The sequence below is a fragment of the Paenibacillus cymbidii genome (assembly GCF_004764705.1).
Taxonomy (GTDB): Bacteria; Bacillota; Bacilli; order Paenibacillales; family NBRC-103111; genus Paenibacillus_AN; species Paenibacillus_AN cymbidii.
Genome location: NZ_SHLX01000004.1, coordinates 57,672 through 115,342, shown reverse-complemented (window position 1 = coordinate 115,342; position 57,671 = coordinate 57,672). Strand labels below are relative to the sequence as shown.

43 protein-coding genes (2 of these 43 cut by a window edge) are annotated in these 57,671 nt (G+C 56.1%); 6 read left to right on the top strand and 37 right to left on the bottom strand.

The genetic code is table 11. From position 1 onward, the window contains the following. On the top strand, positions 1 to 492 hold the 3' portion of the coding sequence (locus EXY20_RS07510; protein WP_135549300.1) for a DeoR/GlpR family DNA-binding transcription regulator. Its footprint begins 270 nt before the window's first position; 492 of the gene's 762 nt are visible here — the last part of the coding sequence; its start codon lies off the left edge, out of view; it ends in the stop codon at positions 490 to 492. A 59-nt stretch (positions 493 to 551) separates the two neighbouring features. Here the strand turns inward: EXY20_RS07510 and EXY20_RS07505 are convergent, their stop codons facing one another. From EXY20_RS07505 to EXY20_RS07460, 10 genes are all read right to left on the bottom strand, one after another. Continuing rightward, entirely contained in the window at positions 552 to 2,768 is a 2,217-nt protein-coding gene (locus EXY20_RS07505; RefSeq protein ID WP_135549298.1) for a helix-turn-helix domain-containing protein, read from the bottom strand. A gap of 132 nt (positions 2,769 to 2,900) precedes the next feature. Further along, positions 2,901 to 4,454 (bottom strand): extracellular solute-binding protein, encoded by a 1,554-nt coding sequence (locus EXY20_RS07500; protein ID WP_135549296.1) that lies wholly within the window; start codon positions 4,452 to 4,454, stop codon positions 2,901 to 2,903. Between the two features lie 76 nt (positions 4,455 to 4,530). Then, complete coding sequence (locus EXY20_RS07495; protein ID WP_135549294.1) at positions 4,531 to 5,448, bottom strand: carbohydrate ABC transporter permease; 918 nt, start codon at positions 5,446 to 5,448, stop codon at positions 4,531 to 4,533. Next, a complete protein-coding gene (locus tag EXY20_RS07490; protein ID WP_135549764.1) occupies positions 5,448 to 6,338 on the bottom strand; it encodes an ABC transporter permease in 891 nt (296 codons plus the stop codon). The genes EXY20_RS07495 and EXY20_RS07490 overlap by 1 nt, the downstream gene beginning before the upstream one ends. A gap of 194 nt (positions 6,339 to 6,532) precedes the next feature. Further along, the gene (locus tag EXY20_RS07485; protein ID WP_135549292.1) at positions 6,533 to 7,711 is read right to left on the bottom strand and encodes a TolB-like translocation protein; all 1,179 of its coding nucleotides are present in this window, start codon (positions 7,709 to 7,711) and stop codon (positions 6,533 to 6,535) included. Next, positions 7,699 to 8,994 carry a glycoside hydrolase family 28 protein gene (locus tag EXY20_RS07480; protein ID WP_135549290.1) on the bottom strand — a complete coding sequence of 432 codons (1,296 nt, stop codon included), beginning with the start codon at positions 8,992 to 8,994 and terminating at the stop codon, positions 7,699 to 7,701. Before EXY20_RS07480 ends, EXY20_RS07485 begins: the two co-directional genes overlap by 13 nt. A 534-nt stretch (positions 8,995 to 9,528) precedes the next feature. After that, a complete protein-coding gene (locus EXY20_RS07475; RefSeq protein WP_167859055.1) occupies positions 9,529 to 11,703 on the bottom strand; it encodes a two-component system response regulator in 2,175 nt (724 codons plus the stop codon). Beyond that, positions 11,654 to 12,565: a CheR family methyltransferase gene (locus EXY20_RS07470; RefSeq protein WP_135549286.1), complete on the bottom strand. Its 912-nt coding sequence runs from the start codon at positions 12,563 to 12,565 to the stop codon at positions 11,654 to 11,656. Before EXY20_RS07470 ends, EXY20_RS07475 begins: the two co-directional genes overlap by 50 nt. Before the next feature lie 16 nt (positions 12,566 to 12,581). Beyond that, positions 12,582 to 15,311 carry an ATP-binding protein gene (locus EXY20_RS07465; protein WP_135549284.1) on the bottom strand — a complete coding sequence of 910 codons (2,730 nt, stop codon included), beginning with the start codon at positions 15,309 to 15,311 and terminating at the stop codon, positions 12,582 to 12,584. A 273-nt stretch (positions 15,312 to 15,584) separates the two neighbouring features. Next, positions 15,585 to 16,337, bottom strand: a complete 753-nt coding sequence (locus EXY20_RS07460; RefSeq protein ID WP_207671233.1) for a GDSL-type esterase/lipase family protein — start codon at positions 16,335 to 16,337, stop codon at positions 15,585 to 15,587. Between the two features lie 235 nt (positions 16,338 to 16,572). On the opposite strand from EXY20_RS07460, the gene EXY20_RS07455 reads away from it, so the two are divergent. Next, entirely contained in the window at positions 16,573 to 17,346 is a 774-nt protein-coding gene (locus EXY20_RS07455) for a class I SAM-dependent methyltransferase (protein ID WP_407944900.1), read from the top strand. Between the two features lie 66 nt (positions 17,347 to 17,412). Here the strand turns inward: EXY20_RS07455 and EXY20_RS07450 are convergent, their stop codons facing one another. The 4 genes from EXY20_RS07450 to EXY20_RS07435 form a co-directional block, all read right to left on the bottom strand. Further along, a complete protein-coding gene (locus EXY20_RS07450) occupies positions 17,413 to 18,882 on the bottom strand; it encodes a hypothetical protein (RefSeq protein WP_135549282.1) in 1,470 nt (489 codons plus the stop codon). 12 nt (positions 18,883 to 18,894) lie between these two features. After that, positions 18,895 to 19,767 (bottom strand): carbohydrate ABC transporter permease, encoded by an 873-nt coding sequence (locus EXY20_RS07445; protein ID WP_207671231.1) that lies wholly within the window; start codon positions 19,765 to 19,767, stop codon positions 18,895 to 18,897. A 9-nt stretch (positions 19,768 to 19,776) separates the two neighbouring features. Then, positions 19,777 to 20,736, bottom strand: coding sequence for an ABC transporter permease (locus EXY20_RS07440; protein ID WP_235885405.1), 960 nt, complete (start codon positions 20,734 to 20,736; stop codon positions 19,777 to 19,779). Positions 20,737 to 20,833: 97 nt separating this feature from the next. Then, positions 20,834 to 22,294, bottom strand: coding sequence for an extracellular solute-binding protein (locus EXY20_RS07435; protein ID WP_167859054.1), 1,461 nt, complete (start codon positions 22,292 to 22,294; stop codon positions 20,834 to 20,836). A 22-nt stretch (positions 22,295 to 22,316) separates the two neighbouring features. Between EXY20_RS07435 and EXY20_RS38825 the strand changes: the two genes are divergently transcribed. Then, positions 22,317 to 22,517: a hypothetical protein gene (locus EXY20_RS38825; RefSeq protein ID WP_167859053.1), complete on the top strand. Its 201-nt coding sequence runs from the start codon at positions 22,317 to 22,319 to the stop codon at positions 22,515 to 22,517. A 157-nt stretch (positions 22,518 to 22,674) separates the two neighbouring features. On the opposite strand, the gene EXY20_RS07430 is transcribed toward EXY20_RS38825, so the two are convergent. From EXY20_RS07430 to EXY20_RS07375, 12 genes are all read right to left on the bottom strand, one after another. Then, on the bottom strand, positions 22,675 to 24,963 hold the full coding sequence (locus tag EXY20_RS07430; protein ID WP_167859052.1) for a helix-turn-helix domain-containing protein: 2,289 nt from the start codon (positions 24,961 to 24,963) through the stop codon (positions 22,675 to 22,677). 248 nt (positions 24,964 to 25,211) lie between these two features. Next, the gene (locus EXY20_RS07425; protein WP_135549274.1) at positions 25,212 to 26,078 is read right to left on the bottom strand and encodes a response regulator transcription factor; all 867 of its coding nucleotides are present in this window, start codon (positions 26,076 to 26,078) and stop codon (positions 25,212 to 25,214) included. Further along, the gene (locus tag EXY20_RS07420; protein WP_135549272.1) at positions 26,075 to 27,895 is read right to left on the bottom strand and encodes a cache domain-containing sensor histidine kinase; all 1,821 of its coding nucleotides are present in this window, start codon (positions 27,893 to 27,895) and stop codon (positions 26,075 to 26,077) included. The genes EXY20_RS07425 and EXY20_RS07420 overlap by 4 nt, the downstream gene beginning before the upstream one ends. Before the next feature lie 83 nt (positions 27,896 to 27,978). Beyond that, on the bottom strand, positions 27,979 to 28,794 hold the full coding sequence (locus EXY20_RS07415; RefSeq protein ID WP_135549270.1) for a carbohydrate ABC transporter permease: 816 nt from the start codon (positions 28,792 to 28,794) through the stop codon (positions 27,979 to 27,981). Positions 28,795 to 28,809: 15 nt separating this feature from the next. Continuing rightward, positions 28,810 to 29,730, bottom strand: a complete 921-nt coding sequence (locus tag EXY20_RS07410; protein ID WP_167859051.1) for a carbohydrate ABC transporter permease — start codon at positions 29,728 to 29,730, stop codon at positions 28,810 to 28,812. A 4-nt stretch (positions 29,731 to 29,734) separates the two neighbouring features. Beyond that, positions 29,735 to 30,841: a Gfo/Idh/MocA family protein gene (locus tag EXY20_RS07405; RefSeq protein WP_135549266.1), complete on the bottom strand. Its 1,107-nt coding sequence runs from the start codon at positions 30,839 to 30,841 to the stop codon at positions 29,735 to 29,737. A gap of 61 nt (positions 30,842 to 30,902) precedes the next feature. Beyond that, on the bottom strand, positions 30,903 to 32,297 hold the full coding sequence (locus EXY20_RS07400) for an ABC transporter substrate-binding protein (protein WP_167859050.1): 1,395 nt from the start codon (positions 32,295 to 32,297) through the stop codon (positions 30,903 to 30,905). 265 nt (positions 32,298 to 32,562) lie between these two features. Beyond that, a complete protein-coding gene (locus EXY20_RS07395; RefSeq protein WP_135549261.1) occupies positions 32,563 to 33,552 on the bottom strand; it encodes an SPFH domain-containing protein in 990 nt (329 codons plus the stop codon). 19 nt (positions 33,553 to 33,571) lie between these two features. Next, complete coding sequence (locus EXY20_RS07390; protein WP_207671230.1) at positions 33,572 to 34,375, bottom strand: TPM domain-containing protein; 804 nt, start codon at positions 34,373 to 34,375, stop codon at positions 33,572 to 33,574. Next, complete coding sequence (locus EXY20_RS07385) at positions 34,372 to 35,406, bottom strand: TFIIB-type zinc ribbon-containing protein (RefSeq protein WP_135549257.1); 1,035 nt, start codon at positions 35,404 to 35,406, stop codon at positions 34,372 to 34,374. Before EXY20_RS07385 ends, EXY20_RS07390 begins: the two co-directional genes overlap by 4 nt. A 54-nt stretch (positions 35,407 to 35,460) precedes the next feature. Next, on the bottom strand, positions 35,461 to 36,144 hold the full coding sequence (locus EXY20_RS07380; protein WP_135549255.1) for a PspA/IM30 family protein: 684 nt from the start codon (positions 36,142 to 36,144) through the stop codon (positions 35,461 to 35,463). A 225-nt stretch (positions 36,145 to 36,369) separates the two neighbouring features. Beyond that, entirely contained in the window at positions 36,370 to 37,050 is a 681-nt protein-coding gene (locus tag EXY20_RS07375; protein ID WP_135549253.1) for a TetR/AcrR family transcriptional regulator, read from the bottom strand. Positions 37,051 to 37,175: 125 nt separating this feature from the next. Here EXY20_RS07375 and EXY20_RS07370 point away from each other — a divergent pair, with 125 nt between their 5' ends. Then, positions 37,176 to 38,663, top strand: a complete 1,488-nt coding sequence (locus tag EXY20_RS07370) for an MFS transporter (RefSeq protein WP_135549251.1) — start codon at positions 37,176 to 37,178, stop codon at positions 38,661 to 38,663. Here the strand turns inward: EXY20_RS07370 and EXY20_RS07365 are convergent. The 9 genes from EXY20_RS07365 to EXY20_RS07325 form a co-directional block, all read right to left on the bottom strand. Further along, positions 38,660 to 44,434 (bottom strand): S-layer homology domain-containing protein, encoded by a 5,775-nt coding sequence (locus EXY20_RS07365; protein ID WP_135549248.1) that lies wholly within the window; start codon positions 44,432 to 44,434, stop codon positions 38,660 to 38,662. The genes EXY20_RS07370 and EXY20_RS07365 overlap by 4 nt on opposite strands. A 169-nt stretch (positions 44,435 to 44,603) precedes the next feature. Further along, complete coding sequence (locus EXY20_RS07360; RefSeq protein WP_167859049.1) at positions 44,604 to 45,935, bottom strand: neutral/alkaline non-lysosomal ceramidase N-terminal domain-containing protein; 1,332 nt, start codon at positions 45,933 to 45,935, stop codon at positions 44,604 to 44,606. A 72-nt stretch (positions 45,936 to 46,007) separates the two neighbouring features. Continuing rightward, the gene (locus EXY20_RS07355) at positions 46,008 to 46,832 is read right to left on the bottom strand and encodes a phytanoyl-CoA dioxygenase family protein (protein ID WP_135549244.1); all 825 of its coding nucleotides are present in this window, start codon (positions 46,830 to 46,832) and stop codon (positions 46,008 to 46,010) included. 100 nt (positions 46,833 to 46,932) lie between these two features. Continuing rightward, entirely contained in the window at positions 46,933 to 47,874 is a 942-nt protein-coding gene (locus tag EXY20_RS07350; protein WP_135549242.1) for a helix-turn-helix transcriptional regulator, read from the bottom strand. A 185-nt stretch (positions 47,875 to 48,059) separates the two neighbouring features. Continuing rightward, the gene (locus EXY20_RS07345; RefSeq protein ID WP_167859048.1) at positions 48,060 to 49,292 is read right to left on the bottom strand and encodes a DegT/DnrJ/EryC1/StrS family aminotransferase; all 1,233 of its coding nucleotides are present in this window, start codon (positions 49,290 to 49,292) and stop codon (positions 48,060 to 48,062) included. Positions 49,293 to 49,812: 520 nt separating this feature from the next. Beyond that, a complete protein-coding gene (locus tag EXY20_RS07340) occupies positions 49,813 to 51,042 on the bottom strand; it encodes an RNA polymerase sigma factor (RefSeq protein WP_135549238.1) in 1,230 nt (409 codons plus the stop codon). Between the two features lie 13 nt (positions 51,043 to 51,055). Then, on the bottom strand, positions 51,056 to 51,400 hold the full coding sequence (locus EXY20_RS07335) for a YciI family protein (RefSeq protein WP_135549236.1): 345 nt from the start codon (positions 51,398 to 51,400) through the stop codon (positions 51,056 to 51,058). 68 nt (positions 51,401 to 51,468) lie between these two features. Continuing rightward, positions 51,469 to 52,809 (bottom strand): MFS transporter, encoded by a 1,341-nt coding sequence (locus EXY20_RS07330; protein ID WP_135549234.1) that lies wholly within the window; start codon positions 52,807 to 52,809, stop codon positions 51,469 to 51,471. Between the two features lie 13 nt (positions 52,810 to 52,822). Further along, positions 52,823 to 53,491 (bottom strand): ArsR/SmtB family transcription factor, encoded by a 669-nt coding sequence (locus EXY20_RS07325; RefSeq protein ID WP_135549232.1) that lies wholly within the window; start codon positions 53,489 to 53,491, stop codon positions 52,823 to 52,825. Positions 53,492 to 53,677: 186 nt separating this feature from the next. On the opposite strand from EXY20_RS07325, the gene EXY20_RS07320 reads away from it, so the two are divergent. Both EXY20_RS07320 and EXY20_RS07315 read left to right on the top strand, forming a co-directional pair. After that, positions 53,678 to 54,226, top strand: a complete 549-nt coding sequence (locus tag EXY20_RS07320) for a hypothetical protein (protein ID WP_135549230.1) — start codon at positions 53,678 to 53,680, stop codon at positions 54,224 to 54,226. A 110-nt stretch (positions 54,227 to 54,336) separates the two neighbouring features. Next, positions 54,337 to 55,689 (top strand): MATE family efflux transporter, encoded by a 1,353-nt coding sequence (locus EXY20_RS07315; protein ID WP_135549228.1) that lies wholly within the window; start codon positions 54,337 to 54,339, stop codon positions 55,687 to 55,689. Between the two features lie 290 nt (positions 55,690 to 55,979). On the opposite strand, the gene EXY20_RS07310 is transcribed toward EXY20_RS07315, so the two are convergent. Continuing rightward, positions 55,980 to 56,468, bottom strand: a complete 489-nt coding sequence (locus tag EXY20_RS07310) for an RNA polymerase sigma factor (RefSeq protein WP_135549226.1) — start codon at positions 56,466 to 56,468, stop codon at positions 55,980 to 55,982. A gap of 112 nt (positions 56,469 to 56,580) precedes the next feature. Then, positions 56,581 to 57,671, bottom strand: partial view of a CBM96 family carbohydrate-binding protein gene (locus EXY20_RS07305; RefSeq protein ID WP_167859047.1) — the end only. Its footprint extends 4,168 nt past the window's final position; 1,091 of the gene's 5,259 nt are visible here — the last part of the coding sequence; its start codon lies beyond the right edge, outside the window; its stop codon occupies positions 56,581 to 56,583.

Sequence of the window (57,671 nt, the reverse complement as noted above, 5' to 3'; positions counted from 1 at the left end):
GGAGACAGCTTGTTCCTCGACGCCAGCTCGACCACGTGGCATTTGGCGCTGCAGCTCCGCGACAAAGCTGATTTGACCGTCATCAGCAACTCCATCCCGGTGTTCGAACAATTCAAACAGTATGCAGCCGGCACCCTGATCGGCATTCCCGGAACGCTGAACCCATATTCGCAATCGTTCGTCGGCCCGATGGCGGAGCAGACCGTGATGAGCCTGCAAGCCGGCAAAGCGTTCATCGCCCCCAAATCGATCGTACCCGAAGGGCTGCGCGACAACAACGTGCTGGATGCGACGCTGCGCAGGCGGATGATGGAGTCGGCGTCGGAAACGATCGTGCTGGCCGATCACAGCAAGTTTACCGGCAGCCGCAAGCTGTTCGGCATCGCCGAGCTGGACGCCGTCTCGACGATCGTAACCGACAAGCTGCCGGAAGAACCGTTCTTGCGCCTCATCCGGGACAAAAACATCAGGCTGATCGTCGCCGCGGAATGATCGCTCCTTTGCCAATCCGCCGATCCCCGCCAAAACGATGCTCATCCCGCTTCCGCTCCTTACTGCTTCGTCTGCTCCCGATATTTGCCGGGCGTCACGTTCTCCGTATGTTTGAAGGCGCGAATGAAGTTGCCGGCATTGCTGTAATGCAGCTTCTGCGCAATGTCGCCGATCGTCATATCCGTTTCCCGCAGCCAGCGCTTCGCGATGCCAAGCCGGACCTTGGCCAAATACTCGCCGAAATTAATCCCCATCTCCTGGCGAAACACGCGGCTGACATAAACGGGATGATAATTGAGTCGCTCGGCGCACGTTTCCAACGTAAGATTGGTTTCCGCCTCGCTTTCGATCATGGCGCAAATTTCTTTGGAGATGCGGTGATGCGCCTTGTCTTTTTGCTCGCCAATCAAGCGGACCAGCGGCACGATCAGCACCTGCATAAACCAGCTTTCGATTTCCGGAATCGTCTTGATTTCGAACAATCGTTCAAATAACGAAACCGTTCCGTCGTACGGCACAACGCCGCCGATTTCCTGGCTGAGCCGAAGCAGGTCGGTCAACAGCCGCGCCACGAAAATATGGTAATCGCGATGATCGGCCGCGTTCTTGTAAATTTCCTGCAAGAACCCGCTCAGCTTCCGCCGGATCTCGTCCTCGTTGCCCAGCTTGATGGCGTCGATCAGCTCATTTTCCAGCTGCATCGGAAAGATCAAGGGCAGCTCGCGGTCAGGCTGCACTTCGTCGAAGAACAGCAGCGATTCCTGCTCGTAACGAACCCGGTATTTTAAAGCTTCCAGCCCTTCCAGGTAAGCCGCGGGCATTTCCTTCAAGTCCGTATGCACCCGGCTCATTCCGATACTCACCGGCAACCGCAGAAACTGCCTTGCTTTCTTCTGGATTTCCATCGCCCGGTCAAAAGCGAGAAGGCGGATCGCCTGGGAATCGTCTTCCGCGCTGCCCATAATCAGCACCTGCGATTGATTGATAACAACCGTCTCGAAGCGCTCCCGGGGCGGGACGATTTCGCCGGCGATATTGCTGATCGCAAACATCAGCAGGTAGCGGTCATGCTCGTTGTAGCCGGAGCCTTCGAGCGTATCGATCTCCGATACAAGCACCACGTACTGCTTCAGATCCGTCGGATAGTTGTAGCTTCTCATCATCTCTTCGATTTCGTCGCGCCGCCATTCTCCCAGCAGCAGCTTGGTGACGAAAAACTGCTTCAGCTGATCGCTCATCCGCTGCCGCGAGTGCAGCAGCGACTTCAGTTTGCCGCTGATGACATCGATTTCGCTGCCGCTGTCCGAACCGGATACAAAATCGCGCAGCACCACGTACCAGCGTTGAATCGGCGAATAAATCACCCGCGAGCTGTAAAGCGAAACGAGGAACGTGAGGATCAAGATGCCCGTGCAAATATAAATCGTGTACCGGCCGATTTCTCTCGAGTCTTGCGAAATGTCGTCCAGCGAAATGACCGATAAATACAACCAGTTGTTATAGCTCGATCGGTAAGGAATGATTACCGACGGCTTGCCGTCCAGCTTGACGGAAACCGCCTTGTCGTTTTCCAGCTGGGCCGTTTGCGCCACAACGGATTCGATCGCGGCATGCAGCTGCTCGTCCGAGCTCGTTACCGCTACGAATCTTCGCTCCTCGTCCATAATGAACATTTCGCCGAATTCTTTGTTTTTGGCCAGGATCGCATTAAGATCGCCCAGCGAAATGTCGACAAGCAACAACGCAATCGGATTGGCGGCATGCAGCGGCAGCCGTTCGACCACCGTAATCGAATTATCGGAAAGATAGTAGCGGTTGAACTGTTGGCCTTCTTTCGTATAGCGGGAGAACAGCGCCGGATCCGTATAATAGGTGAAGCTGTTGAAACGGCGGCCGCTGCTGATGAGCCAGTTTTTCTGCAGATTGACAAGCACGACATCCGTGATGCCAAGCTCGTAGGATTGCATGAAGGAGATTTCCTCCTGAATTTGCCACACCGCCTGGAAGTCGTATTGGGTGACCGCCTTGTTCAGCGTCTGGGCAACCACAGTGGAATACATCAATTGGTTCATCATCTTGTCGACAAGACTCAATTCCTTCTCCGTTCGCAGATGAATCTGGGCCAGAATCAAATCGTTGCCGCGGATCACTTTTTCTTTAATCGAATTGGCGGAAATGACATAGGAAAGAATCCCCAGCGTAATAACCGGAATGGCGCCGAGCAGCATACTGATCGCCAAGAGCTTGGTGAAGTATCGAGACACCCAAATCTTCATGCGTTTTCCCCCGCCGGCCCGGATGAAGACAACAAGCCACACCGCTTTGAAGACGATGGGGGCTGTCTCCCGGCAGATGGTTCCGCCGAAGAGAAAGCCCCGACATCGCTTGCTCGTTGATCCGTTCGCTCGCTATTTCTTGGCCGACTGATAGGCGGCGTTGATTTCCTCGATATACTTGGCGCCCCCGGTGCTCTTCCACTGCTCGACCGCTTTTTTCCAACCTGCTTCGTCCAGCTCGCCAAGTATATATTTGCTTTGGGCATCGTTAACGATCTGATCCAGCGTCTTGCCAAGCGTGGTGTACGTCGCCGATTTATAAGGCGCCGCCGGATTGAACACGGCAAACTTCTCGTTGTCCTTGCGGACTTCAATCATTCTGGCGTACTGCGGGTCGTCCGATTTGAGCGGCGGCAGCAAGTCGGTCAATATATTCAGGTTGTAGATACCCGGACCTGCGCCCGTCGACTTGGTAAAGCCGTCCTGATCCTTCCACACGATCTGGCCGCCGTCCAACGTATAGTGGACCCCTTCGATGCCGAAGTTGAGCAGGAGCTGGGCTTCCTTGCTGCCCAGTTTGTCGATGAAGCTCAATACCTGGCGCAGCTGTTCCTCGGTCTTCACGTTCTTCTTCGGAATCATCAGCATCAAGTTGAACCCGGCTTCGCCTCGCGTCTTGATGCCGGCCGGGCCGGTAAACTCGTTGATCATGATCACTTGCGCCTTCGGATCGTTCTTCTGCACGGACTTCTCCCGGGTGGCGTCAGACACCTGATAATAAATGCCCGCTTTGCCGCCGTAGAAAATTTCATTCTTCTTGTTCGAATCGACCAGCAGGAAGTCCTGGTTGACGCCATGCTCGTCATACAGTTTCTTAAAGGCTTTAAGCGTTTCCGTATATTGCGGCGTCAGCACGGCCGGGACGAGCTTGCCGCCGTCCTCCGCCCATTCGTTCGGTCCGCCGAGCCAGGTCAAATAAGCTTTCAGATCCGAACCGCCGTTATCCATCACCCAGCCGGTCGTATCGACTTTGCCGTTTTTGTCCGGGTCGCCGGTGCCGAAGGCGATCGCCGTGCTCAGCAGCTCCTGCGGAGTCGACGGCGCTTTCAGCCCCATATTGTCAAGCCAGTCCTTGCGGATAAAAATCGTGCTTCTCGCTTTATCCCGGGCGCGGTAGATCCCGTACGTTTTTCCTTTATACGAAGCGTTGTTCAGCACGCCGGGATCGAGACGTTTCAAGTTCGGGTAGTCTTTGAGATAAGGCGTTAATTCCCAGAAAACGCCCGCATCGATCGCGTTGGCGACTGCCGGTTGATTGAGATCGGCCACAATGACCGTCGGCAAATCACCTGCCGCGAGGGAAGCGGTCAGCTTGTCGTTGTATGCCGCGTTCGGCACCCAGTTGATGTCCAGCTTCGCGTTCGTTGTTTCCATCAGCTTCTTCATGACGTCGCTGTCGGCTGCCGGCGCATTGGGCGAAGTATACATCGCCATCATCGAGATGTTTACCGGTTCGGCCGGTTTGGCGCTTGGCGCTGTCGACGCCGCGGACGCGGCCGGAGCCGAAGGCGCCGTCGACGTCCCCCCGCTTCCGCTTTTGGTTCCTTCGCTGCAAGCCGCCAGCAGTGCGGTGCTGACCGTAAGGACGAGCAAAACCTTCCTCTTCTGTCCCGTAACCGTTTGCATGTTTGCCGATACCCTCTTTCATCCCATAGTATATCGGAAATGATGACGTGCTGCACTCCCGGAGGAAATCGCATCTTCATCCTTTCACCGAGCCGAGCATAATGCCTTTGGTAAAATACCGCTGCAAAAAAGGATAGACCAGCAGGATCGGCAGCGTCGCCACCACGATAACGGCCGAACGGATGATATTCGAAGGCGGAATGTACGCGAACTCGTCGTCGCCGATGCCGGCGGTGCTGACCGTAACGATCTGCCGCAGCAGCACCTGGATCGGCCACTTGGCCTGATTGTTCATATACAGGATCGCCGACATGAACGTGTTCCAATGTCCTACCGCGTAGAACAGCGCGATAGTGGCAATGGCCGGCAGCGACAACGGCAGGATGATGCGGAACAAAATGACCGGCTCGTTCGCGCCATCGATTTTCGCCGATTCCTCCACTTCCTCCGGCAGGGCCTGAAAGAAATTTTTCAGGATGATCAGAATGAACGGGCTGACCAGCCCGGTAAGCCATAACGACCAGTAGGAATTCAGCAGCCCCAGCGCTTTCACCAGCAGGAAATTCGGAATCAGGCCGCCGGAGAACAGCATTGTGAACACGATCATCAGCATCACGGGATTGCGGCCTTTCAAATATTTCCGCGACAGCGGATAAGCGATCAGCGACGTGACGATGACATTTAGCCCGGTACCGACCACCGTAATCAGAATCGTTGTCAGCAGACTGCGCGGCACCGTGTTCGAGGAAAAAATAAACTGAAATCCCTCCATACTGAACCGCGTCGGGATGAGCAGAAACGGGTGATCCGCCAGCTGCGACGAAGCCGCGATCGATGTCGCAAACACGTGCAGTATCGGGATGAAACAAATCAGCGCATAAAGCAGCAGCAGCGTGTAATTGATCCCGTCGAACAGCACGCTTCCCGGTCGCTTGCGGGCGGCGATGGGCGACAGCTCTCGCTTCTTTGCTGTTGTTGGTTTCGTCTGTTCCATCACCAGATGCCCTCTTCTCCGAACTTTTTGGCCAGCCGATTGGCGAGATAGACCATGACCAGACCCGCTACCGATTTGAACAAGCCGACGGTTGCGCTGTAGCTGAATTGGCCGCCCCGGACCCCCATGTTATAGACGTACGTATCGAATACGTCCGCCACGCTTCGATTCATCGCATTCGCCATCAGGAACACGTGGTCGAAGCTCAGCTCCATGATGTCCCCCACTTTAAGGATAAGCAGAATGACAACGACGCTGCGGATGCCGGGCAACGTAATGTGCCAGATTTGGCGCAGCCTGCCGGCCCCGTCGATTTCCGCCGCCTCGTACAGGCTCGGGTCTACGCCGGCGATTGCGGCAAGGTAAATAATCGTTCCCCAGCCCGCGTCATGCCAGATGGACTGGATCGTATACAGCGGGCGGAACCACGAGGCGTCGAGCATAAAGTTGATTTTGCTGCCGCCGAGCGAGACGAGCACATTGTTGATGATCCCGCCTTCGGTCGTCAGCATGAGATAGGAAAGCGAAACCACCACGACCCAGGAAAGAAAATGCGGCAAATATATCACCGTCTGGATGAACCGCTTCACCAGCTGCTTCCGGACTTCATTGAGCATAAGCGCCAGAATGATCGGAATCGGAAAGGCAAATACGAAGCCGTACACAAACAACATCAACGTATTGCGCAGCAGGACAAGAAACGTATCTTCCGTAAACAGCCGGTGAAAATGCTTCCACCCGACCCAATGGCTGCCCGAAAACCCGAGGAACGGCTGATAATCCTGAAGGGCGATCACGTTCCCGAGCATGGGCAAATAACGAAACACAAGAAAATACAAAATACCGGGAACCATCATCACATACAGCCATCGATGCTTGCCCAACTCCATACGCACTGCCTGCAACACCACCTGGTCGATTGATTGCACGTTTGTAAGCTCACCATAATCGGAACCGCGATTATCCGTCTATTCTCTTTGTTGAACCAGCTTGCAAACCGCACCGCCGCGGACTCGATTATCATTCGTTAGCGTGATTGTCATTGGTTAGGATTGTGTGTAGAGCCGCCTTCTCCGTCCCGCCATTACAGGCGAAGGCCGTGCAAATCCAGACGGTACACCTGCCGCCGGCCTTCATGCGTCGAATCGAAGGAGATCGCCGTGCCTTCCCGGTTCCAGCGCGGATGCAGATCGCAGCGAATATCGCCCGCAAGCTCCGGCAGCGAATAATACGAGGCGAGCTTCAGGCCCCGCCCGGTTGACTGATTGTAGAGGTACAAATGTCGGTAGGAAGCGTTGTCGGGATAACTGTCGTATAACATGTACCGCCGGTCCGGCGAATAACTGCAATGACCGTCCTCGCGAAAAAACGACTTGTCGATCGTTTCGACCTCGCGCGTTTGGTCCTTCCACTCATAAAGCTGCGCTCCCTCCGGATGCGTTTCCGCTTCGCCGGCATGAATCGCCAGCCGCTCGCGATCCCGCCAATGATAATGCGATGCATACCCGTAGTCGGCAAGCAGGAAAAGCTCGGAGCCGTCGGTATTTGCCGTCAGGACGGCCGTTTTCCATATGCCACCCTCCCGGGGAAAACAACGCAGCAGAAAAACAAGCCGCGACCCATCCGTGTTGAAGGTGATGTGGTTGATTAACAGCTTCCGGTCCTCGCCTTGAAAATATCCCTGCGTAAACTCCCACAAGCGCTGCAGCGAAATCGTCAGCCGACTGGCTCCCGACGACAGGTCGATCAGATGGATGCCGTCGTCATGCGGGTGGGGAATGTGTGCGTTGCGGTCCGCTTCGCCGGCATAACCGTAGCCTGGGCGGAAATCGTACATCCGGGGAAAATCGATGCTCACGGCATAACGGCCGGTCGGGTCGACATTGGCTACCGGTCGTTCCAAGCGATGCGACTTGCCGGTGGTTAGATTCAGCACAACCCCTTCGTAGTCGCTGCCGTTCCGCGAGTTATAAATGACCGTATCCTCCGGGGATGCGGGATGCCATTGCAGCATGCTGCCTTGCTGGAAGTTCCATGCTGTCGTTTCCGCGAACGCGTTGAAGCGGTTGTCCTGCAAATCGATGTAACCGAGCTCGGCCCGGTCGTTCGCACGCGGCAGCCGGTCGCAAAACGCCACCCGGTGGCACAGATGGTGCCGGTCGCTTCCGCTCCAGGCGGGCGTATCGTAATAGCCGAAAAAATAATGGTCGTCTTCTGCCGTCAGCCGTTCCGCTTTCAACAGCTCGTCTTTTATCCGATCCATTGTTCGCTCCCTCCCGCTTCCATCGATGTGTGGTTATAGACGACATTCGCCGAATTAGCGAAACAGACGGCATGGCGCCGCTGTTCGGCCGCCTCCGCGCATTCGTCAATATGAACATGGTCGAGCCGCACATTGTTTGCATACGCAATCGTCATATAGGCGGGTTTGCGCATAAATTCCATATCCCGCTGGTCTTTCAGCGTTCGTTTGCCCGTAATCGGCTTGCTGCGATCGCCGAACGGCATATAGCCTGTAATACGCATCGTTACCTGCTGAAAGGATATGTTGTCGAGCAAGCTGTCCGGCGCTCCCTGCACCACAATCGCGCTGCGAGTGCGGATAAACAGATCGCGGAATACGATGTCTCGCACTTGCCCCAGCGCGGAGTCGGCATGCCGCTTCTCGATGTCGATGAACAGCGGCAGCACCGGCTTGACCTCGTACAGATCATCCGCCGATTCGATCGTGATCCCGCTCATCCGCACCCTCTCTACGGTGGCACCGTCTTTGACGAGGATGCCGATCCCGATCGAGGAATTACGAATGGTACACTGGCTCACATGAATGTCGCTGAACCTCCCGTACGACTCCGTTCCCAGCTTAATCGCCGTATTCGGCGTCTCGAGCACACAATTCGTTACGAAAATAGGGCCGCACTCCTGTGGCGTTGTGTTTTTGATCGGGATGCAATCGTCTCCTGTCGACAGGAGGCAATCCGTAATAAACACATGGCGGCAGCCGTCGGGCACGATGCCGTCCGTATTCAGGTGATAGCGGTAATTCCGGATCGTAATGCGGTTGATGTACACCGTGTCGCAATGCTTCAAATGGACGGTCCAGAACGAACTGTCGCGAATGCGAATATCCTCCAACGTGACGGAGCGGCAATTGTCGAAGTGGCAGGTGCAGACCCGCAGTTCGGGCGGCTGCGGTACTCCCCACCAGGAGCCGAACGTTTCCGTGCCGAACCCGCGAATCGTTCCTTTGCCCGTAATGCCGAACGATTCGGCGTTCGCCGCACGAAACATAATCCGGCTCCCATATTCGCCCGACCAGTCTTCCCTGTAATCGGCGCGGCGAGTCGAAGCCCAAAGCGTGGCGCCTGTTTCCAGATGCAGCATCACCCCGCTTTTCAGTTCGATGCTTCCGATCGAATAATCACCGGCGGGAACGATAACCGTCCCACCGCCCGTGCGGTGACATTCGTCAATCGCCGCCTGAAACGCCGGGCCATCCGGCACGCTCCGGTCGCCGACAGCGCCAAAAGCTTTTACATCCCACATGTCCGACCACGATCCTTTCCAGATGCGAAGGGTTCCGCAACGGATGTATCATAGCGGATGGGCCGATTATCCGTATATAATCATTGCTTAACCTTATTAAGATCCGCCGGCCGATCGCGGCAAACGTTGATCGTGCTTGGAAATGGAGGTCAATTCAAGTTGGAGTTTGCATGTATCGAGTTTGAAGTGTTATTCCGGAGAAGACATTTCGGTTAGGTCTGAGTCAAGGGGATAGCGGACAGAAGGAGGGGTGTATAAGGAAGCAGATGCGTGGGCAGGGGCGGCACTATGTGTGTGACAGGAGTGTTTCTCCGGTTGTGGGCGAAATAGGCCATAAAAAATGGCCTATTGGCTTCATTTCAGCCGTCTCATTAAAAATAACCAGCGAAAACACTGGTTATTTCGACCAAACAGTCTCAATCCGGGCAGATGGACGCGGATAGCCAGTGAAATCACTGGCTATTTCAGACGAAGCAGGCCAAATCGGGAAAATAAGCCATTTTTTGTTGCCTAATTGCGTTACCCGGCGAATCACTAACGCTTCCATTTGCCATTATGTGAATGGCGTACCATCCACTCGCCGATTTCGGCCGACGAGATCGGCTTGCTTACGAAATAGCCCTGCGCTTCATCGCAGCCCAGCGACTCCAGCTCGGCCAGCGTTTCCATATTTTCCACGCCCTCGGCCACGACGCCCAACCGAAGGTTTTTGGCCAGCGTAATAATGGATCTGACGATCATGTGGTTGCCGGATTCGGCTGTCATGCCGAGCACGAACGATTTGTCGATTTTCACCTGGCTGACGGGAAGATGCTGCAAATAGGACAAAGAGGAGAAGCCGGTGCCAAAATCGTCGATCGACAACTCGATGCCAAGCGATTGCAGCTCCGTCAGAACCTCCATGGCGCGAACGGTGTCGGACATCAGGAAACTCTCCGTGATCTCGAGGTGGAGCAATTCCGGCTTCAGCCGATATTTGGCCAGAAGCTTCTCCGTATTGGCCGGAAACGCGATATCCTGCAAGCTTCTGACGGACAAATTGACCGCCACCTTCATCCGGATGCCGCTTTCTTCCCATGATTTGCTCTGACGGATCGCTTCCTCCAGCACCCAATAGGTGAGCAGGTTGATAAAACCGATCTGTTCGGCAATCGGAATGAACTCGCTTGGCGGAACCATGCCGAATTGGGGATGATGCCAGCGAAGCAGCGCTTCGACACCTACGATATCGCCTGTGGCAATACGAATTTTGGGCTGATAGTGCAGCGATATTTGTCCATTGGTCACGGCGTCGCGAAGCTCGCTCATCAGCACGAGATGGAACGGATTGTTCTGATCCTGCTTGCGGTCGTACAAGGCGTAACCGCTTCCTCTTCGTTTGGCCATGTACATCGCGATATCGGCATATTGCATCAAGCTGTTCGGATTGTCGCCGTATTCCGGGAACAAGGAAACGCCCATGCTGACGCCAACCGCAAGCGTGATGCCCTCGATATAATAGGGCCGTTCGATCAGCTTTTGCAGCGCCTCGATTTTTTCGATGATCGACTGGCGGTCGCGATTCGGCAGCAGCATCGCAAACTCATCGCCTCCGAGCCTTGCGATCAGCTCATCGTCTTCCAATTGCAGCTGCACTTCCTTGCCCAACGCCTGCAAAAAGGCATCCCCGTATGAATGCCCCAACGTATCATTAATCGCTTTGAAATGGTTCAAATCAAACAAAACAAGGGCAAAATTCGTATGGTTGTCCGCTTGGCGGATCATCGTTTTCATCTTATCATAGAGCATGGTCCGGTTGGGCAAACCGGTCAACGTGTCATGCAGTGCCATATGCCGCAAGTCTGCCAATTGCTTCTTGCGTTCCGTTATCTCGCGAACGGTACATGCGTACAATCTCCTGTTTTCCACATATGCTTCATGGACTTGCACTTCGGCCGGAAACGAAATTCCCGTTCGCCGGAACGCTTCGATTTCGAATAATCCGGATTTGCCCGTCTGCTCGCCGATCCCTGCCGAATGGGCGGCATAAGCGGATAATAACGGCGTGCCGAATAACATGTCGACCGAACGGCCTGTCAATTCGTCGGGTTCGTATCCGAACATGATCTTCACAGCCGGATTGATCGTCAACATAGCCCCTTTTTCATTGAAAATAACCATCACGTCCATCGATGTTTCGCCAATGACTTTGGCCAGCGCTTCCGCTCGCCTAAGCTCCTGCGCCACTCGCTGCAATTCTTCGTTGGCCGCCTCCAGCTGCTGCTTGTGTAGATTGAGCTGCCGGGTCTGATTGATCAGCCGTTTGTTGATCGTATGCATTTCCAGAAAAATATCGACTTTCGATTTCAGGACGTCCGGATCGAACGGCTTGAAAATATAATCGACGGCGCCCACCGAATAACCGGCGTACACATGCTCCGGATCATGATTGATCGCGGTAATGAAAATGATCGGCGTATCTTTGTTCTTCTCGCGCGATTTGATCAATTTGGCCGTTTCGTAGCCGTTGATTCCCGGCATCTGCACGTCAAGCAAGATGAGCGCACATTCTTCATGAATCAAAAACTTCAATGCCTCTTCGCCCGACATGCATTTGACGAAGTTGGCGCAGGAAGAAGCCAATATGCCTTCCAAAGCGATCAAGTTTTCAGGCCGGTCGTCAACCAGAAGCACATTCACTTCCTTGTCCAGACTCAGGGTGCCGTTCATACCCGCATCCTCCTTTGGATTCCACTTTTCGAAATATCTTAGCCTGTTGATCCAGATGGATATAATGCGTTTCCACATCCGAAAATTTGACCGTTTCCTTATCGCCCAGCACCAGAAATCCCGAAGCTCGCAAGCTGGACAGCAGCAGGCGGTGCGTCTTGTTCTTCAGCTCCTCGTTAAAATAAATCATCACATTGCGGCAGCAGATCAAGTCGAAATCCTGAAACTGAACGTCTGCCGTCAGATCATGGACCGAAAACGTGATGCGCCGGCGCAACTCGGCTCGGAAATAACCGTTCTCCCCATCGCGTTCGACATACTCCCCCGGCTCCCGCTCTCCCCCGGCCAGCCGGTAATTCGATTCGAACCGCTCGAACTTGCTCCGGGTCAAACACCCGCGCCGCGCCTCGGCCAGAACGTCCAAAGCAATATCCGTCGCATAGATCCGGCTTCTTTCCAGCAGGCCCGCTTCATACAGCATGATGGCGAAGGAATACGCTTCCTCGCCGGTCGCGCATCCGACGATCCAAATCCGGATGAACGGCAAATGGCCAAGCTCGGGCACTATCCGGTGTCGGATGTAACGGAACGTTGCGGGATTGCGAAACATTTCGGTCACATGCACCATGAATCCCGCCGTCAGCTTGTTCATGGTTTCCATATTGGCGCAAACGGCGCTTCGCAAGCAAGCAAGATCCGCAAACTGATAAATCCGCAACTGCCTGCTGAGCACACGTTTAATCAGCCGAATGCTGTAATTTCTGAAATCGTATCGGGTCCGCTGCAGGATGTCGTGCAGCAGTTCGCTCCATTCATCCGGCGAGACGTCAAGCTCCGTTGCTCCTACTTGCCCGATTGCCATCGTTTTCCACCCGCCTTTAGCGAGAATCCTTGTTTAACCATATTTTCAACAAGGCGAGCAGCTTGTTCACATCGATCGGTTTCGTCAAGTAGTCTGATGCCCCGACAAGCAGGCCATGATCGCGGTCCTCCTGCATCGCTTTGGCGCTCACCATAATAACCGGTATGTCGTCGAACCGGGCCATCGTTCGGATGCGGCGCGTCGCTTCATAACCGTCCATGCCGGGCATCATCACGTCCATCAGGACGAGATTGATGTTCGTATGCTTGGTCAGCATCGCAATTCCTTTCTCTCCGTTATCTGCGTACAACACGTGGATGCCATAGCTTTCCAGGCGGCTGGACAACGCGAATACGTTGCGTATGTCGTCATCCACGATCAGTACCGTTTGTCCGGCAAAAGAATATTGCCATTGATCAGGCGACTCTTCCAGCACATACTGCGGTTCCGCACGCTCAGGCACGACATGGTCCGGTTGATCGGCAGGCTCCGCCTTCTCCCCCCATCGGTCGATCGGCAGCAGCAGCGTAAAGACGGATCCTACATGTTCCGTGCTGGCCACTGCGATTTCCCCCCCGAGCAGGTGAGCAAGCTCGCGGCAGATCGACAAACCCAGGCCCGTTCCGCCATATTTGCGGCTGGTCGTCCCGTCCGCTTGCGCAAAGGCGTTAAAAATAATATCCAGCTTTTCTACCGGTATGCCGATGCCCGTGTCGGAGACTGCGATTTTTAATGCTCTTCCGCCGTCTTCATGATCCACGCACTGGATCGACAGCACGATTTTCCCCCGTTCCGTAAATTTGAACGCGTTCGACAACAAATTATGAATCATTTGCCGCAATCGCAGCAGGTCGCCATGAAAGACATCCGGAACGTCTGCGGCAATGACGACTGTAAATTCCAGCCCTTTCTGCTGCGCGACCGCGGCAAAATTCCTTTTGACGAATTCTTCCAGCTCCCGCGTCTCAATCAAATCAATTGTTACTTGCATTTTACCCGACTCCACCCGGGCCAAATCCAATATTTGATTGATCAATGCCAGCAAGTCGTTGCTCGACGAGTACACGGTTTGCGCGTATTCGATCTGCTTGCCGCTCATGTTTCCTTCGCGATTCTCCGTCAGCAATTTGGTCAAAATCAGCATGCTGTTCAGCGGCGTCCGCAGCTCATGCGACATGTTGGCCAAAAATTCCGATTTGTAAGCGGATGCGGCTATCAGTTGTTTGGCCCTGCTCTCCAGTTCGGCGTTTGCCTCTTCTAGCTCCTGCTGATTCATCAGCAGTTGGCTTTCCGATTGCTGCAGCGATGCCGTCTGCTCTTCGAGCTCCGCGTTGATTTGCGCAAGCTCTTCTTGCTGGACGTGAAGCTCTTCGGAATATTGCAGCAGCTCTTCAGCTTGCAGCTGCGCTTCCTTCAGCAGCCTTGCAATGCGGAGCTGGCTGTTCAGCTTGTTCAGCGTCAGCGCCGCCAACAACCCTGCCTGCTCCAACAACCGCTCTTGTACCGGACTGAACGGTTCTTGCACGACAAGCTCAAGCACCGCCTCGACCTTCGTATCGTTTCGCAGCGGTTCGATGATCACCTGGGATTGCGGCAGCAGCGAAAGCGAGGTCGAGAACCTGATGTGCCGGGCATCGACAGACCCAATCGTCATTCGCCGTCCCGAACCGATCACTTCTCCGATCGGACCGTCGCCGGCTGTGTACGCAGCCTTCAGCTTCGTTTTCTCTTCGTCCGGAACGGCATAGGTCCCAGCCAGCAAGAATCGGACAGAATCCCCTTCCTCCTCCGCGGCAACGTAGAAGACGGCGCAAACGACACCGAGCATGGGAGCGATTTCTTGCATGAAGCGCCGGGCGAGTTCTTCGCTCGAATCGGAGCTTTGGATAATCTGCTGGATATGCGACAAGTTTTTGTGGTGCCAGGCCGACTCTTCGGTTTGACGCAGCCACTCCCGCTCTTGCTCGCGGCTCGCCCTGAGGTTGTCGGCCATGGTATTGAAGGAACGGGCAACCATGCCGATTTCATCGCCCGACGCAATGGATAGCCGCAGGGAAAGATCGTCGCCTTGGCTGGCGAACCGGTCCATCACGGACGAAACCTGAATAAGCTTGCGCGAGACGGAACGGCTGAACAGCACGGATACGACGGTGCCGATGATCAGGAACAAGATGACGAACAGCAAATAGCCGCCCATCTGATCGTCGTACATCGCATCCGTGTCCCGCGAAGCTTGCTCCATCGAATAGGTTGTAAGCGCGATCATCTTGTCCAGCTTGTCGAACATGCCGCTCTGCAAATCCCTGCCGACATCGATCAGTTGAGTTGTCGCCTCGTCCTCCTTGCCTTCGCGGGCAAGCTGAAGCACGCGGTTGGCGTAAGCGACATAAGCGGCGCCGTCTTGTTTCACATCGGCAAGGAGAAGCAGGGCCGCGGGGTCGGTCGTGGAGGCATCCAGTTCGGCCAACGTGGAAGCGGCCCCTTCCAGCGCCGCATTAATGCGGCTCATTTCCTCTTCCCTTACTTCGTTCGAACGGGTGAGCACGTAGTTCCGCAGACTCTTGGCGATGGTACTTGCCTGATCCTTGATCGTCCAGGCGGCTTTCATTTGGGGAAAATCGTCATGCATGATCGCATGCGATTTTTTTTGCAAATCCGAGGTAATCACGAGGGAAATAAACACGACCACAAGCAAGCTGGCGAGCAGCGTTCCGAATGCGAAGACCACTTTTAAGCCTATTCTCATCGTACACCCTCCAGAATATCTGTAGATGCGGTAAAACGGAAGGAAATCGAAAGATGAACTGGCCGGGCCGTGCCCGCCAGCTTAACTTTCGGCAAAAAACGATGCGATTCGGAGACTTTCGTTCTGGTTCGACTAGCCTATATCCCACATTTTAACATGGCCTTACCTGATGCACAATCGGATTTGCTATCGTCTTGCCATCAAGTTAATTAACCACATTAACAATTGTCGGAAAAATAAGCCCGCAATAAATGCGGACTCGATTCGCTCTGTTCAGCTTTTCCGCGCCGGTGAAGGCAGATGCGGCCTTAGGGCGTCCGCCCACTCCCGATACCCTGCGTCGGTAAGATGGCAGAAGTCAAATGCTATCTGCTGCGACAATGTCCCGTCTCGCTCAAGCAATTGCGGGCCGATGTCGATGAAGACATAGCCCATCTCCTCGGCCAGCTCCGCATACCGCTCGTTGATGTCAACGATCAGCTTGCGCCGGGGATGGTCCGGCTGCGCCTCCCGCGGAAATACGGCCATCAGCACGATGGCGGCTTCGGGCGCCATTGCGCTAACGCGCGCGCCGATTTCCCGTACGCCCGCCGCAATCTCCGCCGCGCTGTTCGCTCGGGCGTTGACGGTTTCGCTCGTATTGTTGGTGCCGATATTGATGATGACCGTATGCGGACGTAGGCCGTCCATTTCGCCGTGCTCCAGCCGCCAGAGCACATTCTGCGTGCGATCCCAGCCGAAGCCGAGGTTCAATACGCGGTAGGGGGCAAAAATCGACTGCCATAATTCCTGCGAACCGTGAACAATGTCGCACTTCGGTTCGCCTCCCCAGAAATGAGTAATGGAGTCGCCGATCAGAACGATTTCCGGATCGAGCGAATCCTTGATCGCAAGCACTTGTTTATGGCGCTCCCACCAATCATATCCATCCTCTTCCAGTTTCGGCACCGGAACGGTCGCCGTATTGACCGGCCAGGCCGTGCCTGATGCCGGTTCCCCATGCGATTGAAATAACGGACGTTTCACTGCAGCTCCTCCAGTCGTTTGCCTTGCGGCACTTTGCTCTCATTGTATCACTGCTCCTGTTATCGCAAAAGTTCGCCGTTTAACGATCGTTATTTCCGCTCCAAATCATCGGAAGCATGCATTTACACAAGAACATATGTGCGGTATGATGGGTTGGATTATGCGGTTTGCATTTGGTTAATCTGATTTGGGGAGGACGACGGCATTGGACAAGAAGACAACAAGCAGAACAAACATGATCGGCGGCAGTGAGGTTGACGCCATCTCGGTCGATATGGATCGGCGTGCGATTCATGAAACAAACAGCTTGTTTTGGGATACAAAAGGAAACGATGTTTTGGGAGCTACCTCGCTGCCCTTATACGGAGCATTCGTCACCGAAGAAAAGTGCCAACTTTTGGGCGACGTTTCGGGAAAAAGGGTGCTGGAAATCGGCTGCGGCAGCGGTCACTCCTTGCAATATTTGGGGGAACGCCAAGCCTCCGAGCTATGGGGGATGGATCTGGCGGAAAACCAAATTGCAAAAACAAAGCAACATTTGGCGGCGTGCGGTCTTGCGGCGACACTCATCTGTTCTCCCATGGAAGAAGAATGCGGCCTACCGGAGCGTTATTTTGACTTTGTTTATTCGATTTATGCCATCGGCTGGACAACCGATCTGGAGGGAACGTTTCGCCGGATTGCGTCTTGCCTGAAGCAGGACGGCGTGTTTATTTTCAGCTGGTCTCACCCGATACATAAATGTGTGGCTGCGGAAAACGATCGGCTTGTGTTCAAAAAATGTTATTTCGACGAATCCTGGTATTCGGTGACGCTTGGCGACAGTACGCTGGCCTTATCGGACCGTAAGCTGTCCACCTACGTGAATGCACTCTCCAAAGCGGGATTCGACATCGAGCAATTGATTGAAGAATCCGATGAGGAAATATTGCAATCGCGCAGCGGCGATTTTGCCCAAAAAGCAAGGATGCTTCCTGTCACCTTTGTCATCAAGGCGCGAAAACGATAGCGGGTTCCATAAACAAGCGGCAGTCCGGGGCTGCCGCTTATTCAACCGCCGTAGCAGTTCTTTTATTTACCTGAACGTGTATTCGCTGGGCATATGCGTGCGTTGGCCATCGCGATCGAGCAGCGCAAGCCGCGCCATCCCATGGAGCAGGTAGCCCGGGCCCAGTTGCGATTCGTAATGGTCGATGCCCGCTGCCGCTCCGCGCGGAATATCATGTTCGAAATACACCGACTCGAACAACGCGGCCAGTTGCAAACCGCCGTCAAGCCACTGCCGTTCGCCGGTTATGTCGTACAGGTCCGCCATCAATTCCAGCGCAAGACCGGCATCGCCGGCAGGGACGTAATGATGGCCGATCAAATTGATGTGTTCATGCGGCCGAATGCCTTTTGCATCGATCGTTACTTCGCTCGTTACCGGGAACGGATGGTCGAGATAACAGGCGCCCACTGCCCGGGCCCATTGCAAAAGATCCGGGCGAAGGCACAGCCGCCAGGCGCACAAGCACATCAAAGCGGCGGACGAAGCGATGGCGACACCGTAGACGCTGCCCCAAACCGACATCGGTTCCGTCAGTTGGTTGTCCCGTGTGCACAGATTGGCGAAAACGCCCTGCTGCGGATCATGCGGCGCAGCCAAAAATCCGCCGATATACACTTCGGCACGTCGCCGTAACGTTTCCGCCAGCGCCGGGGACGTCCGATGGAGCAAATCCGCCGATTCCAGCAAGCTGATGGCCAGGGAGATCGTCTGGGTTGGAGAATATATTTGATAAAACCGAACCGCATCTTGCGGCGAGCGGCTTTCAATCAGCAGCAGCCCGCGCTCGTCTCGCTTCTCCCACCAATAATCCGCAAACTTCTCCAGCTGCAGCAGCAGCTCCGGACGGCGGCTTTGGTTGTAGGCGAATGCCAGATCGTAAATATAAAATCCGGAATGCCGCGGAAAATCGCAGGAACGAACATCTTCCGGCGCATATTTTTTACTGTTGATTTCCGCATGCCGGTAATATTCGCGAGGTGAAGTTCCTTTCCAGTGATATTCGAGTCCGTCGGCGAACTGCTGCACACAGGGAGCGTGGAAGTGTTGCAGCTTCTCCCATATCCAAAGCGGCGCCTGGCGCAAATGGTCGTGGATCGCCCGCCCTTCCGGCTCATATCTGGCGATGCTGCTTCCGACGCGATGCTCGGTCAAATGCCAATAAGCATGTTCCCCCCAAGGGAACAGCCCTGTCGCCGTGTTCGTGCAGCGCGTGGCGAAATAACGCAAATAACGGTCGGCCGCTTCCGCATATTCCGGTTTCGCTTCGGATGCGGCCAGCGCATACATCGTGCCAAGCAAAGGAATATCATGCATCAGGTTGCTGCCCGTCGGGGCCCTGTCCGAATCGCGCTGCCCGGGGATCGGCGCGGGCAGCTCCCGCAGCATCTCGCCCGTGCGGCAGTCGAGCAGCGATGGAATCAAGCCGTTGTACGGCTGCGCGCTGCGGATCAGCCGGTCGATCGCCTTGCCGATCGTTTGCAATAGTTCTGTCATACGATGCTCCCCTTATTCTTTAATGGCGCCAACAACTGCGCCTTTGACGAAATATTTTTGCAGAAACGGATACGAGCAGATGATGGGAACGATCGATACGATGATGATTGAATATTTGAGCTGCGTCGCAAACATGTCGCGTGTCATGGCATCGTCGAATTGCGTATTGAGATCCGGCGAATTCTGGATCAGCACCTTCATCAAATACACTTGCAGCGGCTGAAGCTTGGCATTCGGCAAATAAATGAGCGCGGAGAAATAGCTGTTCCAGAACCCTACGGCTGAATACAGCGCGATGACGCTGACGATCGGCAGCGAGATCGGCATCACGACGCGGTACAGAATGCCGATGTCGGAGCAGCCGTCGATTTTGGCCGCTTCCGTCAATCCGTCCGGGATCGAGGATTGAAAGTAAACGCGCGTCATGATGGCCGTCCATGCGCTCATGGCGGCAGGAAGCACAATCGCCCAGCGGGTGTCATACAACCCCAGCTTCTGGATCAATAAAAAGTCGGGGATCAAGCCGCCGCTGAAAAACATCGTTACGGCAAGCAGCACCATAAAGTATCCGCGGGCGAAAAAATCGCGGCGCGACAAGGGGTAAGCAAACGTAACGGTAACGAATATATTGATGGCCGTGCCGACGAGCGTGTACCAAATCGTATTGTAATACCCTCTCCACATATTGGCGTTTTCGAACAGCAGCCCGTAACTTTCCAGGGAAAATCCCCGTGGCCACAACCATATCCGCATGGCGACAACTTCCTCGGGCGAGCTGATCGACATGCTGAATACATAAAGAAACGGATAGATCGTCGATAGTCCGATCACGAACAGGAGACAGGCAATAACGCCTTCGACGATACGGTCATTTTTCGTTTTCACGGACATCCCCTACCACAAAGACGTTTGATTGACTTTTTTGCTGACGGCATTGACGATGAGGAGCAGCAGGAAATTGGCGACCGAATTGAACAAGCCCACCGCCGCACCGAAGCTGTAATCCGCCCCGAGCAGACCCCGCCGGTACACATAGGTGGCGATCACGTCGGAAGTTTCGTAGATGGCCGGCGAATACAGCAGGATGATTTTTTCGGCTCCGACACTCAATAAACTGCCCATATTCAGGATGAGCAGAATGACCATGGTTGGCATAATGCCTGGCAATGTAATGTGCAGCATCTGTTTCCATCGCCCCGCTCCATCGATTTTGGCCGCATCGAACAGCTGCGGGTCGATCGCCGACAGCGCAGCCAAGTAAATAATCGAACTCCAGCCGAACCCTTGCCAAATTCCCGAACCGATATAAATCGTGCGAAACCATGCGGGCTCGGTCAGCAGACTTGTCGATTCTCCGGTGATCGATTTGAACAGCAACCCGAACAAGCCGTCGGTCGGCGAAAGGAAATTGACGATCAACCCTGCGATAATGACCGTTGAGATGAAATGGGGGAAATAACTTACCGTCTGCACCGCCCGCTTGAAAAAACCGTTGCGGATTTCGTTTAACAGAAGCGCGAAAATAATCGGAATCGGAAATCCCCAGAGGAGCGAATACAAGCTGATCAGAATCGTATTGCGCAGCAGCCGGTAGGCGTAAACGGAATGAAAAAACTCGCCGAACCAGCGAAAACCGACCCATTCGCTTCCCATAATGCCGAATCCCGGCGAAAAATCTTTGAAGGCGATAATGACGCCATACATGGGAATATATTGGAAAATAATGAGATAGGCGGTCCCGGGCAGCAACAACAGCAGCAAATATTTGCTCTTGACGACATTTTTGCGCAAATATGTCCATTTGTTCGCAGCCGCAGTCCGATGTAAGGCGGACATACCGTTCTCGTGTATCATGGCGACGCTCCTTATCTTTCGTTCGGGTCGTTGGCAGGCCGGATTCAAGGCAGCGCAAGCATGTTGCCGCGATCCGGCCCATCAATGACGATATCGTTTATTTCATGCTCGTCCAGCGGTCATATTGCGTTTGCTTGATTTTGACGACATCTTCGATGCCCATCGTTTTTAACGTTTGCACGAACTTGTCGAAGTTCGCCAGCGGTTCCGCCCCCGTGATGAATTTCGCGACCATTTCTTGCCGGTACGTATCGATATCCGCCATCCTCTGGGCATAAGCGGACGCCTCCTCCGAAGTGCTCATGACGCTCGGGAATGCCGGACGATAATACGCTTTGATGTCCTGCAGTCTCTTCAGCGATGCTTCCGGCATAAGAATTTTCGATTGCTGGCTAAGCGCGTCGGGCGAAATGATTTGCGGAAAACGTCCCGCCGCACCGTAATTGCCCAATACCGAGCCGGGGTTCGGATATTTCGGGTTGTTCGTCACTTCCTCCGTATACTGGGGCTTTCCGTTTACCATGGTATAGGTAACCCCTTCGATGCCATAATTGAACAACAGCTGGCCTTGCTCGCTGGCGAACAAATAATCGAGCCATTTGACCGCAAGCTCCGGATTTTTGGCGTTTTTGGAAATGGCGTAACGGTTGCCGTCCGTTGCCGCGTTCACCTCGTAGAACCGGTCTCCCTGCGGGCCTTGAGGCGGAGCCGCAATTACCCATTGCGCTTTGGGAAAGTTTTTTTGCATTTCCTTCGTGTACTGGTCGAAACGCTGGGCCCAGATCGAATAACCGCCGGTCAGGTCCCCAACGACATAAGCGGTCACTTTGTCGGCATGAGGCGTCAACAGGCCCGGGTCGATCAGCTTCTCGTTCCACCATTTGTTCATTTCGGTCAAATAGTCTTTCGCTTTCGGGTTCGTCCATGCGTACTCGACCTTGCCCTGTTTATTGATGGCAAAATAAGAGCTGACGGGCGTCATGCCGTAAGCTTGAGCGAATTTATCGAGCGCCCCGATTCCGGAAGCGGCATACGGTATTTCATCGGGCTTGCCGTTGCCGTTCGGATCCCCGTCGCGGAAGGCGAGCAGCATGTTGTGCCAGTCATCGATCGTTACGGGCGCTTTCAGATTCAGCTTCTCCGCCCAATCCTGCCGGTAGCCGATCCCGTTCACGTTAAAATCGTTCCCCGCTGGCGACACCACGCCGGGGAAGGCGTAGATCGAGCCGTCCGGCGCGGTCAACGTCTTTTTGACATCGGGATTTGCATCGAGAAATTTTTTGGTATTCGGCGCATATTTGTCGATGAGCTCATTCAACGGAATAATGACGCCGCCCTTGGCGATCTTGACCGGATCGTCTCCTTGCGGCAGCTGCATGATATCCGGCAAATTCGATGCTGCCGCGATGCGGGTACGCATGATCGTGCTGTAATCGGTGTAAACGGCTTCAAATTTTATTTTGACACCCGTTTGCTTCTCCAGTTCCTTGATGATCGGAAGATTGTCGTCGTTGTAGCTGGGGCCGCTCGCGCCGATATCGATGACTGCGAACGACAACGTTTCGCCGGAGGCGGAAAGCTTGGTACCCGCAGCATTCGTTTTTGCAGGCTCGTGTGTATTGCCGGATGAAGTCGAAGCTGGCGGGCTGCTGCTCGCCGAACTGCCCGTCTTGCTGCCGGAGCACCCGGCAAGGGCGAGCGCTAACGAAATTGAAAGCGGTAACAATACCGAGGCTGCTTTTTTCAACATGGACCATTTGCCCCTCTCTTATCCTGGTTGAGCCAATGGGAACGCTGCAGCGATTCCATCCCAAATTATGATGCGGCGGGCGATAATGGGCAACGATCGTTATTTGACGGCAGTTCGTTATTTCATCTCGAACATCCCCCGCGCCCGTCAAAGCCAGGGGATCGTATTTTATGATCGGCATCGTTTTTTCATTCCGGCTTCGACTGCAGCTTCATCGTCCGGTACTCGCCCGGCGTGATGCCGGAATACTTCTTGAATGCGCGGCGAAAGGTGAGCACGTTCGCATACCCGATTCGCATGCCGATTTCTTCCACGGTAAGCGCCTGATCGACCAGCAGCTGCTTCGCCATCATCACTCTTTTGCGCGCGATGTATTCGACGAAATTGTAACCGGTCTGCTCCTTGATGAACTTGCTCATATAAGGTACGGACAAACCGAAGCGGTCGGCCACCGCGTCGAGAGAGAGATTGCCGTCATAGCAGTTGTCGTCGATATAGCGCCAAATGTCGTGTTTGACTTGCGAATTGCCCGCTTCTCTTATGAGCGTCATCTCCGCGCATACGCGCGCATAAACATCATAAACATATTCCTTCATGCTGTTAATCGTATTCAACCGCATAAACTCGCGTTCGTTAATCACATTGGCGATGCCAAGCTCCGCGTTGGAAAGCGCTTTGAGCGCCGTGGACAACAAATCGTGAAAAAAACATTGCAGCGTGATGAAATGGTAGTTGCCCTTGCCGACGTTGATTTCGATCAATTGGCCGAGCACCGCCTCGACCTGTTCGAACTGTCCGTGTCTCATTTTGGCGACAAGCTCTTCCTCTTTATCGGTCGGGAAGTAATAACGGAAGCCGGTGTCGGCGTCGATATCGGCGAAGAACACCATGCCGCGAGGCGCGCCGTCACGGACGAACGCATAGTGAAGCGCCATCACGGCCTCCTTGTGCGAGCCGCTGATTTCGGCCAGCTCGGCGCACGAGCCGCCGACGCCTACGTAACTGCGGTGCTCTCCGTACGTCTCCAGCAGCGACAGCTTCACTTGCCCGATGGCTTCTTCCGCCTTGCTTCGATCCCCCGTATTGAGAATGAGCGCCAGCCGATTGCCTTCGATTTCAACCAGATACAACGGCCAATTCCCTTCCAAGGTCCACTTCGATACTTTCTGGCCGATCGAAACACTTTCGTCGCAAACGCTTTCAACATACAGGAGCGCGACCCGCCAGGCATCGTTCGTTGTCCCGATTCCGATCGTCTGCCGCGCGTAGCTGATTTCGGCCGGAGCGTGCAAATTGTACAGCAGCTTAAGAAAAAACGAATGGATCGCCAGCGGCAAATAATACTCCACCTTCCGTTCGAGCTCATGGTTGCTGGATATGATCGTGTCGAATGCAGACTCCAAATAGTTGTACTCGTTGCTGCCGCGATACGGATTGCTGTCGGCTGCCGTGCCGCTGTTCAGCTTGCTGAGCAATCCTTTGAGCGGACGGTAATTGCGAATGGCAAAACCATAGGAAAATGAAATTCCGATTACGATCGAAATCGCGATCAGGATGAACACCGCATATTTGATAACCTGCACCTGGCTCAGAACCATGCTTGTCGGAATGACGGCGATATACTTCCAGCCGTTCACTTCGGATTGGGTGAGGAAAGTGAAATACTCGTCTCCGTTTTGGTTCTTCACGATACTTGTGATCCGCGCTCCCGCATCCGGCAAGTCGTTCAGCAACGGTCGGATGTCCTCGTCGATGTTGACTCCCGTCACCAATTCATTATTGGCATCGAGAATATACAAGGAATGGCTGCGCTCATACGATCCCGTGTGCAGCAATTCCTGGATTGACTTCTCTTCGATCGACAGCAGAAGCGTAGCAACGGGAGTTTGATCGATGAGCGGCATCGTCTTGACGTAAGTCATCGCCCGTTTGGAACCGTCGTAAGTGTACACCTGTCCGGGGTTCAGCACGCTGCCGTGATTGAACGTGTCGATCAATGGCAACCAGTCGGCGGCTTTCATGTTTTCCACCCTGTAGTTCCTTTCGAAGAACCATTCATAATCGTCCAGGCCGTTCTCCGTCAGCACCAATCGCTTCGTATTCAGGATAATCGCAATCCGGTCGATAAACCCGTTCAACGATTCGTAGTTGCGAATTTCGTCCGCATATCCGCGGATTTCCGATGGCTCGAGACGATCGGCTTGAATCGACGGTCCGTACATGTTGCCGATTTTTTGGACCCATCGGGTACTGATGAGCGTATCCAGCAGCCGGTCCATGTCGATAAACCGTCTGTCCATCGCGGCCCGCGCCTGATCGAGCTTCTCGTAATACATGGCTGCCGTTTGCTCCTTGACGATTTTCACTGTCCATCCGTAGCCGAGCACACTGATAAAAAGCATCGGAATGAAAGCGACAACCACATACGACACGAACATTTTTCCTTTGATGGATTTCCCCCGGAACAACGCGTTCATTGGATCCCCCATTTCCATACATAATCTGTATTAGAATATATTTTGGTGAATCAGCTAAAAAAAGTTGATCTATGGTTGCACCCCATACGTAAAGATACGCGTTTGGATAGCCTCATTCCTCTATTTCCTGCAACATAGACAAACACCCCCTTAGCCATGCACAGGTGGAACCGGTTAAGGTTCTCTCCTTGCGCAAACCAAGGGGGTGTCGTTAACTCCCAATCGAAGAAGCAAATGTCGAAGCTGTTTCAACTCTCCATTCGCGACTTTACGCCATGCCTGCCGCGATATTCCGACGGGCTGACGCCTACCCGCTTCTGGAACACTTTTGTAAAATAGCGCCGCTCCGGAATGCCGACCGTTTTGCCGATCTGGGCGATACTGTTGTCCGGGTTCAGCAGCAGCGACTTGGCCCGCTCCATCCGGCGCGCGGTCACATACTCGACGAAAGTCGCGGCAAAGTGCTGCTTGAACAGCATGCTGAAATAGCTGTAGCTGATGCCAAGCCGCGCGGCCAGCTCTTCGATGCCGAAGTTGTCCTCAAGATGCCGCTCGATGTAATCGCGCGCTTCGCGCATCAGCTGTTCGCCGCTCTTCCGTCCGCTTGCCTCGCGCTGCGCTTCCCTCGCCATGTCGACGTTCCGCTCCGGCATCAAAGGCAAGCTGCGCTTCGGACGTTTATACGCATGGAACACGCGGCTCCCCTTTTTCTCCTCCTGCACCAGCTTCATGCGCCGCGAGCGGATTTCCGCCGCCAGCTCTTCGACCGTCCGCTCTAGCTCCTCGTAATCGATCGGCTTCAACACGTAATCGCGGGCGCCGTGTTTCAAGACGGATCTGGCATACTCGAAGTCCTGGTGGCCGGTAATCATGATGACTTCACTGCGAATGTCCCGCCGCCGCAGCTCCTCCAGCAGCCGAATGCCGTCCATCAGCGGCATGCGAATATCGCTCAGCACAATGTCCGGCCGGTGCCGCTCGGCTTCCTCCAGCGCCTGCTCCCCGTTGCGGGCAAGCGCAACAACGTCGATTTGCAGCCGCTCCCAGGGAAGCACCGTTTGCAAATTGCGCAGCAAATGAATTTCATCGTCGACCAGCATCGCTTTCAGCTTCATGCTCCCGCCTCCATCTCCGCCTGCTGCGGTTGCTTGGGAATCGTGCACTTGATCGTTGTGCCCTGACCGGGGGCGCTGCAGATAAACAAACCGTACGCGTCGCCGTAATGGATGCGGATGCGGTCGGCCACGTTGTTCACGCCCAGCCCGCCTCCTTCGCCGCAATGGACGGCCATCGAAGCCGCTTCTTTGTCGCCGCCCGCCTGCTGCGAATGATAGCGGAACCTAGCCAATCGTTCGGCCGGGATGCCGACGCCGTTGTCGCTCACCGTAATCGCGATGCGTCCGTTCTCCTCCGCAACGGCAATGTTCAGCTTGCCGCGGTAAGCGATGCCGTCGAAGCCGTGCTGGATCGCGTTTTCCACCAGCGGCTGCAACGTCAGCTTCTGCACCGTACAGTCCATCAGCTCGCCCGGCGCATCGATCGTATAATCGAACAAATCCTCGAACCGGTACATCTGGATGTCCAAGTAATTTTTCAAGTGATCGATTTCTTGGCGGAGGCGAATTTCCTCCTGCTGGTGGATGCTGAGCCGCAGCATATTGCCGAGCCTGACCACCATTTGGCTCACCTTGCGCCCTTCGTTCTGCATCGCCAGCGCATTGATCGATTCCAGCGTGTTGTACAGAAAATGCGGTTTGATCTGCGCCTGCAGCAGCATGAACTCCGCCTTGTTCTTGCGGTCCTGCTCCCGCTTCACGTCGCTGAGCAGCTTCTCCACGCGCTCCACCAGCCGATTGAAGCCGTTCGCAAGGAAGCTCGTTTCGTCGCGCCCCCGCACGGGGACTCGCACGAGAAAATCGCCGCGCTCAACGCTGCGCATCGATTGCACGACACGCAGGAGGAGGCGGATGATCCGGTTCACGAACAGCATATTGAACAGCAAGGCGAACACCACACAGCCGAACGTAACGGCAGCCACCCAGCCCATCAGCACATTCGTTTCGCCCGACAAATGTTTCCACGACGCGATCGACACCACGCTCCATCCCTTGACGCCAAGCGCGTCGAGCTCGAGGCGGTAGACGGAAACGAGGCTGCGCACGTTGTCGAACGGCATAACCCGGCTCGTGTACGGCTCCGGACCGGCCGCGAACGGCAGCGGTTTGCCGATCAGCGCTTCGTCGTTGTCGAAGATGACCGTGCCGAGCGGATCGACCAGCAGAAACCGGTGGCGGTTGCCTCCACCTTTGTCGTAGGACCGGAACAACTGGCGCAAATCGTCCATGTGCAGTTGGAGCAGCATCGTCCCTTTGACCGTTAGCGTATTGAAATCCCGCACCATCCGCAGTTGCGTCAACACATCGCCGCCGCCGGAAAGCCGTTTGTTTTCGTAAGGTCCGAGCCACAAGGGGAAGCCGTTCAGCTCGTGCGCCTCGCGGTAAAGCGGGTCCTGCGACAGATCCGAAAAAGCGACGCGCTGCTTGCGGTCAAGATCGACACCGATCATGCCGCCGTCAAGCTGATAGAATGAAACCGATTGCAGAGACGGATACGAGAGCAAAATGCTGCGCAGGTTGCGTTCCGATTCGTACACCTCAAGCATCGAGCTTGCGTTCTGCATGTCGATTACCGGCGTCCGCATCATAAAAATGCTGTAGAACGTATCGGAAAGCGCATTCGCTTCCTTGAACACGGAAGCGACGTTGCTGCCCACCGCACGCAGCGTCAGCTCCGTTTGTTCGCCGTATTTTTTGGCGATGGTGCTCTGCAGCAGCAAGTAGGCCGCCACGCCCAAGGCAAGCAGCGGTAATACGATGAAGCCGAGAAATGCCGCAAACGTCTTGTTGCGCAGCTTCACCGCCAGTCCCCCCAACGTGTCCTCCCGCCCGTACAACGGCCTGTATATGCCGAAACCGGACAGTCGCTTCTATTGTACCATAGCGGCTCCGATCCGCGTTATTTGTCCGATCCGAGCGTAATGCCGCGAATGAAGCTGCGCTGGAACAGCAGGAAAAAGACGATCAGCGGCAATGCCGCAAATGTGCCGCCGGCCATCGCTACGCCGTAATTGACGCTCATCTCGCGATTGACCAGTCCGGAGACGCCAAGCGGCAGCGTCTTCATATTGTCGGAGGTAAGCACGACGAGCTGCCACATGTAATCGTTCCAGATGTACATGAACGAAAAGATCGCCAGCGCGCCGAGCGCCGGCAAAATAAGCGGGACGACGATTTGCGCGAAAATGCGGATTTCCCCGGCGCCGTCCACTTTGGCCGCGTTCAGCAGCTCGTCGGGGATGTAGCTGACGAACTGGCGGATCAGGAAAACGCCGAACGGATAAGCGATCACCGGCAAAATAAGTCCGGCGTACGTATCGAGCAGCCCCAGATCGGATACGAGCAAATAAAGCGGCACCAACGTCACCTGGCGGGGCATCATCATGGTGGCGATAATGACGAAAAATAAAACATGACGGCCGCGAAATCGTTTTTTCGCATAAGCATAGCCGGCGAGCGAGCAGAACAGCAGGATGAAGAAGACGGACACCACGCCGACGAACAGGCTGTTGAACAGCCAGCGCAGCGCCGGCTGTTTGTCGAGCAAGGTGCGGTATTGCGTCAAGTCGAACGTTTGCGGAAACCAGTCGGGCGGCACTTGCCAGAGGGAAACCGCCGGCTTGACCGAACCGGTCACCATCCAGTACAGCGGAAAAACGAACACGACGGACGCCGCAATCAATAAAATGTAGCGCAGCGCAAGGGAAGCTTTCATGCGGATCCTCCTGAATTATGCCTTCGAACGAATCAGCCGCAGCTGCACAAGCGCGATGACCATGATGATGACGAACAACACGACCCCTTGGGCGGACGCAGCCCCGAATTCGGTGGAGGTAAACGCGGTGCGGTAAATCGTGTACACGAGCGTTTCCGTGCTGAAATACGGTCCGCCGCGCGTCAGCAAATGGATGACGACAAAAATCTGGAACGTCGAAATCGTCGTCGTAACGGTCACGAACAGCGTCGTGTTCGCGATCAAGGGCAAGGTGATAGCAAAAAACTTGCGCAGCGGACCGGCGCCGTCAAGCTCCGCCGCTTCGTACAGATCCTTGGAAATGCCGTCCATCGATGCAAGGTACAGGATGATCGGCTGCCCAACCGACCAGGTAACGACGACAATGACGATCGAAAAGAATGCGCCCGACGTCGTGCCCAACCATTGGACAGGCCCAAGATGAAGCAGGCTCCGCAAATAGTTCAAAATCCCGAAGTTGACATTGTACATCCAGGCCCAGATCATCGTAACGACGACCGGCGTCGCCACGACGGGCAAATAAAACACGACGCGGAACAGCGCCTTTGAGGACGGGCGCAAATCTTTCATCATGCCGGCGACGGTAAACGAAAGGGCAACGATGATCGGCACGATAATCAGCGCAAAATAAAACGTATGTTTAAGCGAATTCAAGACAACATCGTCGGCAAACAGCGATCTGAAGTTGTCCAAGCCGATGAACGTTTCCCCCGACATATTCGCCTGGAACAAGCTGAGCCGGAACGTGTTGAACAGCGGGTAAAGGAAGAACAGCGCAATCAACGCCAAATTCGGCAAAATGAACGCGTAGCCCCAAGCGGGCTCGCGCCATCCGCGCAGCACGTTCCTTGCCCGGCCGGCCGCCGCCGCGTCGTTGCGCGTTAGCTTCGCGCTCATCGCCTCACCCCGTCTGCGGCCGCACCGGCGCAAGCAGACGCTTCGATTGAAGCGCCGCCTCGGCCGCCGCCACGGAACGATTAGCCGCCGTCCCGTCGAAAAGCAACGCCTTGTCCGCGTCGACCGGCTTGCCCAGAATCGCATCGCGGAACGCCGCGATTTCCCGTTTCATGACGTTCCGCAGAAACAGCGGCGGCCGGTTCGCAGGATCGCCGTAAATGACGCCGCCGTCCATCCGTGCGTACAACTGCCTGCGGTCTTCATCTTCTTGTCCGCCGTACAACCCGATTGTGACGGGCGGTTCGCCGGCGCGCCGCAGTTCGGCGACCGATTCGCGGAAGTCGAGCTTGATCGCGCCTTCCGTGCCGTTGATTTTCATATAGTGTTCGCCCCAGCGAAAACCGGAGCCGAACTGCAGCGTGCCGAAGCCGCCGCCGGCAAAATGCAGCGTAAGCAGCAGCACATCGTCTTCGTCGCCGAAGCCGGGACCGCGGTGCGCCACGTTGTCCGCCGCCAAATAAACGTTGGAAACCGGGCCCATGACGGCAATCGCCATATCGAGCTCATGGATGTGATGGAACAGATGGCCGCCCGATTCCAGTTGGTTTTTTTTCCAGCTGACTTCTTCCCGCGGCTCTTCCCAGCCCGTCCGCTCGGCATGAAGCGCTACCGGACGCCCGATTGCGCCGTCTGCGATCCAGCGCTTGATCTGTTCGATGCCGCTGACGAAGTGCAAAATATGACCGGCCATGAAGCGAACGCCTGCTTGCCTGCACGCCTCCGTCATTGCGAGGCAATCTTCCGATGAAAGCGCAACCGGCTTTTCGCAAAAGACGTGTTTGCCGTTGCGCGCCGCCTGCAGCACCGGCTCCCGGTGCAGATGGTTCGGACTTGCGACGAGGATCGCGTCGACATCGTCGCGCGCCGCGAGGCTTTCCAGCCGCTCTTCGACATCGCAGCCGATCTCGGCCGCAATTCGGGCCGTGCTTCTGCCGCTGCCGCCTTGAACGGCGACAACACTTGTTCCTTCCAGCTCTTGCAGAATACGGGCAAACTCGCCGCCGAAAAAACCGCAGCCGACGATGCCGAATCGAATCGTGGTTCCGCTCATGAATGTCCCTCCGTTAGTCGAAAACGCCCTGCTCGCAGGGAACAGGGCGCATCCGCTTGCGTCAATTTTTGTTGACCTGCGCGATCATGTTGTTCGCCTTCTGCGTGAAGTCGGCCACCGCCTGCTTCGGCGTTTTGCCGCCGGCGAAGGCGGCCTGCAGCTCGGGGAACCAGAGCGGGCGCACGCCGGCGTACGCTTTCGACTTGTAGCCGAGGCTGGCCATCGGGATGTTCGCGATCTCTTTCATAATGACGCGCAGATCGGCATCGTCCGGTTCGTACGCGGCTTCGTTGTGGGCCGGCAAGTAGCCGCCCGCTTTGGCCATCGCCTTGATGCTGGCCGGCGTCGTCATGAACTGCACGAATTTTTTGACCGCTTCGCGCTTGTCCTTGTCGGTTTGCTTGAACACGGAGATGCCGGCCGCGCCGACGTTCGTCAGCCTAAGCTCCGCTCCCGCCTTGTGCGGCGGTTTGATCCCGTACAGCTCGATGTCGGCTTTGATCGACCCGTCCTTTTTGCCTGCCGCGATCGCGCCGTACATTCCCGTGCCCCACGGCAGCATCGCAAGCTTGCCCTGCTTGAACATTTCCAGCGCGTCGACCGCTTGTGTCGTTGCCGCTCCGGGCGCCGCCGAGCCCTCCTTCATCATGTCGATCATCGTCTGGATCCATTCGGCCGCTTCCGGATATTTGTCCATCACGATTTCGGTTTGTTCGTCGTTCCACATTTTGCCGCCCATATTGTAGAACCGCTGCTGCATCATCTCGTCGCCCTGCTCGTTAAGCGCGTAGAATGCCGTGCCGTACACGCCGCCGCCCGATACTTGCTTCAGCACGTCGCGCATTTGGTCGATCGTCCAGTCGCGACTCGCCGGAATCAGGTTTTCCAGCCCTTTGTTCTTGAAGATCGTTTTGTTCAGGAAAACGATCTCCGGATGATCCCACAGCGGCACGCCGTATATTTTGCCGTTGATCGTTACCGCGTCGATCATGCTTTTGTTGAATTTGGACGGGTCGTAGAAATCGCTGATGTCCTCCACTTTGCCGCTGTTCACATATTTGATCAACCGTTTGCCGAGCGCGTCCAGAATGACGTCGGGCTGGTTGTTGCCGGTTAGCGCAACGGTGATCGCCTGCTCGATTTCGGCCGCCCCGATCAGCTTGTACTTCACTTTGATACCCGGATTTTTTTCCTCGAACGAAGCGATCATCGCTTTTTCGTAATCGCCGTATTCCGTGGACTTGATCCCCTCCACGTTCAACACTTGCGGGCCGCCCCAAAACTCGATCGTAATCTGCTTGTCCGCACCGCTCGGCTTGGCGGACGAGCTCGCTTTCGGCGAACCTGCGGGCGAAGCCGTTCCGGCGCTGTCCTTGCCCGTCCCGCTGCCGCAACCGGCAGCGATTGACGCAACCAGCGTCAAAGCCGTCGCGGCGATCATCATTCTCTTTTTCAAATCGATCCCTCCCGTAAAAATGTCAATTGTCGCATGCAGCATCAGATGTCTCTGGTCGAGGCGCCGTTTGGCCGCTTGGCTTCCTGCTGCAATTCCAGTATAGCGGCGAACGACGGCACGCGGCAGGTTCACAATTCGCCAAGGGAGGGGGAAAATTCGCTGATTGATGGGGGCGCCACTGTTGCCTCAAAAAGTTTTTAATAGCAAGAAAAAGCCCGCGACAGACGCGGGCTTCATTGGTTTGCGCCGGGGCATGCCCGCTGCGCTATGCGTTCAATTTTTGCCCGCACGTCGGGCAGAAGTTGGCGCCTTCGTTTTTGGCGCCGCAGTTCGGGCAGAAGTTCGGCCGGCTCCCCCCGGGCGACGGCGCCCCGGGCGTTTGGTTCGCTCCTGCCGCAGGCTGCTGCTGGCCTTCATTCATCTTTTTCATCATTTCATTGGCGATGTTCATGCCCATCATCATGCCCGCCATGTCAGCCGCGGCGCCGCCGCCCTTGACGTTGCCGGACGCCATGCCGTCCGTCATGGCAATTTGCTGGTACTTCGGCACATTGCCGATCATCTCGTAGGACGCCGTCTTCGTAATTTTATCCTGGATTTCTTGCGGGTAGTTGAAGCTCATCACGTGAAAGCCGGTAATGGTCATGCCGTTGTCCATCACCTGCATATCGAGGTCTTCGCGAATGCCGGTGGCAATGTCGTACGCATTCGCCTGGAGATTGAACATGTCCTTGCCTTCCCGGCTGATCCACTTCATCAGCAGTTGATCCAGTACGGCGGTAATCCGGATTTTGACGTCATCCACCAGGTAGCTGTCCTTGACTCCGGCAATTTTATCGATCAGCGTCACATAATCGTTCACTTTGAAATGAAACGTGCCGTTCGCCCGGATCGGCATGCCGCCCGGCAGCTGGGGAGTCGGGATGAGCACCGGATTTTGCGTTCCCCACTTGACGGTAAATTCCTTCGTGTTGACGAACAGCACTTCCACCCGCATCCCGCTGTTGAAGCCGAATTTGAATCCTTTCAGCGTCGACAGGAACGGAATGATCTCGGAAGCGACATTATACTCTCCTTCCTGCTCGAAGATGCCTTCGATTTTGCCGTTGTGGATAAAAATCGCATCCTGACCGGGACGGATGACCAGCTTGCTGCCTTTTTTGATTTCACGGTTGTGCCACTTCCAGAAAATCATATCGTCGCGAAATTCTTCCCATTCCACGACATTCGCAAATTGATTGCTAAAAAACGCCACCTTGCACCATTCCTTTCGTCTAAAATGATCCTCTGCTGCCGCTGTGCGAATGGCCGCCGCTTGTCGTCCCGCCGCCACCGCCGCCTCTGCCTCCGCCGCCACCGCTGTTTCGCTCGATTTTCTGCTTCGTTACCGTCGTATGCAAAAACCGGTCGCTGTGCTCCAGAACCCCCGAGGTGCCCGCGTCCTCGTACGTTCGCCCGGTTACGGTCACACGGCCGCCGGAACGAAACACCATCAGGCCGACAACGATTCCGCCGACGACCAGCGCCACCGCCAGTTGAAACCAGCCGTTGAACAAAATGTTGTCCGGGTTCACCCCGGGGCGGTACCCCATATAATTGGAGGTGGTGCGAATATACGTCCGGAACGCAAGCTCATAATCGCCGCTCGTTAAAGCCGGGCTGATTTTGGCGCGGATTTTATTTAGCCGGCTATCGTCGAGGTAAGTTTCCGCTTTGTAGAACCCGGCCAAATATATTTCGCGGTTTTTCATATCCACGGTCAGTATAACCGCGTTGCCATGCGGTTTATCGTAACCGGGCGCCTTCTCGTCGTAAAAATCCTCGGTCATCTTCATCACGTCGGCATTGCCTGCGTTTCGGGAAGTAACGATAATAATGTCCGTTTCTCTGCGCGCGCCGTATCGGTTGGCCAACGCGTTCAGTTCTCCGTACGCTTCCGCGCTCAGCAAGCCCGCATCGTCATAAATCAGCTGTTTGTTTTCCGCCGCGGCGGCTTCTCCCGACTTTGCGCCGGTCAGCACGGAGAAGCATACGGCGAAGAGCAGCCATACGGCGACAACCGCACGTTTTCCGCTCACCACAATCCCCCTCCCGACAAAACGGCAAGCAGCTTCATCCCCAGGAAAGAAATGCCGGCAACACCGGCGAACCATGCGCTCACTTTGGCCTTGCTGATCGGCGGCTTGCCGACCACCTTGCCCGTCTGCCCGTTCATCGCAAACGTATACGCCAATCGCTTGTAGTCATAATGCACCACCCATACCGGAAGCAGCACATAATCCGCGGGTTGAAACGGCGTATCGATTTGTTTGCTTGTATTGGTGACAGTCGAATATCCCGACATCGTGGAACGGATATAGGCATCGATAAAGGCGCTGATTTTTTGTTTCGCCCGGGGGAACAGCTCTTCGTCGGTATAGCTGTACTTTTCCGCCAGGAAGCCAGCGAGATAAGGCGTTTTGAAGCTTTTCAGCTGCTCGTAAGGGAACGGCTCCAATTTGTCCATCAGCTCGTCGTTCATTTTGACCGAGGCGTCGATCGGCACGTTGCGATAATCCAGGCGAATCTTGCGGTACACTTCAAAATGCGACGTTTCCGTATATTGGTAGTCGCCCTGCCGGTAGCTTCTCACCTTCGTGCCATGGGCTTGCACCTCGATATGATTGTTCAGATCGTACAGCCAGAAAGGAACGTACATCCCGGTGATGCCTTTGACCCGATCCGCCGTCATGAACCCGTTCGGCGTCAGTCGGCCGTTTCGGCACCATTTGCGAAAGGCGGCCATCGCTTCTTCCTTGCTGATCGCAAACGGGATGACCTTCACCGGCGCCAGCTTTCCGGTCAGCCGATCGCCGAGTACGATCGGGGAGCCGCAGAAGCTGCACACCGTGGCCGTTGTTTCCGCGTCGGTGATTACGATCGCGCCGCAGCTTTTGCAATGGTACTCGACCGCTTCGCCTTCGGCATACGAATTGGGAGCCGCAAGCGGATCGGCATGTTGCTCGATATTGTCCTTTCTTCCGCAGCTTTGGCAGGTCAACATCCCGGTTTCGCTGTCGAACACCATGCTGCTGCCGCAATTCGGACATTTGTAATCAATCACCTGCATCTGCTCACCCCTCTCAGATAACCCCACCAAGATGGGCTTTTGCTTCGAAGCGGATTATGTCGCTTTGTTCATCTTTGCCTTAATTGCCGCCAGTTCGTCTTCCGGATTCGTCGTTGCTTGGCTGCGCTTATCGAGCTGCGCGAACTGCTCGTCGAGATCGTCGTTCGTTCCCGCCCGCAGCTCGGCAATGGCCATCGCCTCGTCATACGCTTGGTTGGCCTTCTCCTCCATCGCTGTCAGCGTCGCATCGATATTGCCGCCTGTGGGCGAACCGGCAGCGTTTACTCGTTGCTGGTTCCGCGCCGCCGCCATTGTTTCCTTCAGCTTTGTCCGCCGCGCCTCCAATTGGCTGATATCGGCTTCGAGTTTGTCCTGCATTTGCTGCATTTTGCCGACGTTCGCGGCAGCATCGTCATGCGCGGCTTGCAGCTTGGCTGATTTCTCCGCGAGCGGCGCTTTACGCTCCAGAAACTTGACGGCTTCCCGATCGTTGCCCGCGGCAACCGCCTTCTCCGCATAACGCTGCAGTTTGTCGATCTCGTCTTGGCATTCCTCCAGCGCCCGTTTCGTTCTTCGCTCCTCCGCCAAGAGCGAGGCCGTTTCCGCTCTGATACTGCCGAGATCTCTGTTTGCGCTGGCAATGAACGCATCGACCGTTTTCTCCGGATCCTCGCTTCTATCGAGCAGAGCGTTCAGATTGCTGGTCATAATATCTCGAAACCTCGATAAAATTCCCATGCTTCCTCCTTGTGCAACCGTCATATTAGCTTCATCATACCGTAAGATCAGCCAACGAACAATGCGCCGGCCGTGCCGCTGCAGGCAACGGTCTGCTCTCCAATGGTCCGGCCTATTGCGGACAAAAATCCGGTGTCAGCAAAAATAAGCCATAAAAAAAAACATGGCTTATTTGAATCCTCGCCACTCCCGCAATCGCCGCGGCGCTTGCCAGCCTCTCGCTGCTTACTCCCCCTGCTCCTTGATCGCCTGTTCAATTCCAAGCAGAATCAGCTTCAAACCAAATTCGAACGCCGCATCGGTGCCCATCAGCTCGTACAGCCCGCTCTTGTACATCTTCCGAAACAGTCCCGCGTCCGATTCGCTCATGGCGTCCAGCAGGCGGACCATCTCTCCGGCCGGATGTGTTTCCTTGCCCTTACGGTCAATGGAAAAATTGCGCCGGTCCTGCTCGTTGTCAAGCACGAAACCAAGCACATAGTTCGTCAGCGTAAAAACGACTTGCAATTTGTGTTCCTGTTCAAGAGGAAGCGATTCCACGCAAAGCAGCATGCGGTTGGTAAACCGCACGCTGTCCGGCTCGACGGGAAGCGTCAGCATCATCAACTGCGTGGAACAGGGATACCGGCCGAGCACATTCCTTACCGTCGAAGCAAATCCCGCCAGTTGTTCCTTCCAGTCCCCTTCGGGATGGAACTCTTCCAGCACGATTTTCGCTACCTGGTTGGACAGGCGTTCGTAAAGCTTCTGCTTGCTCTTGAAGTACCAGTATAAGGAGGGAGCCTGAATGCCGAGCCGTTCGGCCAATCCCCTCAGGCTGAATTTTTCGATGCCCTCTTCCCCCAGAAGCTCCCACGAGGTTTGCAAAATGATATCCTCCGAAATCGAAGGCTGCTGCTTTTTCATCGGGACCCGCCCTTTACCTAACAGTGTAAGTTTGAGCTTTACAGCTTGAATAGGTTCATGATAACATCTAACACTGTAAGGTTCAAACTAACACCGTTAGTTAACATCGCAAAGGAGTGGTTCCCATGAAGCAAACCAACAAGAGGATGGTTTTTATTGCCCTCATCATCGGCATGATTTTTGCGGGGCTGGACGAGACGGTCATTGCGACGGCAATGCCGGCCGTCATCCGCGATCTGCACGACATGACACTGTATGGCTGGGTAGCCGGCATTTACCTGCTGTCGATGACCGCCTGCATGCCCATTATGGGCAAGCTGTCCGACATCTTCGGCCGCAAAAGGCTGTATCTGCTCAGTATCGCTCTCTTTATTTTCGGTTCTATTGTGAGCGGCTTCGCTCCCACAATGGAACTTTTGCTGCTCGGCCGCGGCATCCAAGGGGTCGGCGCAGGCGGCCTGCTGCCGCTGGCCATGGTCATTTTCGGCGAAACGTTTCCATTGAAACAGCGCATCAAGCTGCAAGGGCTGTTTGGCATCATGATGATTTTGCCTCCGCTGGCCGGCCCGATGATCGGCGGCTATGTAACGGATCGTATCAGTTGGCATGGGGTGTTCCTGATTAATCTTCCCGTGAGCTTGCTGGCCGCTCTCCTGATGTCCCTGGGACTGCAGGAGCAGAAACGGCGGGAATCGCGTTCCGTCGATTACGCCGGAGCGCTGACGTTGGTGGGATCTATCCTGGCTCTGCTGCTGGCCCCCGTACTGATCGAGAACAAAAACCTGGCCTGGACGTCCCCGCCGATCGTGACACTGCTCGGGGCTTCCGCCATCCTGCTGGTACTGTTCCTCTTCGTCGAGCGCCGGGCCGCGGAGCCGATCATTCCCTTGCGGCTGCTGCGAAACCGCAACATTGTCGTCATGGCTCTGCTGATGTTTACGGTGATGTGCGGCTTGCTTGGGGCGACGTCTTCATTCCCATATTATGCCCAGACCGCCATGGGATTTTCGGCAACGGGATCCGGCTATTTTACGCTGATGCTGATGGCAGGCGCCCTGCCGTTCAGACTGGCGTGCGGCTTCCTGATTTCCCGTTTTCCCTATCGTATGCTGTTTATCGTTTCGTTCCTGTTTCCGGTTGCGGGACTGCTGATGGCTCTCCGGATTCATCCCGACCAAAGCTTCCTTTATCCCGCCATCTGCTTCTTCGTCATGGGCATCGGCACAGGAACGCTGATGGCCGGGGAAGCGCTGCTCATACAGGAATCCGCGGCGGAAGCGGACCGTGGCGTGACACAATCCGCCGTCCAACTGTTTCAATCGATGGGCGCCAGCATCGGCATGAGCGCCTTCGGCAGTTTGCTCGCCGGACGGCTGACAAGCGGCATCGCCTTCACTCGGAACAATCCGAATTTGTCGGATTTGGCGCCCGATGCAAGGGAGCAGGCAGCGCATGTCCTTACGAGCGCCTTCCATCAGCAGTTCGGGTCAGCGCTTGTTTTTGCCGTCGCCGCGGTCGTCATCTGCTTCTTTTTTGGCAAAGGCATGCTTGTGTCAAAAACTCCTGTCCCTGCCCCCGCAACCGTCTCCCAGCGTGAGGCCAACCCAACCTAATTCAAAAACGCCGCGTAACGAAGCATCCGAACCAGCATCGTGCCGGCTTCGGCGCGTGTGGCAAAGGCGGTTGGAGCAAATGTCGCATCGGGAAGCCCGTCGACGATACCCGCCCGGACTGCCAGCGCCGCTGAATCAATCGCCCAGTCGTGGATCGCCGTCCGATCGACAAACCGGTCAAGCGGCTGCAGCTGTGTCTGTGTCGCGGAATCGTCCGCCGCAGGCACCTTGCCCGCGAACTTCAAAGTCGCCGCCAGCATAACCGTCATCTGCTCTCGCGTGATCCGCTCTTCCGGGCGGAACGTGCCGTCGCCGAAGCCGGTCACCAATCCGGATTGCACCGCCGCCTGCACGACGCCGGCATACCACGCATCCGCCTCGACGTCGCGGAACGGCACTGACGATGCAGCAGCCGCTTCGCCCAGGCCAAGCGATCGAACCAGCAGCGCCGCAAATTCGGCGCGCGTCACACTCGCCTCCGGCGCAAACGCTTCAGCCGAGACGCCGTTCACAATCAGCTTCGAAGCGAGCAACTCGATCGTTTCCATCGCCCAATGTCCCTGCAAATCGGCGAATGTTTTTGCCGTCCGGATGACGGTGTAGACGCTGTTGTGCGGCGACTGCATGGCGACTTCGGTGACGCCGTCGACGGTATGGAACGTGGACGGCACGAAATGAAATGCATCCGCAACCGGATCGTACCAGACCGCAGTCGACTCGGACGGATCGGCCCCGCCGGCAATGAAAACCGTACGTTTTACGTAGGTGCCGCCAAAATCCGCCCGCTCCTGTTCGCCGACGGCTACCTCGAACGCGATCGGCTTATTTAACAACGACAACCCGCTCGACTTCGCGGCCCGTTCGATTTTTTCCTGAAGCGTGCCGTCGATTCGACTGATGGCGATCGTTATCGTTTCCGCGGACGAGTCCGCCGCGGCAAGTTCACGCAACAAGCGCAGCGGCATTGCGTAGGTAGCGGAAGCGGTCTTGACGATTAGCGTGCCCGGCGCATCCGCAACCGCCGCGTGCCGGATCGCCGCAATCGGCAAATGCACGATGAAGTCGTCGGCTTCGCCGTCCACCGCGACCGTTGCCGTTTGAGCGTCGGCCCGTTTGCCGGTTAACGCCTGCAGCAAAACAACGAGCTCCTCTCCATCCACATCAATCGTCGCAACCGTTGTGCCGCCCGCCGAAAGGTGTACGTCTGCTTTTACCAGCAGGGTGGCTCCCGTCGTTTCGTTCCCCGGGTCTGCCGATGCATATGTGTTCGGAGCGGTCGGCGTACCCGGTGAACCGGTCGGCGCGGCAGGCGTACCCGGAGGTGCAGTTGGCGTGTTTGACGGCCCGGTCGGGTCGGTCGGCACATAACGTGCCGCAACCGCCTGAGTCACCGTGAAGGCAACAGGCGTCATGTGGTCCGCCGTGACGGTCACCGTTGCCGTGTACGTTCCGGCCGCGAGCCCGTTTTTCGCTTTTACCGTAAAGCTTGTCGTCGGCGTTCCGCCGGTCAGGGTCGTCACCGCAGGCGCCGTGACTTCAAAAGCGTTCCCGCTTGCAGAGACGGTCAAATGGGCCAAATCGCCCGTTCCGCTGCGGACCAGCGGGATCGTGATCTCCTGCTGCGTTCCCGCCGCGTACCCTTCCGTCAACGGGTCCAACGTCCGGTTGCCTGGCTGCTCCAATCGATAGGACGGCCTGATCTCGGCGCTCGTCAGAGCGAGCTGGGCGACCTTCATGATCTTGTCGCGGTTGTCCGCTTCATACACCACAACATACTTATTCGTTGCCGCATCCACGCCGCCGATCGGCGATTCGGGAACGTACGGATTCGTGACGCCCGCAGCAGGCACGGCATCGCCAATGGCAGGGGCGGACGCCAGGGGGACGGTAGAAACTTGAACGACCAGATGATTGCCGAAATCCGGCGACGCTGTCACTTTTGTCGTCAAGTCCGTTTCTCCGGGCGACGCCGTTGCCGACAACACGGGAGCCAGGTAGCGCAAATACGGATACCCGTCATTGATCGCCGGATCGATCCCCCATGTTTCGTCAAAATCCCAGTTCGCATACGTTCCGCTTGTTTTCATCGCTGCTGTCGCAACGGGCCGGGCAAAAACGTCGTCATAAGGAATACGATCGTGGTCGTAATAATTGCTGCTTGGCATCGCGCCAACGTACATGCCGGAATAACCGCCGATCGGTGCCGCTCCGTTCGCCTCTCCCGCCGCATAATTGCGAACGACCGAAGTCCCCGCGTTGTAGCCGGCGAACGCGCCGCTCCTTGCCGTATTTACGGTAACGCTCGACCTCGTATAGCTGTCGGCAATCGTGCCGGTATTGATCGAGCCGACAAGGCCGCCGACCGTCCAATCCGATGTCACGTTCCCGGACGAGTAGCTGGTCGTGATGGCAGCGCCGCGATTCGAACCGACCAATCCGCCGACCTCGTTCGCTCCTTGCACCGCTCCGGTCGCACGGCTGTTGCGGATCTTCGCGGCCGCGCCGTCGATTTGGCCGACCAGGCCGCCGATGTAGAATGAACTGGCGATCCCCGTCACATTCCCCGCGCTGCCGCTGTCGCTGACCGTCGATACGTCGGAAACCGTTCCGACCAAACCGCCCACACGATAAAAGCCGGTCACATCAGCCGTGCTGAAGCTGTTTCCGACCGTTCCGGGAAACACATGGCCGACCAAACCGCCGACATCGTTGTTTCCCGTAATCGTTCCCGATGAACGGCTGTTGCGGATCGTGCCGTATTTGGCGAATCCCGCCAAGCCGCCGACAACATCATGACCAACGATCGTTGCGGCGTCCAGGGTCACATTGACGAGCTGCCCGCTCACGTATCCGAACAAGCCGACATTATCCTCGGCCGGCCGATCGATGGTCAGCCCCGTAATCCGATACGTGCCGCCATCGAAGCTGCCGCTGAACGCATGGGCGGGATCGGCGCTCCCGATCGGCACCCAGCCGGAACCGCCGGCATAGCCGCCTAGATCGATATCCGCAACCAGCTTGTAGGAGCCGTTCAAATAGTTCCGCACCGCATTCATCTGCGTGGCATTCGCAATCAAATAAGGATTTTCTTCGATGCCTATGCCGCCTGCAAACGTCCCGTCCGGCGCCCCGGGTCCGGCCCATCTGACGGGCGTGGCGCCCCTTTCATTGGAAGCGGCGCTTTCTACCTGACCAATCAACGCTTTGACGGTAAAATAATAGCTCCGGCTATTCGTCAATCCGGTAACGGTGTAGCTTAACGTAGCGGCGCTCACCGTATCGACCTCCGTTCCGGCCGTTCCGGCTGCCGAGCTTTGGTAAATCCGGTATCCGGTCGCTTCGCCGACCGCTTGCCAATTCAGCGTTACCTGCGTATCTCCGGCGTCAGGGGCCAACAACGCCGGCACGCCGATCGGCTGCATGACGGCGTTCGACGCCGTCGAAGCCGGGCCCTCTCCCTTGCTGTTGGTTGCAGTAACCGTAAACGTGTACGTAGTGCCGTTCGTCAGCCCTGTCACAACAATCGGGCTTGTTGTCCCGCTAACGCTCCTTCCCCCGGGGGAGGACGTGGCGGTGTAGCGGGTTATCGCGTCGCCCCCGTTGCTCGCCGGCGCGGAAAAGGCGACGCTGGCCAACCCGTCTCCCGCCGTTGCCGTTATTTTCGTCGGCGCCCCCGGCACTGTTTTTGGCGTTGCGCCGACTTCATTGGAATCGGCCCCTTCCACCCCGCCGACGACTGCCCGGACGATGAACAAATAGCTCGTTCCATTCGTCAAACCGGTCACTGTATGCCGATACGTACTGCCGGTCACCGTTACTTCCTCCTGGTCGTAGACGCCGGAGGCGGTTCGTTTGAACACCCGATAGCCGGTCGCATGGTCGATCGCGCTCCATTCGAGCGCGACCTGCTCGCTGCCGACTTCGGACACCTGCAGCAAAGCGGCTCCGGGTACGTTAACGATTTGGGTCACCGTAAACGTCCGATCGGTCATATGCGCGGCCGACACCGTGACGGTTGCCGTATGCGTGCCAACCCCAAGCCCGTCCAGCGGCGCCACCGTGAAGCTTGTCGTCGGCGTGCCGGCGTCCAGCGTCGTGGCTGCCGGCTGCGTAACGGCAAATTCATTTCCGCTCACGGCAACGGAAAGCTGGGTCAAATCGGCAGTGCCGCTGCGCGTTAATGTGATGGCGCGGGACTCTTGCGCGCCCGAGCCGTAACCGACTGTCAACGCGTCCAATGTCTGATCGCGAAGCTCGTCAACGGCATAGGTCAAAATATCGCCGGCAGTGAGCGTTAGTTGTTTGAATGCGGCGATTTTGCCGTCCGGGTTTGCCTCGTAAACATTCACGTACTTGTTCGTCACGGCGTCGACGCCGCCGATGTCCGAGCCGGGCACATAGGGATCGATTGCGCCCGGGACGGGTACGGCATCGCCGAGCCCGGGCGCCGCTTGCAAGCCGGAAACGACCTGAACGACAAGATGATTTCCCGGGGATACCGCCGCCGTCACCGCCGTCGTTTCCGCTCCTTGCCCGAGCGCCGCCGTCGCCGGCGAAACGCCTGCAGGCAAATACGGATACCCGCCGTGAACGCCGCTATTCATCGCCCATGCGCCGGCCGTAAACCAATCCGCAAACGTGCCGGCCGTCTTCATTTGTTCGGTTGATTTGGCATACGGGCTCGCAGCGATAATGCCTGCCGTTTCTTTATCGTAATAACTGGACACAATCTGATCGGTTACGGAAGCGCCGACAAGGCCGCCAACATCTGTCTGGCCTTCCACGACGCCAAGCGCGTAGCTGTTGCCGATCGTTGCACTGTGGTTGTATCCGACCAACCCGCCGACGCGCGATGTCCCTTTCACCTGCCCGACCGCATAGCTGTTGCTGATGACCGCCATAGCGGCGGAGGAAGCCGAATTTTCATTAATGCCGACCAACCCGCCAACGGAGATGTTCCCTTCCACATTGCCGGCGGCGTAACTGCCGCTGATCGTTGCGATGGCGCCGGAATTGACTACCGCGCTGTTAAAACCGACCAAACCGCCGGTAGCGGTACCGCCCGTTTTGACATTTCCAAGCGCGTAGCTGTTGCTGATCGTCCCTTGGCCGAATACGGCGGCAAGCCCGCCGGCAACGGAATTGGTTGCAGTCACATTGGTCGAGGAGTAACTGTAGTCGATCGAATTGCGCAAGCTGTCGCCGACCAAGCCGCCAATCCAACCTGCGCCCGCTACGCTCCCGCCCGACGAACCGCTGTTGCTGACGGCGGATTGCCGCCCCTCGTAGATGCCCCAGATTCGCCCGGCAAGCGGACCGACATAATTGCGCCCAACTACCGCCGGATTAACGATGCGCACATTTTTGATGCTGCCGCCGTTTACGGCGCCGAATAAACCCACATAATCCGCCGCAGGCCGGTTGATTGTCAAATGCGTGATCGCGTGCCCGTCGCCGTCCAAGGTTCCCGTGAACATCTGGTTTGCCGCAAGAACTCCGATCGGTGCCCACCCGGCGCCGCTCTCGTAGTCGCCGAGACTGATGTCCCCGGTCAGCTTGAACGACTTGGTCAAATAATTGCGGACGGCATCCAACTGCGCCGGGGTCGAAATCAAAAAGGGATCGCCGGGTATTCCCGTGCCTCCGTCAAATCCTTCGGGTGTGAGCGCATAGACCGGACGAACCGGTTGAACGACGGCCGCAAACAACAATACGAACACCAGCACGCACAAAAGTCTTTTCCGCGGCTTCAAGAGGGCTCGATACTTCATCCTGATCTCCTTTCCAAACGGTTTGAGCCCATCTTATCTGCCCCTGGTAAAACAGCGGTAAAATGACGGCAAAAATTTTGCCGGCCTCATCCGCATGCCAAAAAACCACGAGCGAGATCATCGCTTCGTGGTTGCGAATTGGCAAGCAATAAGACATCGATTGCCTGAATTATACGGCCGGTTCCCGGTCTTGTAGCGCGGTGCCGAGTCGAACGAGGTTTTCCGTCAGCCGCTTGCCCACATCGCTGCGGAACGGAAACTGACCGATCATGAACGGGACGAACCAGGCGGGATATGAATATGCGCCGTCGTTCAATTCGTATTTGTCAGCCGTCGGCACATAACCGATCGCATCGTTCGCCATTCCGACGATGAATGTCCGGAACGGTCGCAGCCGGGCTTCGATTTCGCGATGAAAGGCGTAAAAAATTTCGGACGGATGGGTAACAAAAAGCAGATTGCCGAAGCGGATCGCCTGGATTTCCGTTTCCAGCTCGTCTTTGGCGCCTTGCGCAAAAAGCTCCTCTACCCGTTCGAGCACGTTTTTCTCGAAGTGCAGGCGCCGACGCACCGGCTCGGGCAGCGAATCGTCATATTTCTGCATATACCCGATCATTTGCAGGTGGCGTACAATCAGCGAACGATCCGGCACCGCCAGCTGCAGCCGAATATCCTCGCGTTGTACGGCAATGACATCCAGTCGGGTCGGCTGCGCCGCTGCCAGAGCGGCTTCGATATACGTCGTGAACCTATCGGACAATACCCGGATATTTTGCAGCGATTTCTCCTGATCGTCGTGGCAGAACACCGGATTCTGGTCGCCGAGCGCGCCTTGCAGGAACAAGCCGGTTGCGCCGGTGCGCGCGCTGAGCGCATTGATCGCCATGCCGACAAAATCGCCGGAAATCAGCGAAGTTCGTTCGCACATCACAACCGGATGGCAGGAGTAATGGACGATAAAGCCGGCCATACGGCCGTTTTGCAGCAGCTTCACCGCCTTGAGCGTGCGATCGGTTTCACCGCCGGGCCGATCTTTCGTATGGGTTTCGCGGTTGTAGGAGATGCCTTCGACCGCAACTTCCCCGTACGCCAGCTCCGTTGCCGCCATGGAACCGGCCGCGATGCGCGCAGACTCGGCGATGCGTTCCGGCAGCGTGCGCAAGTACGCTTCATCCGCTTCGCCCCAGCCGATCAGCTCCATCGTTGCGGGGCCGGAATGGGTATGCGTGCAGCAAACGAGAATATGGTCGTACGGGATGCCGCACGACTGCGCGATAATTTCGCGCGTGCGCTGCGACAGCTCCCGGCCGATGCCGATCAAATCGCAGGAGACGATCGCGCCGCGCTCCGCGCCGGCTTCCCAGACGATCGCGTTCGCGTACAGCGGCTCCAGCACGCCGGTCGAAGCGCGGCCGATATACCAGCCGAAGCCGCTCAGCTCCACGCCGACGTCAGGCGATATATCCGCCCGGCCGAACCCGGCCGACAACGTATTAACCATGCAGCAATCCCTCCAGATGCAATTCGTGTCCATTTTGTTCGTACCCAAACGCATAATTTCCCAAAATTGTGCCTAAGGCGCAACCGCGCCCGGCAATGGCGTACCGCACGGACCGGCGTTCTGGTTGCTTTCCCGCGTAAATACGCTTCCATGCCGATCATACAGCAAGTTTGCGATGTGATAGCCGATACGTTCCGACGACATGGCAATCGAATGCACGATCAACGAGCGCCGGAAACGATCCTTCGAACGATTCATGTACGACCCGTGAATAAGGTTGCCGTTGAAGAACAGCGCATCGCCGGGATCCATGATCATCGGAATCGGCGCCAGCCCGGCAGGCACCGACACTTCGTCCGAATACGCATACTGCTTCGTGTCCGCCTTGTCGGGGCACTGGATCTCCAGATCCCCCGTGTTCGGCACGACAACCAGACCGCCGTTTTCCTCGTCGGCCGGATCGATGGCGATCCAGCAGCCGATGCACGTTCCCGGCTCGTTGCGCAGGTAGTAGTTGTCCTGATGCAGCGCCTGCCCGCGCGCTCCGGGAGGCTTGAAGTAATACATGCTGCCGCAGGAAAGCGGCTCCTCGCCGAACAGATCGGCATTGGCGCGCATGATCGACGGATGGATCGAATATTTCATCGCCACTTCGCTGATCCGCTCCGGGCCGAGCATACGCGGATATTGCAGCAGCGGATCTTGTTCGATGCGATCTTTTGCCGGGATGTCGAACACCCCTTTCACCGGCCCTCGGGCCAGCAGATCCTGAAAGTGAAGCTTGACTTCCTCCACTTCGTCTTCATTCAGCAGTCCTTTGACAAGAATGAAGCCTTCGCGATGAAACTGTTCGACTTGCGCTTCGGTCAAATATTCCCGCTCCCGTTCGGCGGCCATATGCCGTTCCTCCTCCAGATGATGTTGCTCCCATTATATAGAGAGACGGCGGAACGCAACATGTACAATCCGGCGATTCGGATGTAAAATTGACCGGCGTTCAGCGCGTGTGGCCCGCCGCGTTTTGCCGGTATTGCGTGGGGGAGCAGCCGACTTCCTTTTTGAACGTTTTGCTGAAATGGTATTGATCGTAGTAGCCGAGCCGGGAGGCGATCGTCTGGATGCTGTCGCCGCTTTCCGCGAGCCATTGCCGCGCCTTGTCGAGCTTGAATTCCTCGATATAGCGCATAATGGTCCGGCCCGTCGCCGCTTTGAAAATCGCGTTCAAGTGATTGCCGCTGACGCACAACTGGTGGGACAATTCCGCCATGCGGATGTTCCGGCCGTAATGGTTGGCGACGTATTCGCCCACTTCGCGCACAATCGTGTCTTTCCAGTCGCCGTGGACGGGACGCTGTTCCCCTTCGTTTTCCTCCAGACGCCGCAGCGTATGGAGCAGCAGCTGAAGCACGTACGTTTTGACGAAGGCGAGCCGGTGTCGCGCTCCTCCCTTGGCCTCCAGCTGCACATGATGCAGGATATGGTTGGTAGTATAGTCGCATTCGAACTGGCTGCCTTCCAGCAGCAGCGCATCTTGCCCGCCGTCCTTGAACAACACGTGCGTAACGGTGCGCTTGAAGTCGGCGGCCAGCCAAAGCGCCTTGTAGGGCCGGGTCGCTTCCGGCATTTCGCAGTGGACGACTTCAGGCGGAAGCAAGATGACGTCGCCGTGGCCGAGCGGGAGCAGCCGGTCTTCGTACTGGATCGTGCAGCGCCCTTCGAGGCAAACGCACAGCTCGAGAAACGGATGCCGGTGCGGCTCGTGAATCGGTTCGAATGTGCCGCTTGCGGCCGCTTCGTCTGCCGGAGGCAGCGTATTCCGCGCCGGATCGGAAGCGATCCAGGCTTCGCCGTAGCGGCCGGTAACCTGCTCGATAGCTTGCCGCAGCGCAACGGTGACGCTTATGTCGTTCGTTTGGCTGGATGGATCGACGATTTTCATCGGGCCTCGTTTCGCGGCGATTCATCGCCGCAAGGAAAGTGGTTTGCCGGCAATTGCAAGGCAAGCCGGCAAATCTATTGTAATGCTGTTGCCACTGGCGCAACAACCGTCATTTCCGGCCGGCCCGCCGCAAAGGACAGACCGGCCCTTCTCCTCTTTGGCGGAGACGAGCCGGTCTGTTGCGCTTATTTTAATTCGTCCACGTGCTGTTTGACTTTATGAATCGCTTCAAGTATATAGTCGACGCCGGAACGATCGCCGAGCAAGTAGTAATGCAGGATCGTCACCATACTTGTCGCCCATCGTTCGGCGTTCGGCAGCCGCATCTGCCCGTAGTCGGGCAGCGGCACGCTTTCGTGCAGCAGCGGGCGCATCGCTTCTTCAGAGAAAGCCGCTTCATAATACAGCGGGCGGTTGTATCCCGTCGTCGTCCAGACGACGCCTTCGGCGCGCAGCGCTTGCACGAACGCGTCGCGCGAGCAGCCGAACGCCGCCGCATCGAACGCGATCACGAAGAAGTAGCAGCCCCACTGCGTCAGCCGTTCGTCGACCGGCAAGCTGCGCAGCCCTTCGACGCGGTTCACGCCTTCGGCCAGCAGGAGCGCGTTGCGGTGCCGCTGCTCGGCTTGGTCCGGCAGCTTGCCGAACTGCGACAGCAGCAACGCGGCCTGCAGGCCGCCGAGCCGCCAGTTCGTCGCCGGCACATAGTGGTTGTACGCGCGTTGCCCCGTATGGCGGCCGATGTTGCGGATCAGCTGCGCTTTTTCGTGAAGCTGGGCATCGTTCGTCAGGACGATGCCGCCTTCGCCGCCCGACAGCGCCTTGCTTTCCTGGAAAGAGAAGCTGCCAAACTCGCCCCATGAGCCTGCTCTGCGGCCGCGCCACGAAGCTCCCTGCGCATGGGCGCAATCTTCGATCACGAACAGGCCGTGCTTGTTCGCGACAGCCACGATCGCATCCATATCGGCCATGTACCCGCCGAAATGAACGGCGATAATCGCCCGCGTCTTCGGCGAAATGGCCGCTTCGATCGCGGCGGCGCTGATTTGGCACGTGTCCGGGTCGACGTCGACGAACACCGGCACCGCGCCGACGCACACGATCGCGCTGGCGCTGGCGATAAACGTGATGGCGGGCACGATCACTTCGTCGCCGGGTCGGACGCCGCCCGTCTTGAGCGACAGTTCCAGCGACACGGTGCCGTTGGCGACCAGCGTGCCGTAAGCGGCGTCGTGATAATCCGCGAAAGCGCGCTCAAATTTGCGGTTCGGCGATTGTTCGTCGCCGATGCCGCCCCAGTATCCCTGGCGCAGCGCCTGCAGGACGGCGGCTTCGTCCTCCGGATACAGCTTCGGCCATTTCACTTGCTTGAGCGGCTCGGCTGCCGCGGAACCGCCTTTGATTGCCAGCTGTGACATAAGCATCTCCTCTAATCGGGCATATTCCATCATCATGCGGATGTGCCTTCATTATAGGATGCCCGTCACGGACCTTGAATGGATAAACTGCCGATCCGCATGTATAATCGCACGACTGTGTAGCCTCGGGAAAGTATGCAGAGATCCGCATATACTCGAAAAATCATACACAATGGGCAGCACCGCATCCGGCGAAACCGGCTCCCGCTGCGCGCGGGGGTTAGTATTCCTATCGCTTCTTGTTTTCCGGATTCTTCGAATGATAACGGCCCAAGGGGGAATCCGGAAAACAAAGGCGAACGCTGCCGCTTCTCCATACCAACCCCCGCTCTCCGCTCCCGCCCCCTCGCCCCTGTTTAAACCATCACCGAGCAGACACGATGCACTAAGCATCGCATTCTCCCTGCCGCCAACCAAACAAATTTGCTTTCGCGCCACTGTCAGATGTTATCCTTTCCGCCAAGTCAAAAAAAAGCCCGCGACCGCCGCGGACTTGATTAGTCTCCTGTTCCCTGTACACTTACCGCATTTCGATCTCGGCGGCCTGGCCGATTAAATAGCGGCGAACCGAAGCATCCGTGCACAATCCAATCGCACGACTGTAAGCGGAGCGGGCTTCTTCCCGCCCCACCCGCTTGTACAAATGACCGGCCAGCGCCCAGTAAGGCTGGTAGTTCATCACTTCCGCAGCCGGAATCGCTTCCAGCAAGGAAAGGCCGCGCCCCGCCCCATAAGCTTCCGCAACCGCGGCAGCTTGGCCGACCAAAGCGCCCCAGGTAGGGCGCAAACTTACGAGCCCTTCATACAGATCGGCAATGGCCGCCCACTCGGTGCGCCCCGTCCATAAACGCTGCGCATGCGCCGATTGAATCGCAGCCATGAGTTGGAAGCTGCCGATTCGGCCCGCTTGCGAGGCGGCCAGCAGGCAACGCTCCGCTTCCATCGTCAAGGTTCGGTCCCACCTGGCGGCATCCTGATGAGAGAGGGGAATGTAATTCCCCTCCGCATCATATCGCGCTTCGCGGCGTGCCTCGCAGTGCAGCATGAGCGCCATCAAACCGTAAACCTCCGGCTCGCCTGGGGCGAACTGGAGAAGCAGTTTTCCCAGATAAATCGCTTCCCCCGCCAACCTCCTCCGAGGCGAATCGGCCATGGCCTCCTCTTCCCATCCCGTCCCGTAAGCCGCATAAATGGCTTGCAGAACGGAATCGAGACGTTCCGGGACTTCCTCTTCGTCCGGCATTTCAAACGTGAGCCTTTCGGCGCGAATTTTGGCTTTGACCCGGGTCAGCCGCTGGCCCATGGTGGAAGGCTTGACGACGAAGGCAGAAGCGATTCGCGCCGCATCGATGCCAAGCACCGTTTGCAGCATAAGCGGCGTACGCATCGCGGGATCGATGGCCGGAAGGGTGCATAGCAGCATCATCCTCAGCCGTTCGTCCGGAAAGGCAGCGCCTGAAGCAGTAAGACGCTGCGTATCCTCGGCTATGGCAAACAGCGTCGTCAGAGCATTGGCAGAAACATTGGCGCGGCGGGCGCGATCGATAAGCCTTCTGCGAGCGGCGGTGAGCAGCCACGCTTCCGGCAGGTCCGGAACGCCAATTTCGGGCCACGTTTCCAGCGCGGCGAGAAAAGCATCGCCGAGGGCATCCTCAACCGCCTGCAGGTCCCGCCAATGGACAGCCAAGTAGGAAATCAATCGGCCATAAGCGTCGCGCGCCGTTTGTTCCACGATCGAATGAGTGTTCATCGAATCGCGGCCGCTACAGCCCGGGAAGGTTTTGTCTGACCTCAACCGTATCGACAGGCCCTCGGGCAGCCCATTCCAATGCGGTTTCCAGGTCCGGAACGTCAATGACGAAGATCCCGCCGAGCTGCTCCTTCGTTTCGGGAAACGGTCCATCCTGAACCAGCATCTCGCCGCCGCGGCGCTTCATCGTGGCCGCTGTCTCCGGCGCATGAAGGCCAGCGCCGAATACCGCAATACCCGCCTGCCGCAAAGCATGCACATAGTGCGTCCAGCCTGCCAAGTATGCTTGTTGCCGGCTGGGATCCGTCCTTGACGCAAAGTCCTCCTGGCTTTCATAAAACATCAACGCATAATTCATTCTCTTGCTCCTTCCGTGAGCAACATGATTTTGGTTTCATGATGATGTCGTCTTCACGCAGCCGATTTCTACAATGCCCCAAAAATTTTATTGGAAATCATGCTTTTTTTGTTTCGGGACCAGACGACAACCGGAATGAGCAGCAAAGAAAGAAATCCCCCCGCTAGCGACAGCGTAGAATAACTGGACTGTGCCACCACAATCCCGGATACCGCCCCTCCCGAAGCGCCGGCCAACGCAATCAGCACGTCCATCGTTCCTTGCGTTTTGGCCCGGATTTGCGGAGGAGTCGCATCGACAATCGCCGTTGTCCCGCTGATGAGGCCAAAGTTCCAGCCCAGACCGAGCAGCGCAAGCGCCAGCACGAGAAGAACCAGCGAATCCCCGGGCGCCAAAGCGGCCAACAATCCGGCCAGGAGCAACGTGACTCCGGCGGCATAGGACATCAACGTCCGCCCGTATTTATCGACAAGCACGCCGGTAATGAGAGAAGGCAAATACATGGCCGCCACATGAATGCCGATTACGATGCCTACATTCCCCAGCCCATGCCCGTGGTGCTTCATATGCACCGGTGTCATGGTCATAATGGCAACCATCACGATTTGCGTCAACACCATCACGGCGGCCCCAACAACCAACCCTTGTTTATTCACTCGCAGCTCGGCAGCCGACGCTTCCGTCTCTTTCAATCCCCCCTGACCGGAACGCGCTGCGTCTGCAATCGCTTTGGCGACGACAAGCGGATCGGGACGGAGAAACACGAGAAGCACCAGTCCGGCCAAAATATAAGCAACAGCCGCCAGCATGAATGGCCCGGATAACGCGGGAGCGCCAAGGGAAGTCGCAACCGATCCTGTGACATTGACCAGATTCGGACCGGCCACGGCGCCAAACGTCGTAAACACCATGGCGGCGCTGATCGCTTTTGCCCGTTGTGTGGATGGGGCCAGGTCCGTTCCGGCGTACCGCGTCTGCAAATTTGTCGCCGTCCCTGCGCCGTAGATGAATAACGAAATAAACAGCAGCGGCAGACTGTTCAGGATCGCTGCCAACACGACCCCGATGGCGCCAATCCCGCCAGCCAAAAAACCTGCCGCCAGTCCGCCCCGGCGACCTACCCGCTGGGAAAGGCGGCCGACCAGCAGCGCCGCGGCGGCAGAGCCCAACGTGAACAAAGCGGCGGGCGCCCCGGCATAACTGTCCGTTCCCAGCATATCCTGAGCGAGCAGCGCGCCTACCGTGATGCCCGCAGCCAGGCCTGCTCCGCCAAACATTTGCGAAGCCATGACAATCCTCATGGTTCGTTTGAATAACTGGCGCTGCTTATCGGGAGAAGCTACGTACTCGCCAAGCGGCTCGGGCAAGTATTTCCTCTGTTTGCCCCGTACTACCGTTTGCTGTTCCATGAGCGAACGCTCCTCACCCTTTCCCGACCTGTTGTTCCCGCCATTCAAACACCCCTTCCGCCAGCCGGTAAGCGGTAAATCCCGCTTGCTGCAGCATCGCCACCGCCTCGGCCGCAAACACGCAATAAGGGCCGCGGCAATAAGCGGCAATTTGTGCGCCTTTGGGCAGCGTCTGCATGAAACGATTCAACTCTTCCATCGGTACCGAGATCGCTCCCGGAATATGACCCGCCTCGTACTCGTCGGTAGGCCGAACATCAAGCAGCAGAATGCTGCCGTCCGCCACTCGGGTTACGGCTTCGGCGAGCGAAAGCGACTGCAAATCGTCGCAATGGCTCATAAAATCGTTTTTAATTCGCAAGACGTCGCCCAGTTGCATTTCGCTGATGCGCCACAACGAATGGATAAACCCTTCAATCTCGGGACTGGCCAGCGTGTAAATCACATAAGTTCCCTTCTTGCTGAATTTCACCAGATTGGCGTCCAGCAAAATCTGCAGATGGCGCGAAACATTGGCCACACTCATCCCGGTTGCATCGGCCATTTTCTCTACCGACTTGGGCCCTTGCGACAACAGGTGCAGCAGCTCCAGCCGTTTATCGCTGGACAAGCATTTCCCGATCCGGGCGAACTGCCGGTACAACTCATCTTTAAAAACGCGAACGGGGAGTTCGTGCGCCATATCCTCCACCCCTGTCGTAATATTCAACGATTCAATTGAATTATAAATGGGGTCTCGTTTTTTAGTCAAGGCGCCCCCTCAATAATATCCTGCAACCCTTTCACACTCTTCAAATGGAATAATAAGTATACATAATCACAGCAATATGGTAGATTATGCGAAACGTTCCAAAAAGGAGAGATAGACTTGTTAATAAAAAAAAGGAATAAAATAGTTGTTCTATCTGCTATCACATTTATAGCTATAATTGGTTTTATTGTATACACGCTGAACATTCCATTAAGAACAGTAGATACGGGAGGGGAATTAACAAAGGGATATTCAAGTGTCAATGATTTGAAGGATTCTTCAGAGTTGATTGCTGAAGTTCTGATAGCTGATAGCGATGCATTGAAATACAAAAATGTCGTATTTACTGTCCAGAGCGCACAAGTACAGAAGCTTTTCAAAGGGAATGCCGATACGAAGAATATTCAAATCTTGGAAACCGGCGGGGTTTACGGGAATGTGGAGTATACCTTTGAGAAAAACAAAGTCATGAAAAAGGGCGAAAAAGCCGTTGTATTTCTGGAAAAATATAAGGGCCCCATACTAAAGGATGCTTATGTGATTCTTGGCGTTTTTCACGGGAAATTTACATTTGATGAAGACGGAGATTTGACCCCTTCCCATGAAACCGTCGGAGAAATTTCAACTGTTAAAAATCTCGGCGACTTAAATTTCAATAGTAAATAAGGATCTCGTCTTGGAGTCAAGCCGTCGCGATGTTTATATTGCGTTCATAATGTCGCTGTATTTTGTAGCTATTGATCAGATCAAAATACTTGCAGAAAGCTGTGACCCGCATGGAAACAAACAACCTACATTACTTTGAAAAAGCACCCGTCGCCAAAGCCGTCGCCCACTTCGCCGTACCGATGATGCTGGGCACCTCAATGAGTGTCATTTATTCCATCCTGAATGCTTATTTCCTCGGCACACTGGGCGATACGGCCATGTTGACCGCACTTGCCCTGACTTTGCCGTTATTCGCAGCCATTATGGCGCTTGGCAACCTGATCGGCATCGGCAGCGGCGCCTTCATCTCCCGTTTGCTGGGAGAGAAAAAATACGAAGCCGTAAAGCACGTGTCATCATTCGCTTTCTACAGCAGTCTTGTTCTTGGGCTTGTCGTGATGGCCGTCGGTATCCCGTTGATCGATCCAATCGTTAACGGCCTTGGGGCAACGCCGGACTCCTTCGGCTTTACAAAGGATTATGTGACGGTTATGCTGATCGGTTCGCCCATTGTCGTCCTGTTTTTTACGCTGGAAAATATGGTGCGCTCGGAGGGCGCGGCAGTCACGTCGATGATCGGTATGATACTCAGCGTTGTGGTGAATATTATTCTCGATGCGCTGGTTATTTTCGTCTTCCACTGGGGCGTGGTCGGCGTGGCATCCGCTACTGTCGTTTCCAACCTGGTTGCGGGCCTATTTTATACGTTCCATATGGGTTACAAAAGTGCGTTCCTGACGATTTCCGCCAAATGGTTTCGAGTTACCGGGGACATTTTGAGCAATGTATTCAAAATCGGCGTTCCCGTTTTCATTATGAGTATATTTCTCGGCGCCATGTCGCTTATCTTTAACCATTATCTGATTGACTATGGGGATCAGGCCGTTGCGGCTTACGGAATTTCATCGCGCTTGTTGCAATTTCCGGAGTTTATTCTGATGGGATTGTGCGAAGGAGTCGTGCCGCTCATTGCCTACTCTTTTACCGCGAATAAATTGCGCATGAAACATACCACTTCATTCACGATCAAAACGATTGTGGCATTGGCCGTTGTGTTCGGCATCTTCGTTTATCTGATTTCCGACCGTTTGATCGGATTGTTTACGAATGACCCGATCTTGATTGAAATGGGCAGCTACATTCTTCACGTCACGTTCTTGTCCTTGTTTATTACGGGAATGACTTCGTTGTTTACGGGGATCTTCCAGGCAACGGCGCAAGGAACCGCTGCGTTTATTATGTCCGTTATTCAAGGCATTACGCTGATCCCGGTATTGTATATCGCCAATCGCATGAGCGGCTTCCACGGGGTGGTCTGGTCGCTTGTTATCGCAGATGCCGCCGCGTTCCTTGTGGGCGCCCTCATGCTGTATGTGCTGCGAAACAAATTGCAGCCCGATTTGGAAAGCTTGGCCCAGTAGCACATTTATTACATCGCGAGGACAGGATACGGGATTGGCCCAAACGAAATAGCCCATGAAAAATGGCTTATATGCCCCATTTCGCCTGCCTCGTCGGAAATAACCAGTGAAAACACTGGTTATTTGGACCGAATGGCAGCAATCAGGGCAGATTGACGAGAATAGCCAGTGAAATCACTGGTTATTTTGTGGCGGCTGCCCATTTTGGGGCTAATAGGCCATAAAACATGGCCTATTTCGCCAACTCTGTTGGCTCGAGGCCTGGGGGGCCATCATTGATTAGCCATCAACTAGTGCTCATCCACCGAGCAGGAAGGGCAGATGCCCACTACTTTGCCGTTGATCAAATCGACCGGGAACGGCCCCGTGATGCGGCCATCCACACTTCGCGACCAGTTGATCGACAGTTGCATCACATGATTCCAAATCTCGTCGATGTAGCGATTGGCGAAAAAAGCTGCTTCGGCCGAAGGTACCGTTTCGTGCGAATGAATACGATCGTCGAGCACCATTTTGCGGAAAAACGCTTTTGTACGATAATTGGTTGCCGTATTGCGTGTAATCCTGAGCAGCCAATGTTTCACAGGCGATAACCCGCGGAATGAACCGATATGTTGGTAAGCACTGATAAAAACATCCTGCGAGATATCGTCGGCAGCATGCGTGCTTTTCGTTAGAAAATAAGCATAATTCCATACGTCCTGCCCGTAGGTCTCCATAAACTCACGAAACGATTGCGAGTCAAACTGACGGAGGTTCTTTAAATAGTCGTGATCCATCCCCTCACCTCTCATTAAATAGACAATTCCATTCGATTTTCGGTTCCCCTCCTGGCGAGTTTATAATAAAATCAACTGCCCGACTCAAGCGCCGGGCAGCGATGGAGACAAGTTAATAATCCAGCTCGAACGACGGTTTTATGATGCCTTTCGGGCCGTTAAAGTCGATATAGCTGTCGTTCATTGCGGGATCGATGGCAAGCACCAGGCTGGCCGCATCACCCGCCCGCAAAGCGGAATAGATGAAATCGCTGAGATCCCACTCAAAGTCGCCTACGGCGGCCCCGATGCCGACGGTGTCCAGCGGGAACGCCGTGGTGCCGACACCGGTCACTTCCCCTGTGGTCGCGTTGTGGTTGGGCGCATGGTTGAACGTAATCAGCGAAGGCTCCCAAATGTTATCCGTAATCCCGTACGCCGTCACCGGCGCAACCGAAGCTGATGTCGAATTCAATCCATGCAGCTTCAGCACGGCCCGATTCACCCGTTCCGTTCTGATGTTGCCAAGATCGATTTGCAAATAAGCTTTCCGGTCGTCCGCGGTTCCGGTGGCATTTTTGACGATCAGATGGGTGGAATACTCATAGTTGGTATCGGCATGCGCCGCTCCTCCCCAGATGAACGCCCCGCCCAAAGCCGAATCCACATACGGCGCATACAGCGACAGCGTCGGCGGAAGCGACGATGTTCTCCCATCGATCTGAAGCAGGGAGTTGGCGGCATCCCCGTTCACCAGCACAATCGTGGCGTAGCGATCGGGCAATTGGCTCCGCAGATAAGCGGTGGCATCCACCAGATAGGTTTTGTTGGCTTGATCGACATACACCGTGCCGATCCGGACGGCACCGACAGGCATCCCGCCAGCCGTCGGCGATTGATTCCACATGATGGCGGATTCGTTCCAACTGTCGTCCGTCAAGCCATACACATCGATCGCAACCGGCGCTGATGCGGACAGGCTCGACACATGGAACGACAGGACACCTTTGCCAAGCCCGGTACCCGCATAAGCGCCGAGACTGAATTTCATATAGGCCAACCGATCGTCCGTCGCGGCGGCCGCATCCATTACTTCCATCGCGCCGCTGCCGTCCATATGCTGATCGGCGTAGGCTCCTCCGCGCACATAAGCGGTTTCGGCAGCCGCAAGCTCCTGCTTCTCCTTCACTACCAGCTCGGGACCCCGCGTTCCGCCTTCCTTGC

Excerpts from the sequence above, each read along its gene's own strand:
- EXY20_RS07385 (WP_135549257.1), bottom strand. The coding sequence starts at position 35,406 with ATGCAGGTGATTGATTACAAATGTCCGAATTGCGGCAGCAGCATGGTG.
- EXY20_RS07430 (WP_167859052.1), bottom strand. The coding sequence starts at position 24,963 with ATGAACGCGTTGTTCCGGGGGAAATCCATCAAAGGAAAAATGTTCGTG.
- EXY20_RS07465 (WP_135549284.1), bottom strand. The coding sequence starts at position 15,311 with ATGAGAATAGGCTTAAAAGTGGTCTTCGCATTCGGAACGCTGCTCGCC.
- EXY20_RS07505 (WP_135549298.1), bottom strand. The coding sequence starts at position 2,768 with ATGAAGATTTGGGTGTCTCGATACTTCACCAAGCTCTTGGCGATCAGT.
- EXY20_RS07405 (WP_135549266.1), bottom strand. The coding sequence starts at position 30,841 with ATGAGCGGAACCACGATTCGATTCGGCATCGTCGGCTGCGGTTTTTTC.
- EXY20_RS07480 (WP_135549290.1), bottom strand. The coding sequence starts at position 8,994 with ATGTGGGATGTAAAAGCTTTTGGCGCTGTCGGCGACCGGAGCGTGCCG.
- EXY20_RS07365 (WP_135549248.1), bottom strand. The coding sequence starts at position 44,434 with ATGAAGTATCGAGCCCTCTTGAAGCCGCGGAAAAGACTTTTGTGCGTG.
- EXY20_RS07380 (WP_135549255.1), bottom strand. The coding sequence starts at position 36,144 with ATGGGAATTTTATCGAGGTTTCGAGATATTATGACCAGCAATCTGAAC.
- EXY20_RS07350 (WP_135549242.1), bottom strand. The coding sequence starts at position 47,874 with ATGAAAATCGTCGATCCATCCAGCCAAACGAACGACATAAGCGTCACC.
- EXY20_RS07410 (WP_167859051.1), bottom strand. The coding sequence starts at position 29,730 with ATGAGCGCGAAGCTAACGCGCAACGACGCGGCGGCGGCCGGCCGGGCA.
- EXY20_RS07370 (WP_135549251.1), top strand. The coding sequence starts at position 37,176 with ATGAAGCAAACCAACAAGAGGATGGTTTTTATTGCCCTCATCATCGGC.
- EXY20_RS07470 (WP_135549286.1), bottom strand. The coding sequence starts at position 12,565 with ATGGCAATCGGGCAAGTAGGAGCAACGGAGCTTGACGTCTCGCCGGAT.
- EXY20_RS07440 (WP_235885405.1), bottom strand. The coding sequence starts at position 20,736 with ATGATACACGAGAACGGTATGTCCGCCTTACATCGGACTGCGGCTGCG.
- EXY20_RS07415 (WP_135549270.1), bottom strand. The coding sequence starts at position 28,794 with ATGAAAGCTTCCCTTGCGCTGCGCTACATTTTATTGATTGCGGCGTCC.
- EXY20_RS07315 (WP_135549228.1), top strand. The coding sequence starts at position 54,337 with ATGGAAACAAACAACCTACATTACTTTGAAAAAGCACCCGTCGCCAAA.
- EXY20_RS07450 (WP_135549282.1), bottom strand. The coding sequence starts at position 18,882 with ATGACAGAACTATTGCAAACGATCGGCAAGGCGATCGACCGGCTGATC.
- EXY20_RS07495 (WP_135549294.1), bottom strand. The coding sequence starts at position 5,448 with ATGGAACAGACGAAACCAACAACAGCAAAGAAGCGAGAGCTGTCGCCC.
- EXY20_RS07345 (WP_167859048.1), bottom strand. The coding sequence starts at position 49,292 with ATGTCACAGCTGGCAATCAAAGGCGGTTCCGCGGCAGCCGAGCCGCTC.
- EXY20_RS07485 (WP_135549292.1), bottom strand. The coding sequence starts at position 7,711 with ATGGATCGGATAAAAGACGAGCTGTTGAAAGCGGAACGGCTGACGGCA.
- EXY20_RS07340 (WP_135549238.1), bottom strand. The coding sequence starts at position 51,042 with ATGAACACTCATTCGATCGTGGAACAAACGGCGCGCGACGCTTATGGC.
- EXY20_RS07455 (WP_407944900.1), top strand. The coding sequence starts at position 16,573 with ATGATCGGCGGCAGTGAGGTTGACGCCATCTCGGTCGATATGGATCGG.
- EXY20_RS07375 (WP_135549253.1), bottom strand. The coding sequence starts at position 37,050 with ATGAAAAAGCAGCAGCCTTCGATTTCGGAGGATATCATTTTGCAAACC.
- EXY20_RS07490 (WP_135549764.1), bottom strand. The coding sequence starts at position 6,338 with ATGGAGTTGGGCAAGCATCGATGGCTGTATGTGATGATGGTTCCCGGT.
- EXY20_RS07425 (WP_135549274.1), bottom strand. The coding sequence starts at position 26,078 with ATGAAGCTGAAAGCGATGCTGGTCGACGATGAAATTCATTTGCTGCGC.
- EXY20_RS07475 (WP_167859055.1), bottom strand. The coding sequence starts at position 11,703 with ATGAACGGCACCCTGAGTCTGGACAAGGAAGTGAATGTGCTTCTGGTT.
- EXY20_RS07355 (WP_135549244.1), bottom strand. The coding sequence starts at position 46,832 with ATGGCCGCCGAACGGGAGCGGGAATATTTGACCGAAGCGCAAGTCGAA.
- EXY20_RS07325 (WP_135549232.1), bottom strand. The coding sequence starts at position 53,491 with ATGGCGCACGAACTCCCCGTTCGCGTTTTTAAAGATGAGTTGTACCGG.
- EXY20_RS07335 (WP_135549236.1), bottom strand. The coding sequence starts at position 51,400 with ATGAATTATGCGTTGATGTTTTATGAAAGCCAGGAGGACTTTGCGTCA.
- EXY20_RS07360 (WP_167859049.1), bottom strand. The coding sequence starts at position 45,935 with ATGGTTAATACGTTGTCGGCCGGGTTCGGCCGGGCGGATATATCGCCT.
- EXY20_RS07330 (WP_135549234.1), bottom strand. The coding sequence starts at position 52,809 with ATGGAACAGCAAACGGTAGTACGGGGCAAACAGAGGAAATACTTGCCC.
- EXY20_RS07310 (WP_135549226.1), bottom strand. The coding sequence starts at position 56,468 with ATGGATCACGACTATTTAAAGAACCTCCGTCAGTTTGACTCGCAATCG.
- EXY20_RS07500 (WP_135549296.1), bottom strand. The coding sequence starts at position 4,454 with ATGCAAACGGTTACGGGACAGAAGAGGAAGGTTTTGCTCGTCCTTACG.